The sequence below is a fragment of the Mycolicibacterium palauense genome, assembly GCF_002592005.1.
GTDB classification, from domain to species: Bacteria; Actinomycetota; Actinomycetes; order Mycobacteriales; family Mycobacteriaceae; genus Mycobacterium; species Mycobacterium palauense.
Genome location: NZ_NVQF01000036.1, coordinates 1 through 57,671 on the forward strand (window position 1 = coordinate 1; position 57,671 = coordinate 57,671).

The window sequence follows — 57,671 nt, forward strand, 5'->3', positions numbered from 1 at the left end:
CCGATCAGAGAGTCGAACACAAAGAGCATGGTCGGCAGCGACGACAGAGTATAAGAGACAGCACCCGAGCTGCCCCCGGATCCCCCGCTGGAGCCGCCCCTGGAGCCGCCCGTGGAGCCGCCACTGTCACGCGAACTCGCCTTCTTGGTGCCGGCCTTCTTGGTGCCATCCTTCTTAGCGCCGTTGAGCCCGGCCCGGTGCCGGCCGCCCGTACCGGCGGAGCTGCCGCCGTCGGACTCCGAACCCGCCGACGAGCCACCGGACCCGCCCCCATCGGCGTCGCTGGCGTCCTTGCCCCCACTGCGGACACCACTGTGGACACCACTGCGCGGGGCGCGGTGCTTGCCGGTGCCCGCCGAGCTGCTGGACTCGGCCGCGGCGGCCTCAGTAGACGCTGAGCCGGCGGTCTTCGACTGGGTGGACTCCGACTCACTGGACTCCGACTCAGTGGACTCCGACTCAGTGGACTCCGACTCACTGGACTCCGACTCACTGGACTCCGACTGGGTGGACTCCGCCCCGGCAGACTCCGACTCATCGGTTTCCTCGGTCGCGTCCTCGGTGTCCTCAGCCGCTTCTGCCGCTTCGGCGACCTCTTCGGTGGCCTCTTCGGTGACCTCTTCGGTGACCTCTTCAGCGATCTCTTCGGTGACCTCTTCGGTCACGTCGGCACTCGCGTCGGTGGCTTCGTCGGTCGTCGCGTCCGCGGCGTCACCGTCTTCCGCGGTCTCCGCGGACGGCCCGTCGGCGTCTTCCGCGGCGGCGCCGGCGTCGGGCACGATCGCCTCGACGCTGCTGCGCGCCAGGCTGTTCGACACGCCTTCCGAGATCGCCGCCAGGGCCGCCGCCTCCTCGCCGGAGCCTTCGGATTCCTCCGGTAGATAGTCACGGTTGTAGGCACGGTCGATGATCTTCTTGAGCGGGTCGTTCAAGGCGTCGGCAAGGTCGTTGAGTCCGAGCTGTCGCAGAGGATTCAGCAGCGGGATCTTCTCGGTCGGCACGAAGACGTAGGTGGTGTTGCCTTCGGTCCAGACGATGTTGTTGGGATCGTCGAGGTCGACCTGCGCGTAGTTCATGTGGATGGACTCGAAGGCCATCAACGCGTTGGCGACGGCCAGCGGATTGAAGATCAGGTTGACGATGTCGTTCGGGAAATCCGCGACGGGGTCATACTCCTGCGCGATGTCGATCGTGGTGTAGTCCGTGTCCGGCGTCACCCACGAGGACCCCAGCTGCACTGCGCTGGCGCCGGTGTACTTGCGACCACCGTTGCCGATCAGCACAACGGTCAGCTCGGAGGGATCGGGATCATCGGCACCGCTGCCGTCGTGCTCGGACAGCCACACCGTGGCCACTCGGGCGCCGCCGCTGAACGCGTACAGCACCTTGGCGCCGTCGGTGTTCTCGAGGGCGAAATCGACCCTGTCGACGTTGTCCTCGACGCCCAGCTCGAGACCGTAGACACTGACGATCCAGGAGTAGTAGACCTCGTTGCAGGCGGCGAGCGTCGCGCACACGGCCCCCTGCAGGTTGTCGCTCATCGCCCAGGGGGTGGGTCCGTGGGTAAGAACCGTCGCGGTGCCCGGCGCCGGCAGGAGATCGGTCGCCGACACCGTCGAACCGGAGCTCGCCGCGCCTGCGACCGCCGCCGGGCCGAGGGAGAACGGCATCGCCAGTGCGGGCAGCGCGGCCGCGGTGAGTGCAGCCTTCGTCGCTCGGTTCACAAAACGTCCCTTTCCTGATGTCCCCGGGGACAAAGACCCCAGCGGAAACTGCCGTGAGTGAGGCCACTGCCACCGATAAGTGCCGCCAGGAAATTGACATTCGGCGGTGCCGCACCAGCTGCCGCTGCGCCCACACCACTTCCGACATTCTCGACAGTCTGCGGGAATGAGGTAGCCAAAAGTGACGCACCGCGCATCATATGGCACCTATCCCGACGTTGACCGAAGACGACGAGTTCCCCGACTCGGAAGGCACGATACCGTACGACCGCCCCGCCGCAACATCGGTCAGCAAACCTGCGAGCCCCGAAACTCCCCTGGCCTGGACCCGAAGCCCCGTGTCGGCTACCGACCGGAGGTATCGCACGCCCGCCGCGGACGGAGGGAACCTTCGACCGATATCCCCGCCGCCGCAGCTCTTGGTAAGGGCGGCCAAAGGGAGGTTCGACGAAGAGACCAAGATCGTTGCTGGAGCGGACAGCGACGCCGAACACACCACGCCCCGGGCGTGGGACGGCCGCCAGGACGGCCGACTCCGACCGGCCATGACTCGCCGTTGGCTCGCCGTCGTTGACTCGTCGTCGGTGCACGTCGGGATCGGTCACGGCGTATTCGCACCGCGCGCGTCATCGCCCCGATTCCGCCAGGGGTCAAGACGTTCGCTTGGCGTTTGCCTGCGACCCCTCCAAATCTGTGCTACGGCCCCCTTAAGGCCGCGAATCCCGACCACGTATTTTGGTAGCTCATTTTTCGCACATGGCCGTCCAGCAAGAGATGTGGGATGGCGCTTGAGTGCTTTGCCGCGGCTCGAGCGGGGCCACGGGCCCACCCGGCCTGACGCGAACACCGGCAAATATTACTCACGGGTCAGATAGGTATTTTGCAGGTACGTCAGTATTTTTGGTTACGCGATCGGGACCAGCCTAGCGGCGCCGCTCGAGACGAGGCCGACTGGGGGGCGGGTTCCCCGAAGGGGCAGCGGATTCGCTGTGTGTATCACGGTTTGATTTACAGCAATACGAGACAGATTTGCTGAATATGCACCCGAACGCGACCTTCGAAGTTTTGCTGCGAAAGTTGCTCTAATGACGCAACATACTCATGTCGGGCTGGCCAGAACCCACACTTCTAGCGCTTCAATCTGGGGAGTAACTATGCGGATTTCCCTTCGTAAAGCAGGGGTCGCCATTACGGCGTTCGCTGCCGCGGTGCTGCTTGCGTTCGCCACCGCGACCTCGGCCTTGGCCGGTAAGGTTCTGGTCGTCGGCGGCCTGGGAGCCAGTGAGCTGAACAACATCGTGACGGGCGCCCTGCTCGGCGGCGCCTTCAAGGACGACGACCGGACGAGCGTCTACTGGCCCGCCGAGGCGGGGCCCTACACCGGCAAGAACGACCTCAGCCTCGGCGACTCGATCGCCATCGGGATCGAGAACCTCAACGCCGCGCTGGATGAGGCCATCGGCAGCGGCGAGCACGTCACGATCGTGGGCCTGTCGGCCGGCTCCCTCGTGGTCGACGAGGTGCTCCGCGGACTCGTCGACGACCCGGGCGCTCCGAGTGCCTCGCAGCTGTCGATCGTGCTGGTCGAGGACTCCAGCCGCCAGGACGTCATCAAGGAGAGCAAGTACAACTCGAAGTACGACTACACGTATCAACCGGCACCGGCCACCATCTACGACGAGACGGTCGTGACCGGTGAGTTCGACGGCCTCGCGGACTTCCCGGACCGGTGGTGGAACTTCACCGCAATCCTCAACGCCATGGCCGGCGCGATCACCGTCCACATCCCGGTGATGTTCGAAAGCCTGGACAACGTCCCGGCGGAAAACATCACCACGACGGTCAACTCGGTGGGCGGGGTCACCACGCACTACTTCGTGCCGACCGACACCCTGCCCCTGGTGGCACTGATACCCGCTCTGAAGCCCTTCGAGGCGGCGCTCAGGGCGCAGGTCGAAAAGGGATACCGGCGCTACGACGACGTCAGCAACGCCACCGCGCAGCTGGCGGCCGCGACGGCCCCGGTGGTGGCCGAGACCACGACCTCCGAGCCCGTCACCGAGCCCGTCACCGAGACCACTGATGTGACGACCGAGGCAGCCGCAGCCGACCCGGCCTCTACCGAGACGGTCGACCCTGCCACGGAGACCACGGGCGACACCGGGACGGTCACGGTCGAGGTGGACGCAAGCACCGAGGACACCGCCGAGGACACCGCCCCCGACGCCAGCGAGACCGACGCCGCCGACGAGTCCGATCAGGAGTCGGCGACGGAGACCGATGAGGACTCGGCAACGGAGACCGACGCAGTGTCGGAGGCCAAGCAGGCACGCGCAGAGGCCAAGCAGGCACGCGTCGAGGCCCGGCAGGCCCGCGCCGAAGCCCGGCAGGAGGCACGCGCCGAGGCCAAGCAGGCACGCGCCGAAGCCAAGCAGGCACGCGCCGAGGCCCGGCAGGCCAGGGTCGAGTCCAGGAAGGCGAAGGCCGCGGCCAGGAAGGCGTCCCGGTCGGCGGGCGGCGGCAGCGACTCCTAGTCGCCCCCGACGGACGTCGGCGCGGTTCCCGAACCGACACCGAAGCGATGCCCCGGCACACCGCCGGGGCATCGCGGCGTTTGGTGGACCCCGGGGACCGGCACCTAACACGCTGAGGTTCCGTTTGCTGTCAGGTAGCGTCTACGACCATGGATGCGCCGCAGTTCGACGTGATCATCGTCGGCGCCGGTTTCGGAGGAATCGGTGCCGCGATCCAGCTCAAGAAGATGGGCTACGACAACATTCTGATCCTCGACCGTGAGGACGACCTGGGCGGAACGTGGCACGTCAACCGGTATCCGGGGTTGGCTGTGGACATCCCCTCGCCGACCTATTCGTACTGGTTCGAGCCCAATCCGAACTGGTCGAGGCTCTACGCCCCGGGGCGTGAGCTCAAGCAATACGCCGACCACGTCGCCGACAAGTACGACGTGCGTCGGCACATGCGATTCAACACCGTGATCGACGGCGCCCGTTGGGATGAAGACACCCTCAGCTGGCAGGTGGCCGCAGCCGACGGTGCGACCTTCACCAGCCGATACCTCGTTGCCGCCACCGGCTACCTCTCACAGCCCTACACCCCCGAGATCCCGGGTATCACCGAGTTCGCCGGGCGCATCATGCACAGCACCGCCTGGGATGACGACTACGACCTACGCGGCCGGCGCATCGGGATGATCGGCACCGGAGCCACCGGCGTCCAACTGCTGCCCGAGCTCGCCAAGGTGGCCACCGACCTGACGATCTACCAGCGCACACCGATCCATGTGGTGCCGAAGATCGACTTCCCGATTCCGGTGCCCATGCGCCATCTGTTCGCCAGGATCCCTGCATTGCAGCGCGCCTTCCGCTGGGTCAACGACGTCAACCTGCAGGTCATGATGGTCCTGTCGGTCCTGAACTTCCGCTATTTCCGCCAGCTGAACATGGCGGCCTCGGCGCTGTCGCGGCTGTGGCGCTTCACCTGGATCCGGGACCGCGATCTGCGCCGCAAACTGACACCGGACTACGACTTCGGATGTAAGCGCCCGACCTACTCCAACCAGTACTACCGCACGTTCGCCCGCCCCCATGTCCACCTCGAGACCGCCGGGATCGAACGCATCGAGCCCGACGGCATCGTCGCGCGCGACGGGTCGAAGACCGAGCTGGACACCCTGATCCTGGCCACCGGATTCGACCTGTGGGAGGCCAACATTCCCGCCATCGAGATCATCGGCCGCGACAATCGAAATCTCGGCAAGTGGTGGCGCGACAACGGTTTCCGGTCCTACCAGGGCATCACGATCCCGTACTTCCCCAACTTCCTGACCCTGGCCGGGCCCTACGCCTCCAGCGGGTTGTCGTTCTTCGACACCGTGGAGTACCAGATGCGGCACATGGCACGGCTTTTCGGCGAGATGCACCGCCGCGGCACACAGAACTTCGAGGTGACCGAGGAAGCCAACGACCGGTTCCAGGCTCGAATGAGCAAGGCGCTGGGCAAGTCCGTGTTCGGCAGCGGCGACTGCTCTCGGGCACGCTCGTATTACTTCAGCCCCACCGGGCAAACGCTGGTGCGGCCGGCCTCCACGCACCAGACGAACCGGGAGCAGGACACCTTCCCGTTCAACGATTACACCTACTCCTGATCTACTGCCGATCAGCTGAACTCACGTACATCCGCCGGACACCACCGCCCGGCACGGCACCGTTTCCGCAGGCCAGCGCAAGTCGCGGCAGCGACGGCGTCGGCTGTGCCACCATTGAGGTGTGCAGACACCTCGAATAATCCGGATCGCGGGCGTCATCCTGGCCGCGGGGTGGTCGATGGTGCTCGGTGTCTGCGGCGCGCCCAGCGCCGCCGCCGCCGACTGCCCCGACATCGAGGTCATCTTCGCCCGCGGGACCGGTGCTCCCCCGGGCGCCGGCTGGCTCGGCGACGCTTTCACCAACGCGCTGCGCTCGAAGGTCGGCGACCGATCGGTCGGCCTCTACGGAGTTAACTATCCGGCCAGCGCCGACTTCCGAAAGTCCGTCGTCGTCGGGGCCAATGACGCCCGGGCACGGGTCGAGTACATGGCCGCCAACTGTCCGGACACCTCGCTGGTCCTCGGCGGTAATTCCCAGGGCGCCGGAGTGATCGACCTCATCACCCTGGGCTGGCCGGTCCACGGCTACACCCCCGTACCGATACCACCGGACGCCGCCGACCACGTGGCCGCCGTGGTGGTGTTCGGCAATCCCCTGCGCGACATGCCCGGTGGCGGCCCGCTGAGCGCACTGAGCCCCGGCTACGACGACAAGACCCTCGACCTGTGCGCCACCGACGACCTGTTCTGCTCGAAGGGCTTCAGCCTGCCCGCCCACTTCTCCTACGTGGACAACGGCATGGCCGATCAGGCGGCCGCCTTCGCGGCCGGGAAACTCTGACACTCCCGGCCGACATGCCGCCCGCCGCTCCTGGCCGCCGAGCAGCGTAACCGGCCCCGATTGGTGGATTGCTGTCAGCCGTCGCCCAACCGCAGCGCCATGGCATTTCAGCAAACATAGAATATTTCCGCCCCCAAACCCCGTGCCAATTAACGACTCTGACCCGCTTCAAACACGTAGACTGAGTAAACATTGCGGATCAGTACACGTGAAGCAGGGGGTACAGGGATGTCGTCAAGGCCGAAAACCGGGCTCCGGCTAATGCTGTCGGCGACCGGCATTGCCACCGCAACAGCTTTGCTGCCGCTGCCCACCGCCGCCCCGGCGAGCGCCGCGACCATCGACCCCCCGCTCGAGAGTCCCGCCACCGTGCTCACCCTGAGCATCTTCAAGGGAATCACCGACGAACTGCAGGGCTCCATCTGTCAGACCGGCAACCCCTGCGTCAGACTCAAGTACAACGCACTCTGGTACCGGGAAGGCGTCCAGGTCCTCGATGACGCCATGCACAACACTCCCGGCCCCAAAATCATCTTCGGCTACAGCCAGGGCGGCCAGGTGGTCACGGAATGGCTTCGCGACCACGCCGACGACCCGGATGCCCCACCGGCCGAGGACACCACGATCATCCTGATCGGAAACGGCGACCGGAAATACGGTGGGGCCAATGTCAGCGCCGGCTACGTCACCCCCGAAACCCAATACAAGCTCTACGACATCACCCGGCAGTACGACTTCGCCTCCGACATCCCCGACGAGCGGGGGAACCTGCTGGCGATGCTCAACGCGTGGATGGGCTTCTCCAGCGTGCACACCGCCTACGAGGACGTCGACATCAACGATCCCAACAACATCGTCTGGACCGAGGGCAATACGACCTATGTCTTCGTTCCGACCGAGGACATCCCGCTGCTTCGTCCACTGCGGCAGCTCGGGCTCAACGCACTCGCCGACAAGCTCAACGCTCCCCTGAAGGAGATCATCGAACGGGCCTATCACCGCGACTATCTCCCCACCCCGGACGACCCCGAGCCCACCGATCCAGCGACCGACCCTGAACCCACCGATCCAGCGACCGACACGACGGACCAGACGGACGGCACTACTGCCGCCGCACAGCGGGTTGCGGCACGTTCCAGCATCGACGGCCCCACAGCAGACGACACAGCAGACGAACCGGCGAACGAATCGCAGGCGCCGGCCGCCGCGGACAACTCTCCCGCTGTGACCGTCGATGCGGACGCCGACACCGACAGCGTGGCCGTTGACCAACAGACCTCCGGCGATGTGCAGGAGGACGATGCGCAGGAGGACGTCGAGACGGACGCACAGACCGCCGCCGAGACGGATTTGAAGACTGACTCGGAGACGGACCTGGACAAGGACCCGGGGGCGGCCACCGAGACGGTCGCGGAGAAGGACGCCGCCCCGGAGCAAGGGGCAGCTCGGCCCGAGGCCGATGCCGACGCCGACGCCGACGCCGATGCCGCAGACTCCGATGCCAAGAAAGCCGCCGCCGCCCAAGCCAGCACCGCCACCGCGAAGAGGGCCGCCCGCGCCGAAGCCCGGGCCGCCGCGAAGGCCAGGAGGGACGCCGCCCGGACCGGGGCGCGATCTCGGGCATCCGAGTCCACCGGCGGGCACAACAGCAGCCGCCAGAAGGGATCGGACAGCAGGGTGGGCCGGGCGACGAAATCCCGGTCTGCATCCAACGGTGCCACCGCGAGTCGCGGCTCATCGAGCACATCGTCGTCCGGCGGCGGCAGTTCGTCCGGTTCGGGCGGTAAGTAGCCCACGACCGTGCACCCGGTGTCCGGTCGTTGACCGGCAATGTGTTTGGCTGACGGGATGGATGTCGGTGATCTGACGCCGCTCGAACAGACCGCCCTGCTCACCGAGTACGCCCGGGCCCTCGACAGCCGCCAGTCGCCGTCGATCCTGGGCGACCCGTATGCCGAACGCACCGTGGCCGGGATCGACTTCGACTTCGACAGTCTGGGCGTCATCCCCAGCGTGCGCTGCCTGGTCGCCCTGCGGGCCCGGATGCTCGACGAACGCATCGGCGGCTTCATCGAAGGACACCCGGACGCCGTCGTGGTGGACCTCGGCGCCGGGCTCAGCAGCGTTGTCCACCGCGTCGACCCACCACCGACGGTGGACTGGTACAGCGTCGACCTGCCGGCGGTGATCACACTGCGTGAGGCTCTGTTGCCCTCACGCCCGGGTTCCCATTCGGTGGCCGCGTCCGTGGCCGAACCAGGCTGGGCGGAGTCGATTCCGGCGGATCGCCCCACGATGGTGGTCGCCGACGGGTTGATCGCGTTCCTCACCGAGCCGGTCGTCATCGCGATGCTGCGCCGCGTCACCGAACACTTCGGCGGCGGAGTGGTGGCCTTCAACGACTACGGACCGGTGAACCGGGCGAATCAACTGGCGGGAAAGGCCATCACGGCCGGAAAACAGATGCTGCGCCCCGGCGGCGCATCGAACTCTCCCCACAACCAGTGGAACTTCCCGGGGTTCAAGGACGCACACCATCCAGAAATCTGGAATCCGCAGCTCACGCTCGTCGAGGAGGCCAGCGTGATGCGTGACCCGGGCGCCGCGATGTTCCCCCCGCTGCTGCGGCTCAGCAGCGCGATGGCCGCCTTCGTTCCGGCGATCGCCCGCAAGGCCCGGATCCTGCAGTACCGCTTCTGACGGATCAGGAGCTCTGCTCGGCCACCGCTGCCGAGCCGGAGCTGCTGGGGGCATCGCTGCGGCGCCGGTGGACCACCAGGCGGCCGCCCTTGGCGGGGGTCACGGTGACGCCGCGGCTGTGGAACCGCTCGTCGGGGGCGTCGGTGGGCTCGATGCGGAACTGCCGCAGCATGGTCCGCAGCGTCACGTCCATCTCCATCGTCGCGAACGCGGCGCCGATGCAGCGCATCATTCCCCCACCGAAGGGGATCCAGGCGAACGGGTTCGGCGTAGTCCCGACGAATCGATCGGGGTTGAACGTCGATGCGTCCGGGAAGCTCTCCTCCGCCGCCATGGCCAGCTGAGTGCTCGCCATGACCGTGGCCCCCTCGGGGATGACCCATTCGCCGAGTTTGATCCGGGTCCTGGCGCGGCGCAGCGCGGCCGTCAGGACCGGCCTGGTGCGTTGGGACTCGGCGATGGTGGCCAACCGCAGCTCCGACCCGCCGGCGTCGACCTCTTCGGTCAACCTGGTCAGCAGCGCCGGATGCCGCCGAATCCGCTCGACGGTCCATGCCAGTTGCGTCGAGGTGGTCTCGTGACCCGCCACCAACATGGTCAGCAGCTCGTCGAGGATGAACGAATCCGGGATGGGCTCGCCGTTGTCGTAGCGGGCCTGCAGCAGCAGCGAAAGTACGTCGTTGCGTTCACCGAAGTTCGGATCCGAGCGGGCCTCGGCCATCAACGAGCTCAGTTCCTTGTCCATCTGACGGCGGTACTCGGCGAACCGGCCGCCCGGGCTCCATGGACCGAGATCGCGGCGCACGGCCGCCGGCATCAGCGCGAACCGGGATCCGAAGTTCACCGCGGCCGGAATCAGCACCCGCAGCTTATCCAGGGCCGGGCCCTCGGCCCCGAACACCGCCCGCAGAATGGTGTTCAGGGTGATGCGCATCATCGGCTCCAGGGTCGCGAACTCGCGCCCCTCGGGCCAGGTGGCGATCTCTCGCTCCACCTCTTCCTCGGTGATGCGTTCGTATTCGCGCATGCTCTTGCCGTGGAACGGCGGCAGCAGCAGCTTGCGGCGCGCCAACAGTTCGTCCCCGTCGAGGTTGAAGATCGACCCCGGCCCCAGAACGTCACCGCCCAGGTTGTTCTCGGGACGTCCGATCAGCTCTCTGCTGGTGCTGAACAGGTCCTTGACCAGTACCGGGTCGCTGACGACGACGGTCTGTCCGAACACGGGCAGCTTCAGGCTGAAGGTGGGGCCGTAGTGTCGGCCGAGCGCCGCCACCGAACCGTGGCGTGCGGCGAGCACGGCGATCCCCTGAATGGCCTTCGGTAGCCGCGGTCCCGGTGGCAGCCGTACCGGCTCCGTCGTCGCCGTTGCCATGTCGTCACCCCTTCATACTGGTGGAAAACTACCCGACGCGATCCCGGCGGTGAGCACTCGGCGCCGGGTGCCCGTGGTCGCGCCGGGCGTCAGGCGATGGAGTAGTCGCTCAACGGGAACCGGTCCTGGTCCCGGACCGCGTCGCGCACGGATGTGGGCCGGAACAGCGGCGCCTCGCCCGACGCGTTGAACCAGTAAGACCGCGAAGTTGCGCAGTTGCCCAGGTGGAACACCGAATCGTCGAGCAGCGTAGTCATCCGATCCAGGAAGCGCGCGTTGGCCTCGTCGGTGACCTCGAAGGTGTGCGCACCCCGCCGCTGCAGTTCACCGAGGAGCCGATTCATGTGGCGCATCTGGTATTCCACCGAGCTGAACCACGACATTCCCACCCACGCATACGGACTGGCCTGGGTCATGAAGTTCGGGAACGCGGGCACGGTCAGGCCCTGGTAGGCCTGGAACTTGTTCTCGCGCCACCACTTGCCGAGGTTGCGCCCCCCGCGGCCGATGACCTCGATCGCCGGCAGGTTGGACTCCCACACGTCGAAACCGGTGGCCAGCACCAGGGTGTCGATCACCCGCTTGTTGCCATCGCGGGTCACGATGCCGTCAGGTTCGATCCGCTCGATCCCTGCGGTCTCCAGATGCACGTTCGGCTTGTTGAAGGCCCGGTAGTAGGTGTTCGACAAGGTGGGGCGTTTGCAGCCGTAGTCGTAGTCGGGGCGAAGCTTGCGCCGGGTCTCCTTGTCCCGAATGGACAGGAAACGCAGCAGCGCGCCGATGTAGCCCGCCCCTTTGTTCACGGGCTTGAAGTATCGGAACTTCCACATCGCGATCACCGTCATGAAGTCCAGGAACGCGTCGGTGGACATCCTCAGGGCCCGCTGTGCGAGCGGAACCCTGGCGAAGAACCGCTGCGCGGCCGGGGTGAAGCCGAAATCGAACTTCGGCAGCACCCAGATCGGGGTGCGCTGGTAGACGACCAGGTCACCGACCTCCTTGGCCAGCTCGGGGATGAGCTGAACCCCGGTGGAACCGGTGCCGATGATCGCGGCGCGCCGGCCGGCCATCGAATAGTCCTCGTCCCAGGCCGCGGCGTGGATGACGCGACCCTGAAAACTCTCGATACCGGGAATGTCGGGAGTTTTCGGCTGGCAGAGGTAGCCGGTGGCCAGGATCAGGAACTGAGCCTGCAGCGTGGGCCCGCCGCCGGTGTCGACGAACCAGAGCTGCTCGTCCTCATCCCAGCGCGCGCCGGCGACCGTGGTGTTGAACCGCATGTAGCGGCGGACGTCGTACTTGTCGGCGACATGCTCGGCGTACCGCTTCATCTCCGGTCCCCGGGCGTACAGCCGCGACCAGTACGGGTTCGGCTCGAACCAGTACGAGTAGGTGGTCGACGGGACGTCGACGGTCAACCCCGGATAGCGGTTGACGTGCCAGGTTCCGCCGAGATCGTCTTCGCGGTCGAGGATGGCGATGTTGTCGTAGCCGAGCCGGTTCAGCTGGATGGCGGCCCCAATCCCGCCGAATCCGGCTCCTACGATGATCGCATCGAAGCGTTCCGTGCTCACGGGGCGATACTACGTGGACTAGTCAGCGACCTAGTCACTTGAGCCACCGCCGCTGCTGCTGGAGCCGCCACCCGAGCTGCCGCCGCTGCTCGCGCCTGCGCCGGCCTTGGAACGACTCGACGAGCCGGAGTCGGAGCTGCCCGCCGAGCGCGAGACGCTCGACTTGATCCGGTCCCGGATCGACCGGACGGTGTTGTTGTTGACCCCGTTGCGGTGGTGCTTGCCAGTCGACTTGCTGCTGTCGGAATCGTCGTCGGAGGCGCTCGACGAGGAGCGCGACGAGGAGGCCGACGACGACGACTTGTCGTCCTTGCTGTCGGCGTCCTTGGAGTCCTTGGAGTCCTTGGCGTCCTTGGCGTCGGACTTCTCGTCGGACTTGGAGTCGGACTTCTCGTCGGACTTGGTATCGGTGTCGGTGGACTCCGTGGAATCCGAGGACTCCGACGAGTCCGCGGCGCCGGAGTCGGCAGTCTCAGCATCGTCCGAGGTCTGAGCGGAACCACTCTCCTCGTCGGTACTTCCGCCGGTCGTCTCCTCGGTGGCAGCGTCGTCGGACGTGGTGTCCTCGGTGCTGTCTTCGGTGGCGGTGTCCTCGCCGGTCGCGGCGTCGTCGGCGACGGTGCCGTCTTCCTCCGTGGCGGTCGTCGCCTCGTCGGTCTTCAGCAGGTCGTCGGCCACAGCCTGCTCCACCGTCGTGTCGGCGGCGTCGAGCACGCCGGCATCCTCACCCTCGGTCGTCGTCTCGTCGCTGAGCAGGCCCAGCTTGGCCAGCGCCGCCGCGAACGGGGAGTCCGCTTCGGCCTTCTCCGCCGAGGTGCCGTCGGTGTCCGCCGTCTCCTCGGCGTCCTGCACCGACGACAGACCGGCCACCAGCATCTGCTGGCTGGACTCAGCATCGCCGCTGGCGTCGTCCTCGGGCGGCAACGCCGGATCATCGGGATTGCAGGTCGGGCACAGCCACTTGGCAAACGGCTTGAACAGCGGCGTGACCAGGGTGTACGGGAAACCCTTCCAGATGAAGCTCTTGGGCACGAACGGGTTGAAGTCCAGCCACATTGCCTTGCCCAGCCGGACCACGGTGTCAACGATCTCGCTGAGGGTGATCGGGTCCGGCCTGTTCGACTGCGGGTCGGCCAGCAGGTAGTTGATCACCGAGTAGACCGGATCCAGCGGATTGATCTGGATGTCCTCGCCGGACCAGGGCACCGGAGCACCTTCGGGGCTGTCGCCGTTCTCGTCGACGATGATGTCGCCCTGTTCGGTCTCCTCCGGGCTGATCGGGTTGTTGAGCTCGGGGAAGACATAACCGGCGATGAGGTCCCAGATGGGCGCGGTGAACATCTTGCCCAGGATGGCGTTGGCATCCTGGCAGGTGGGCGGCGCGGTACCGGTGCAACCGGCGTTCATCGGCAGGTTGGCCTTGGCCCACCACGACAGGTGCTCGCCGAGCGGTTCGGACAACGCCTTGAACGGGATCAACAGGTTCGTGGCCGAGGTGATCTTCGGCGGGTCGGCGGGGTCGTAACCCAGCACGTTCGTGTCGGTGTAGACCCACCAGCTCCCCGTCACCTCGAGCGCGTAGGCGACGTCATTGAGCGCGTCGATGTAGGCCCGCGGAATACTGATGACGGCGTTGACCAGGTTGGCCGGGATGTTCATGATCGACCCGGCCTGCATGTCGAGAGCCACGGGCTCGTACGTCTGATGAGCCAGGATGTCGCACCCGTCGGTGTAGTAGCCCGAGCAGGGCACCCCCGGAGTGGTGGCTGCGGTCAGGCTCACGGCCCGATCGACGACACGGACCTCGTCCTGCGCCGACGTGGGCGCGATCGGAGTAACGGTGATGACGCTGGCCCCCACCAGCGCCACGCCCGCCGTAACGTACGGCCGGACCGCAACAGGCATGACGCCCCTTCCCTAGGTCTTGGGTCTTTTTGGTACGAATGTTCAGCTGGAAACGTATCCAAAAAGTAATCCACTGTCTAGCAAATCCTCAGGTTCTCACAGAAATCTGCGCTTTGCTGACCGCGGTTTCGGAATTGTCCGCCGCTATCGTAGATGACGCGTGACCGGGTCGCGAACTCGTTGGAGTTTCCCACGGGCGTCAAAACCAGCAACTCCCCTGACCTGCTCAGTTGGCATTTGCTGTGGACGAGCCCGCGCTGGTGCGACACCCCTCGGCGACAACGCCGAGCCACAAAACGATAACGGCCGCTCAGGGAAAGTCTCCCGACGCGTCGCGCGCCGGCGCACACGCCGTTTCCCGGCGGCCACCGCGACCCGCCGCCGGGCGACACAGTGGGGACCACGCGGGCCACACAGTGGGGACCACCCGGGAGACACCGTCGGACCACACGGGCGACGCGCGGGCGGGGCGCCGCAACGCCCCGCCCGACGGCCACTCGCAACAGGCCCGCGCTCACAGGCCGGTGTTCTGTCCACCACCCGGACCGCCACCGGCCGCCGAGGCGGCGTGCGATCAGAGCTCAGTTACTGGAACTATGGTTGCCAGACTTGTCGCTACCTCCGCTCCTGCTGGAATCGCGGGAGCTGCTCGCGCCAGCCTTGGATGCGGACGCCGATTTGCTGAAGGATCGTTTCGCCGTGCCGCCCGAGGCGCTCCCTGATTGGGTATCGCCGCCCGCGCGGGAGTTGTTACGGCCGCTGAGCCCGCCGGTGATCTTCGAGAAGCTGGACTTGAGCTTCTTGGTGACCGAATCGTTGGCGCCGGGCTTCCAGTGGCGGCCCCGGGCGTCCGAATCGTTTGTCCCGGCGTCACCACCGTCCGCCGATGCCTCGGAGGCCGCGCTCCCGGAGTTCTCCCCGTCTCCCGCGGAGTCGGCGTCTTCGTTTGCCGCCTCGGAGGTGTCGGCATCGACCTCGGTTGCTGACGCTGTGTCGGTCTCGGTCTGGGTGCCGGTCTCGGTGTCAGTCTCGGTGTCGGTGGCGGTCTCGGTGGCGGTCTCGGTGGCGGTCTCGGTGCCGGTCTCGGCGTCGCTGACACTCTCGGCGGTCGACTCCGCCGTGGAGGCGTCCGCGGCAGCGGCCTCCGCGGCATCCGCGGAGGAGCTGAGCTTGGTCAGCACGGATTCGGACTCGCCCGCGCCGGCGTCTTGCACGCCCTCCGCTGTGCTGTCAGGAGTGGCCTCCGACGGGGCGGCCAACAGCGAGGGCGTCGAGGGCGGCGCGGGCGTGTCCACCGATTCGGCCGCCGGTTCGGTTCCCGAATCCACGGCGCTCTCCGACGTCGAGTCGGCCGACGGGTCCGACTCGGTCGCGTCCGTGGCCGGCACGAATGGCGCGCACAGCCCGCAGTGGGTGCCGGGAACGAACGGGTTGAACGAGTTGTACACCGCCTCGGAGAGGCCCACGATCGTGTCCACCACCATCTGGGCGGTGACCACCTTGATGCCGTCCGGGTCGGGGTCGGCCATCAGGCTGTTGACCAGGCTGGTGATCGGTGCGAAGAGGTCGAGTTTGACGTTCTGCTCCGACCAGGGCATTTCCGGACCGTCCGGGTCCGCGACGTCGCAGTTGCCGTCGGAGTCGCAGGTGATCGGGTCGATCGTGTGGTCGTAGGTGTACCCGTCCGGCGAGAACAGCGCGAAGATGCGGTCGACGTGGAACATGTCCGACAGAATCGCGCCGGGGTCGTCGCAGGCGCCGGCGTCGGTGCCCGTGCAGCCGATGTTCATCGGAAGTTGCGATGCCGCGATGGCGGCCAGCATGTTGCCCAGCGGCACGGACAGCGCCGGGATGGGCACCAGGACGTTGGCCAGCGCCTGATAGCGCGCCACGTCCCCGGGATCGGTGCCCAACACGTTGGTGGGGCTGTAGACCCACCAGTTGCCCGTGTAATTGAGATCCGCGGTCAGCCCGACGACGTTGCCCTCCGGCTGCGTCAGCGTCACACCGTCGTAGCTGGGGTCGTAGCTGAACGACGAATCCTCGCCCAGGGTGACGTTCCCGTCGCCCAACGCCGTCAGGAAGTTGTACGGAACGTTGGCGACCGTGGTGAACAGGTTGGCGGGAATGTTGGCATACGAGGCGGCCGCCAGACTGACGTCGGGACTCAGCACCCGGTGGTCGGATTGCGGCGGCGTGATCGGAGTTACGGAGATGACGCTGGCCCCCACCAGCGCCACGCCCGCCGTGACATACGAACGTCCGGCAGCAGGCATGACGCTCCCTTCCAAAGTTGCTAGCAAACTGTTGACAGCAAGGAAGGTAGCCGAACCGAGACTCGCTGTCTATCGGATCGAGACAATTTGCTTAGTGTTTGGAATTAGCTGACGCCCGCGTCAGTTAATTTCGACAGGGCATGACGACCGCGCGGTGGGGCGGCGCGTCAGAGTCCTTGGGCGCCGAGCCAGCTCTCGATGCGCTCCGCGACCGCGGCCCAGCCGGGCTCCAGCATCATGTTGTGGCCCATGTCGGCGAAGAAGTCCGCCGCGACGCCGTATGCCCGGGCGGTCGCGCGGATCTCCGATCGGGAGACCGCGCCGTCGTCCAGCGCCCCCAGGACGAGCATCGCCGTGGACACCCGCTGTGGCCGAGGGCGGGTCACCATGCCGTCGAGGCCCGAGCGCGCGCTCTCCTCCTGCAGCCGCTGGGCGTAGCGGACGACCAGCGATTCGGGCGTGTGTGGGGAGAAGAAGCGCTCGCGGGCCAGCTGAGGGGTGCTGACGTACGGAAGTGACCGTCCGGTGGCGCTCAACTTGGCGAAATGCCACGGATGCCGGCGGGCCCAGCGCAACCCGGATGCCAGAAACCCCTGCGGAGGCATCGACGCCATCAGGACGGCGGCCGGCGCGGTCCGCGACTCCAGGTAGCGCTGCACCAGGACCCCACCCATGGAGTGACCGACCACGACCGGACGGACCGGCAGTGTGTCGGCCACCGTGGTGACGTCGTGGATGTAGTCGGCGAACGAGCAGTCGCGCAGCGGCTTGTCCAGCGAGCTGCCGCCGTGACCGCGCAGACTCAGGGCGACGGCACGAAACCCCCGCTCGGCGAAGAAGTCCAAAAAGTGCTCGTCCCAGCACCAGGCGGCATGCCAGGCGCCGTGAACGAACAACAGGGGCACGGGGTGGGCATCGCTGACCGAACCCCGGTCGATTACCTCAAGCATCGCGCTCAGCCTAAGCTCTGACCGGCGCGGCGGCGGCTCCGGGCGCGGCGCGTCCAAAGGCCGATGGGCCCAGCACATCCCGGTTCCGGCCGGTCGCGGTCGCGGACGCTGCACCGGTTTCGGCCGTGGCACTCGGCGGTGCGGACCGGCCCGGCGAGCCCGCCCGCCACATCGACCGCGCGAGCCCGCCATACCGAGCCTGGCCATAGAATGTGGACCGCCGTGCGTGCGCGTGCGCACATATCGATGGCCCCTGTCGACGGCCCCTGTCGACGGCCAACGTCCACCAACGACCAGGAATGACAAGGTCACCATGAGTCTCCCGGAACCGAGCGCCGACACCGCCGTCGTCGTCACCGGCGCATCCTCGGGCATCGGCGAGGAGATCGCCCGGGAACTGGCCCGCCACGGCTACCCCGTGCATCTGGTCGCCCGTCGGCGCGAGCGCCTCGACGAACTGGCCCGCGAGCTCTCCGGCGAACACGGCATCGCCGTGACCGTCCTCCCGATCGACCTCGGCGACACGGCTCAGCGCGCCGAGTTGAGTCGGCATCTGGCCGACGCCGCGGTCGCCGGGCTGGTCAACAGCGCCGGATTCGGTACCAGCGGAACCTTCCACCAGCTGCCCGTGGAGCGGGAAAGCGATCAGATCGTGCTCAATGCGCTGGCGGTCACCGAACTGACCCATGCCGCCCTACCGGGCATGATCGCCCGCGGCAGCGGCGCGGTGCTCAACGTCGGCTCGATCGCCGGGTTTCAGCCGCTGCCGGACGCGGCCGTCTATTCGGCGACCAAGGCGTTCGTCCAGACGTTCTCCGAAGCGGTGCACGAAGAGCTGCGCGGCACAGGGGTGTCCTGTACCGCCCTGTGCCCGGGCCCGGTGCCCACCGAGTGGTGGGAGATCGCGGGCGAACCGGCTCCCGCCGGACTGGCCGCAACCTCGGCACACGAGGTTGCGGCCGCGGCGGTCGCCGCGATGCGCCGCGGCAAGCGGCTGGTCGTGCCGGGACTGGTTCCCAAAGCGGCCGGAATCGGCGGGCGCCTGGCCCCGCGCGGCCTGCTACTGCCGGCGCTGCGCCGCGCCAACCGCCGCTGACAGGACCTATTCGCCCATTCGCCCTATTCGCCCGCGCTGCCTCCGCCGGACGCGCCCGAACCGGCCGTCGACCTCTTCGACCCGCCGTGCTTGGCGCCGGATGCACCGAGCCGATCACGGATCGACTTCACCGTGGTGGAGCCGGGCCCGCTGAGACGGTGCCGGCCCGCCGTCGAGGAGACCGACGAGCGCCCACCTGCGGCGCCGGCATCGGTGTCGCTGTCCTTGGATCCGGCCTTGCCGCCCTTGTCGTTATCGGACTTGTCGGCCTTGTCGTTATCGGACTTGTCGGACTTGTCGGACTTGTCGCTGTCGGCCTTGCCAGCCTTATCGTCGTCCGACTTGTCGCTGCCGGTCTTGTCAGCATCGGTGCCGTCAGAGTCGGTGCCGTCAGAGTCGGTGCCGTCAGAGTCGGTGCCGTCAGAGTCGGTGCCGTCAGAGTCGGTGCCGTCAGAGTCGGCGGACTCGTCGGCCTGGCCGCCGTCCGCCTCCAAAGCAGAACCGGCAGCAGAACCGGCAGCGCCGGGCGTCTCAGCGTCGGCGGCGGTCTGGGCCTCAGCCTCGTCACCGGACTCTTCCCCACCGGACTCCGGTGAGACCGCCTTGCCGGCGGTGTCCTCGGCGACCGGCGCGCCGGATTCGTCGGCGGCGGCCTCATCCGCTGCGGAGGACACCTCCTCCGCCTGAACCAGGCTCTCGGCGACGGCGCGAGCCGGATCCGCCTCGGCCTGGTCCTCGGTGCCGCCGACGCCGAGCTTGGCAACCAGGGCCGCAAGCCCAGCCTGGCCCGCCGGCGCCGCTGCGTCCTCCGAGGAGGACTCAGCGGCCTCGGCATCCGAGGGGTAGTGCGGGTCGTAGTTGTCGTAGAGGTACGGGTTGTCGTACGGGTTGTCCGGATCGCAGGTCGGACACAGCACCGGCGCCAGAGCTCGGAACAGCGGCGCCAGGCTCGTCTGGTCGTCGTTGTACCACTCGCTGTTCTGCACAAACGGGTAGAAGCCGTCGAAGATCGACTTGGTGAGCTTGGCCAGGGTGGAGAAGGTCTCCTGCAGCGACACGGTCTTGACCCCGCTCGGCGGCGCGACCAGGTAGTCCCACACCGACGTGATGGGCTCGGCCGGGTCGAGCTGCACGTGCTCCTCGGACCACTCCATCTCCTCCCCGGTGTGGGGGTTCACCACCTCGGGGAAGGTGTAGCCGTCATAGAGCTCGGACATCGGCACCTTGAACATGGAATCGAGCAGGGCCCCGAGATCCGGGCATGCGCCGGGCAGCGCCGCGCAGCCGGCGTTCATCGGAAGGTTGGCCTGTGCCCACACACTCAAGTGGTTGCCCAGCACCGTGGAGAAGGCCGGGAACGGGACCAGCATGTCGATGAAGCCCTTGAGCTTGGGCGGGTCGGCGGCGTCGAACCCGAAGACGTTCGTCGGGCTCCACACCTGCCAACTGCCCGTCAGGATCATCGCGTCGGCGAACCGGTCCATGGCCTCGACCTCGTTGGCCGGGATGCTCAGAACCGCGTTGAGGATGTTGACGGGGATGTTGAAGATGGAGGGTCCCGCGGCCGCCAGCGGGGCCACCGCCACGGCGCCCGACGACGCCGAATCCGCGGCGCAGGGATAGCTGGTGCCATCGGTTCCGCAGTCGACCGCTGCGGCTGTCAGGCGCACCGCGGCGCTGGATTCCTGAAGATCCTGCGGCTGCGGCGCAATCGGAGTTACGGAAATGACGCTGGCCCCCACCAGCGCCACACCCGCCGTGACATACGGACGCACGGCAGTAGGCATGACGCTCCTTTCGGCGTTGCTGAATGACGCATAGGTCAGCGATGAACGTATCCAAAAAGAGATGCAGTGTCTAGCAGAACGACACATCCGGGCGCGGCCCGAATATTTGCTGACGGAATCGTCAAATAGCGTCGTTCACATCCGGCCGACGCCGCCCGCGGCCGCCGGAAAACTCGCCGGCGACCGGCGACCAGCAAAAATCGGCGCACGAACACGTCGCTGCAACAAAGGAATTCCGGCATCGCCACGCCGCCGGATCACCCGTTGGCGGGGCGGGTGGCGCGGGATTTGCCCGTGTCGCGCGCCGGGCCACACCGAGGGCGGATACGCCTCAGTCCGCGAGCCACGCCCGGTTGCCGTAGACATCCAGATGTGTCACCTCGGCGACCGGTCGGCGCGTCGTGGGTCCGTAGCGCCCACGTGGCCACCCCAGCGGCACGATGCAGCACGGCGTCACCGACATCGGCAACTGCAGGGTGTGCCGCGCCGAGGCGAGACTCCACAACGGCAGCGTGATCAGCGAGGCGCCGAGGCCCATCGAACGCGCCGCCAACAGCAGGTTCTGCACGCTGGGGTACACCGACCCGAAGAACGCCGACAGCGCCGCGTGCGGCATCGGCAGGTAGGGCACCCGGCCCTCCCGGGCGCTCAGGCGGATGCACGCCACCACCAGCACGGGGATCTCGGTGAAGTGGTCCACCTGCCACTGCACGGCCCGGGCCGTCTTGGCCATCGACTCGTCGTGGTCGGCCACACGCCGGATCACGCTGTGGTAGTAGGCGTTCCAGCCCTGCCGGTAGCGCTGGGCGAGGCGGCGTTTCACCTCGGGATCCTTGACGACGATGAATTCCCAGTTCTGGCCGTTGGCGCCGGTCGGGGCACGCAGCGCGAGTTCGATGCACTTGAGCACCACCGCGTCGTCGACCGGATCGGGCCGGACCCTGCGCACCGCCCGCTGGGTCATCATCGCCTCGACCATCACCGCGTCCAGACGGCCCAGGGCCTCCTCGGCGCTGGGGATGGGCCCATGACCGTCAGGCAACGTCGGACCACCCCGACCGTCAGGCACCGTCGGACCACCCCGACTGTCAGGCACCGTCGGACCACCCCGACTGTCAGGCACCGTCGGGCCACCCCGACTGTCAGGCACCGTCGGACCACCCCGACCGTCGGATGCGGTCGCTTCGTCGCCGAACCCCATGATGTCAGCCATTCTCGGCGATCCATGTGCTGGTGAAGCGTTGGACGCCCGGGATTTCCTCGGCCACCTGCCCTCCGATCCACTTCTCGATCTGACCGCCGATCAGCGGGAGCCTGACCTGTACGGTGCCGGTGAACCGCAGCAGCGAACCCTGCCCGGCCGGGGCCAGCAACGCCGAACCGACGCCGGCGATCGGCGCACCGGAGGCGGTGATGTCGACGTCCCCGACCACCCGGCCCTCCTCGGCAATTCTCCAGGTCTCCTTGCGGATCACCATCAGGTCACCCGGGAAGGCCCTGGCCAGCAGCCCGGGAAGCACGTCGTGGCGTAGGTCCTGGCTGGTCACGACCTCGATCGCGTCGTCGGCGCCGACGACCAGCGAATCCAACGTGATGGTGTCGCCGCCGTAGACGGCCAGCCGGGCACGCCAGTACTCCTCGTCGGCGAACGCCGAACGGATCTGCGCGACCGTGGCCGGGCTCTCCGTCGATACGTCAAACGGCCTGGGCACCGTGATCCACCCCAACCCCTCGGTCCCCGGTCACGGCGTCGCCTCGGTCGTGCCCGGCGCGCCGCCGAACAGGCGGTCGGCGACCCCGGCCGCGAAGTCCCGGGCCTCCTCGAGCTGTTCGGGGCCGATGTTGGTCGTCGGGATGCGCACCCCCAGGTAGCGGTCGCGGTACTCCCCCGTGCCCAGGTAACTGGTCAACGAGAGCATGGAGGGGACCTGGCTGCCGGGATAGGTGAAGTGAATCCCGTCGATATAGCGTCCGCCCTTCTTCTGGGCGAGCTTGCGAACCCCGGTGAGGTTCTCTTTCCAGTACCGCCGGCACACGGCGAACACCACGAAGGGCTTGCCGGCGAGCAGATCGCCCGCTTCGGGCGACTTCAGGAAGGAGCGCAGCGGCATGCTGACGGTCCGCCACCACGTCGGGGAGCCGATGCAGATCAGATCGTAGTCACCGTTCCTGACCTCGTCGGGGGTGCGGATCTCGCCGGTGGCGCGTCGGGTCTGTGCGGGCAGCATGCCCAGGAACTCCGGCCACACGTTGCGCATCGGGAACCGTGAGAAGGGCTCGGAATAACGCGGATCGGTGAATTCGATCGGCGCCCGGTGCACCTCGTAGCCACGGGCCGAGAATTCCGCACCCGCAGCCTCCAGCACCTTCTGCGACTGGCCGGTGTAGCTGTAGTACAACAGCAGCACCCTCGGCGGCCGCTCGGTGCGTGCCTCATCGGGAGTGTGCGTCACCGACTCCCACCTCCCCGCCTGCCCCGGTCGGACGCCGCTGCGCCACGGCGCTTCGCGGTCTGTGTGTTCACCTGGGCTCCTTCCCGCTGCGTTCGCAGCGATGTCGGCCCCGACGTGCCGTGCGGGGATCACTGCGCTTAGCCTCACATACGTGACCAACAAAGTTTCCGTCGACCTGAGCGGTCCGGCGAAGACAATGCTGTCGACCCTGTATCTCAAGGCGCTCGACGCCGACTTCGAGCGCCCCGTTCTCGGTGACCGGTTCGCCAAGGACGCGATCGACCGGATCGACTACGACTGGCGGGAATTGGGGATCACCCCCGGATGGGCGCCGCTGTTCACCGTCCGCACCGCGCAGTACGACATCTGGGCCCGCCAGTTCATCGCGGCCCATCCGCGGTGCACCGTGGTGCACCTGGGCTGCGGAATGGACACCCGGGTGTTCCGGCTCGACCCCGGTCCCGACGTGCAGTGGTTCGACGTCGACTTCCCGGCGGTCATCGCGCTGCGTGAGCAGGTGTACCCGAGTCGCCCGAACTACCGGCTGATCCCCACCGCCGCCACCGAGTTGTCCTGGCTGGAACAGATTCCGGCCGACCGGCCCACGCTGTTCCTGGCCGAGGGCATCAGCATGTACCTGACCGCTGCCGAGGGCGCCGCCCTGCTGACCGGCGTCGTCGAGCGTTTCCCGTCCGGCGAGCTGCAGATCGACTTCTTCAACTGGCTGGCGATCAGGTCGCAGAAGACCCAGACGTTGGTCCGACGGTCGAATTCGACGCTGTACTGGGCGGTCAACAGCCCGCAGGACATCCTGACCAAGGTGCCCGGCATCCGGCTGCTGGACTCCGTGACATTCTTCGACGCGAGCACCTTCGACCGCGTCTCCGGCCCGTTCCGCGCGGCCAAGCGGGTGGTCGGCTTGCTGCCACCCCTGCGCAAGTCGCTGCAGTATCACCGCTACGCGTTCGGTCCGGCTAGCTGACGCTGCTCGCAGCGTGCCGGGCCGCCACAGCGCGCAGCAGCGACTCGATGGCGGCCACGCGCTGCTCCGGTTCGGGTCCGTGCGAGTGGTACTCCAGCATCAGCCGGCCCGCGAAGATCTTGCTGGTGTAGATCTCGATTCCCGCCCCGACGGCGAAGTAGAACTCGCCGTGGCTGGCGGTCAGCTGCAGGTCCGGCGGCGTGCGCAGCGGCGGGACGATGCCGTTGTCGGTGAACATGACCACATCGGGCAATCCGGGCGGGTTACCGACGTACTGCGGACTGAAGTGCAGGAAGGACTGCTGGATCACCCCTTCGGCGATGTCGCTGCGGAACGTCTCGTTGATGTCGCGGGCCAGATCCACGACGTCGGTGCCGGCGTCGATTTCGGCGAGATAGGTGGCGATGCCCACCGGGTTGGTGCACTCGGTGGCCGACACCGGCGGCGAGAGCACGTAGCGTAGGTCTACCGGGTAGACATAGGGCACCGGGATGTTCGGTGTCTTGCGGACCTGCCACTCGGCCATCAACACCACCGCCGACAGCAGGCTGTTCAGACCGAGCTTCTGGGCCCGGCAGAAGGCGATCAGGTTCTCGGTGTCCTCCTCGCTCAGCGTGCAGTATTCCATCGGAACCAGTTGCGGCACTGCGGGATTGTGATCCGACGGGGCACGCCGCGAAGGGGGCAGGTCGTAGGCGAACATCGCTGCGAGCAACCGTTCCAGCCCGGAGCGGCTCTTCTTCTCCACACCGCGGTTGGCCAGCACCACCTCCAACGGATCCGGAGCGGGATGGACCTTGGCCGGCGGCATGCTGCCGGTGGTGACCAGATCGGTGTAGGAGGAGAACAACTCCTCCAGCAGGCTGAACTGGTGGTGCCCGTCGGCCAGGCTGTGGTGGATGTACACCGTGGGCTGGGCCTGGCCGTCGCGGATGGTGACCCGCAGGTGGATCAGCAGGGAGCTCTGGTCGAAGATCAGCGGCGGTGGTTCCTCGCCCGGCCCCAGCTCCACCACCTCGATCCCCGGATGCAGCAGGTCGTCGAGCACGATCTCGTAGCGGCCCTCGGCGTCCTGCTCAAGGTGCCCGGAGAGCACCGGGTGTGCCTCCAGCAGCGCGTCGAACGCCTCGCCGAGGGCGTCGGTGTCCAACGGCCCGCTGACGTGCGCGGCCAGACCGACGAAGTTCTGGGTCTCGGCGAACATCTCCTCGCTGCGCGCGAGCTTGCGGATCCCGGATGAGGCGAACATGTCTTCAGACTCCCTGGCAGGTTGTGAGGTCGGGGCGGGCGGCGCGGTGACACCGGCGGGTTCGTGGGTCAGCCACGCCGGCTGGCCTTCCGGTAGCCGATGGCCATCGGAACAGCGCAGGCCGCGGCGATGCCCACCGACCACAGCACGGTCCCCAGCATGGGTTCCAGCACCGGACCGCCGAGGGACAGACCCCGCATCGCCTCGATCGAATAGCTGACCGGCTGGTGCTCGACGACGGGCTGCAGCCAGCCGGGGTACTGGTCGAGCGGGACGAATCCGGTGGAGAAGAACATCAGCAACGCGATGATGATCTCGGTGGCCTGCGGCACGATGGTACTGGTCGACCACAGCGCCAGCGTGATCACCGCCGCCGACAGCGCCACGCCGAAGATCGCCGGAACGAACAGCCAGAGCACCGACTCCGGCACCGACTGCCGGAACCGGAAACCGAGGGCCAGCCCGACGCACAGCACCACCGCGGTGATGACCGTGATGCGCACAGCATCGGCGGCCAGCCGCGCCAACAAGCCCGAGGCGCGGTGCGCGGGCACCACCCACAGCCGCGACAGCAGCCCCTCGTCACGTTCGCGCATCACGCCGACCGCGCCGATGATGGCGCCGGTCATCGCCCCGACCATCGCGACCAGCGGCACGCTGCCGTAAAGCGCGCTGTGACCGGTGACCTGCTCGATCCCGTCACCCAGCACGATGTCGAGGGCGACCAGGAAACCCGCCGGCATCACCAGGGACTGCACCATGGTGGCCGGATCGCGGCTCCAGCGGCGCAGGATGCGCGCGGTCAGCACCCAGGTCTGCGGAACCAGCACCCGCGGCGAGTTCTCCCCCATCCGCCGTACACGGTGGCGGCCGGACCCGGGGCGACGGCGCGCGATGACGCCGCTGCGGCCGGAGAGCCTGCTGCTGTCCTCGGCGACGGTCGACATCAGCGCCGCCTCGCCGAGACGACGGCGTGCAGCCAGATCACCACCACCAGGATGCCCACCACCCAGGCCAGGGCCGGGCCGATGACCGACCAGGTGACCGCGGGCGCGAACGGCGTGCTGTCACCGGCGAAGGCCTGCAGTGCGTAGACGAACTGCGACAGCGGCTGGTTGCGCACGAAGGGCTGGATCCAGTCGGGGAAACGCTCGACGGGCTGAAGGCCCACCGACGCCAGCCCCAGGGTGAGCTGCGGCACCAGCATCACCGGCGCGGTCGCCTCCGGGTTCTGGGTCGCCAGGCCGATCAGGTCGCCGATGACGGCCAGCGCCGCGCCGATCAGCAGGGCGAGCCCCACGAACCCGGCGGTGTGCAGCAGACCACCGTGAAACCGGAACCCGATCACGTACCCGCACGCCACCGACACCGCCAACGCCACCGTGCAGCGGTACATGCTGGCGGTCATCCGCGAGGACAACGGCGTCAGCGCCGCGATCGGCATCGCCCGGAAGCGCCGGTTGATGCCCTGCACCGAGTCGGTGGCCGACCGGAACGCCGCCGACACCGCGGCGAACCAGATGGCCTGCAGCACGATCAGCGGTGTCAGGTACTGCGCATAGCTGCTCAGGGGTTGCGCGGCACCCATGAACTCCTTGAGGGGCAGGTAGTAGCCGATCGTGAAGACGATCGAGCCGATCACCTGGGTGGCCAGTTCACCGTTGCGCACCGTGGGGGTGATCATGCGCACCGTGAGCACCCACCACTGCCGCACGGTGGATGGGTTCGGCCGCCTGGTCGCCGGGATCGCGGAGGTGTCGATCACGCCAGCGCGTCCTGTCCGATCTGCCGGGCCGTCTGCTGAGTCTGCTGGGCCGCTGCCAGGCGGGCGTCGTCGTGGGAGGTCAGCGCCAGGAACACCTCGTCGAGCGAGGGACGCCGCAACGCGATGTCCATCAGCTCGATGCCGGCTGCGTTGAGGCGCGACAGCGCCTGCATCAACGTGTTGGCACCGTCGGGAGCCGGCATCGCGATGCGGTCCGCGTCCTCGGCGATCGCGTTGCGGTTCTTGGCCGGCATCAGCGGCCCCAGCGCCGCGAGCATCGCCGGGATGGCGGCGATGCTGCGGGGGACGATCTCGCAGTAGGTGCCGCCGGTGCGCTCCTTGAGCTGGTCGGCGGTGCCCTCGGCGATCACGGTGCCCCGGTCGATGACCACGATGCGGTCGCTGAGCAGGTCGGCCTCTTCGAGATACTGGGTGGTCAGCAGCGTTGCGATGCCCTGGTCCTTGAACTCCGACACCAGCTGCCAGATGCTCTGCCGGCTGCGCGGGTCCAGGCCGGTCGTGGGTTCGTCGAGGAACACCACCTCGGGCCGAACCACCAGGCCGCAGGCGATGTCGATACGCCGCTTCATGCCGCCGGAGTAGTTGCCGACCGCGCGGTCGCCGGCATAGACGAGGTCGAACTCCTCCAGGAGTTCCTGCGCGCGGGTGCGGGCCTGGGATTTCTTCAGCCCCTGCAACCGGCCGAACATCACCAGGTTCTCCCGGCCGGTGAGCAGGTCGTCGAGCGCGACGTGCTGGCCGGTGAGCATGATCGATCGGCGCACCCCCGCGGGGTCGCCGACCACGTCGTGGCCGGCCACCATCGCCACTCCGCTGTCCGGGGTGGTCAACGTCGACAGGATGTCCACCGTCGTCGTCTTGCCGGCGCCGTTGGGGCCGAGCAGGCCCAGCACCTCGCCGCGGCCCACCTCGAAGCTGATACCCCGCAGCGCCTCGACCGTGCCGAAGCTCTTGCGAACGTCGGCGACGGAGACGGCCAGGTCCCCGGCCCGGCCTCTCGCAGCATCGGTCCTGAACATCACCGTCTCCTACCGGGTCTCCGACCGCCGCCGGTCACGACAGGTCGACCAGAGCCAGGTCGTCGCCTTCGGAATCGGCCTCGCTGGCAGCCAGTGCGTCCCGGGTCAGCTCCATCAGCGCACCGGTGAACACCCTGGCCAGTGACTCCACGTCGGTCTCACCCAACCGGCGGGAGTCGTACCACCAGTCCAGATGCAGCACGCCACCCGCACGGTAGACCCGCAGCTCCAGGGCGTGCCCGAGTCCGGGCACCGTGTCGCGCAACGGCATCGCGGTGTCGGCGTCGAACTGCACGGGCACGTCGTCGGGTACGTCGTCGGGCAGCTCCGGGATGGCGCCCAGGTGCGAGAACAGGATGTCGGCCGAACGCTCCTCGCCGAACAACCGTGAGGTCGGGGCGTGCAGATACCGCAACAGCCCGTAGCCGATGCCGTAGTGCGGCACCGCCCGCAGCGACTCGCGCACATCCTCCAGCAGCTCGCCGGCACCGGTCACGCGGCCCGACGCACACGTGAGGGCGATCGGATACACCGTGGTGAACCAGCCCACCGTGCGACGCAGATCGACGTCGGGTTTGAGCACCGAGCGGCCCGGCCCACCCAGGTCGACGGCCACGGCACCGTCGCCGACGGTGTCGGCGATCGCGCGGCCCAGGGCCGCCAGCAGCAGCTCCTCCTGCGGCAGGTTGAGCTTGCGCCGGGCGTCGTCGACCTCGGAGGTCTCGGCTTCCGAGAGCCCCGAGGACAGCCGGGCCAGGTCGTCGGTGGCGGGTGGCTCCGGGACGTCCATGCCCGCCACGCTCAGCGTGGCCTTGGCCGTGGTCTGCAGCCAGTGGTCGCGACTCTCCAGCACCGCGGGGTGGCTGGCCAGGCCCGCGCACCGCTGCGACCACTCGGTCCAGGACGTGCTCACCGGCTCCAGCACGATGTCCTGACCGGCCAGCCGCTGGTTGAACGCGGTGAAGATGTCGGTCAGCAGGATGTCGCGCGACGGCGCGTCACCGGCGATGCCGTGCACGCTCAACGCCAGATAGGAGGCCCCGCCGGGCACGCCCCGGATGTGGGCGGCGTTCAGCGGGGCCGTGAGCAGGTGGTGCTCGCGGATCTGTTCGGCCAGGATGCCGAGCACGGCCTCACGCTCCTGCGGGCTGCCGGCGGCCACCCCCTCGGGCAGCGTGCGGCCGGCCAGGGCGGTGAACTCCTCGGGATCGGACACCCGCTGTTCCCAGGTGCCGCTGCGCTCCACGATGTGCAGCCGCAACGCGTCGTGGTGGTTGACCACCGCGGTCAGCACCGCCGTGATGTCCTCGGCACTGACGTCGGCACGCAGCCGCAGCAGCACCGGGATACGCCAACTGCCGACGTCGCGCAGTCCGTTCTCGAGGAAGAACGCGACGTTGGGCGGGACCGGCGGGTGCACGACATCGCTCAGCGACTGCCGCGCCAGTCCGCCCTCGGCGTAGCGCTTGGTCAGCGTGCGGGCCAACGACGCCACCGTCTGGTTCTCGTAGAGATCCTGCGGGGTCAGGTCGAGCCCCTCCTTGGCCGCGGCCATCGCGACGCTGATGGCGATCAGCGAGTCACCGCCCAGCTCGAAGAAGTTGGCGGTGGGAGCGATCGAGCTGATACCCAGGCACTGCGCCCAGATCCGCTGCAGTGTCGTCTCCAGCTGCGACCTGCCGCCCGCAGAGCCCGTCGTCGTGGAAGCGCCGGCGGTGGCCGCGGCGCCCGCACCGTTGCCACCCGCGGCACCCGCCACCCACCCGGCGTTGGCGTTGTGCTCGATCCAGTGGCGTTGCCGCTCGAAGGGATAACCGGGCAGCGACAGCAGCCGGGGCTGCGCGCCGATCCGGGGTGTCCAGTCGACGTCCACGCCGGCCGCCCACAGCTGACCGAGTCCGAGCAGGAACGCGTCGTCGTCGTTGCGGTTCTGGGCGTGATGGCGCATCAGCCGCACCGCGCGGTTGTCGGCGGACCACCGCGGGTGCCGGGTCGCCGAGGAGGTCAGGCTGCCGCCGGGGCCGACCTCGACGAACACCCGCTTGGGGTCGTCGAGCAGGACGTCGAGCTCGTCGGCGAAGCGCACCGTCGCCCGGATCTGGCGGGCCCAGGTGGCCGGGTTGGTCGCCTCACCCGCCGACATCCACGTCCCGGTCACGTTGGACAGCAACGGGATCTGGGGTTCGCGCAGCTCCAGCCGCGACATGAACGCGGTGAACTCCGGGATGACCGGGTCCATCAGGCGCGAATGGAACGCGTGCGAGGTGCGCACCCGCCGGGCCGCGACGCCCTTCTCGGCCAGGCGCGCCTGGAAGGCGCGGATGTTCTCCTCGGATCCGGCCACCACGCAGCTGCCCGGGTCGTTGACGGTGGCGATGTCGACCTCCGAAGAGAGGTACTCGGCGACGTCGCCGGGACTCAACGGGACCGCGACCATGACCCCGCGCGCCGAGGCGTGCATCAGCCGGGCCCGCATGGAGACCGCCTTGACCGCCGTCGGCAGGTCGAAGACACCGGCCAGGGTGCCCGCGACGTACTCGCCGATGCTGTGACCGGCCAGCGCGCCGGGGCGCACGCCGTAGGACTCGGCGAGTTTGGCCAGCGAGTACTCCACCGCGAAGAGGGCCGGCTGGGTGCGGTCGGTGCGCTCGAGATTGCGGGCGGTGCCCTCGAATACCTCGTGCCGCAGGTCGAAGTCCATCTCCTCGCGGAAGGCGTCGGCGCAGGCGTCGAAGTGCTGCCGGAACACCGGTTCGGTGTCGTAGAGCCCGCGGGCCATCCCGACGTGCTGGGCGCCCTGGCCGGGGAACAGGAACACCACCCGCTCGGCGGACCCGTCGGTGCCGGAGCGGCCGGCCCCGCCGACCCCTTCGCCGATGAACACGTTGTCGTGCTCGGCGGCGCCGAGCACGGTCACCGCGTGCTCCTGGTCGCTGACCACCGCGGCCATCCGCACCGGCTCGGTCTTGCGGCGGGTCAGGGTGTAGGCGGCGTCGGGCAGGCTGATGTCGTCGACGTCGGACAGTTCGGAGGCCAGCGCGTTGCGCGCGGACTGCAGGGCCTCGGCGGTGCGGGCCGACAGCAGCAGCACCTGGCTGCCCGGACGGACCTCCGGCTCGGGCACCGGCGGCGCCTCCTCGAGCACCACGTGCGCGTTGGTCCCGCCCACCCCGAAGGAGCTGACGCCGGCCCGGCGAATTCCGTCCCACTCCCACGGACCGTCCTGGCCGCGGATGACGAACGGCCCCCGATCGATGTGCATCTCCGGGTTCGGGCTGGTGTAGTGCAGGGTGGCCGGAATGGCCCGGTGCTTGAGGCACAGGATGGTCTTGATCAGCCCGGCCATGCCCGCGGCGGTCTCCAGATGCCCGATGTTGGACTTGACCGAGCCGACGTAACACGGACCGGGGCGCGGCTCCTCGGAGATGTCGAAGGCCTGGCGGAGTCCCTCGATCTCGATGGGGTCGCCCAACGGCGTTCCGGTGCCGTGGCTTTCGATGTAGCTGACGGTCGACGCATCGACGTCGGCGACCGCGTGCGCCTCGGCGATGACCTCGGCCTGCCCGGCGGCGTTGGGCGCGGCGTAGTTCATCTTGGTCGCGCCGTCGTTGTTGAGCGCCGAACCGCGGATCACCGCGTGGATGCGGTCGCCGTCGTCCAGGGCGTCCTCGAGGGGCTTGAGGACCACGACCCCGACACCGCTGCCGAAGATGGTGCCGTCCGAACGGACGTCGAAGGGGCGGCAGTAGCCGGTCGGCGACACCATCGACCCGGGGTCATACCAGTACCCGACACGGTGCGGCACGCGCAGCGAGGAGCCGCCGGCCAGGGCCATCTCGCATTCCCCGTTGAGGATGCTCTGGACGGCCAGGTGCAGCGCCACCAGCGACGACGAGCAGGCCGTCTGGACGGCGATCGCCGGCCCGCGCAGGTTGAACTGGTGCGCCACCCGGGTGGCCAGGTGGTCCTTGTCGTTCTGCAGCGACAGGTTGACCATGTCGAAGCTGGCGCCCTGCCCGATAACCATCTGCGGGTCGTAGTGCGACATCAGGTTGTGCAGCAGATACCCGCTGGCCGAGCTGGTGCCGAACACGCCGACGGACTTGTCGATCTCGGCCGGGTCGTATCCGGCGTCCTCGAACGCGTGCCAGGCGGTCTGCAGGAACAGCCGGTGTTGGGGGTCCATGGTCCGGGCGGCGCTCGGGGTGAACCCGAAGAACTCGGCGTCGAACTCCTCGATGCCGGTCATCAGCGCCGCGCGCCGGACATAGGAGCGGTTGGCCAGGGCCTTCTCCCCCACCCCGGAGGCCAGCAGGTCGTCCTCGGACAGATCGACGATCGACTCCACGCCCGCGCGCAGGTTGCGCCAGAACTCCGACACCGATTCCGCGCCGGGGAAGCGGCCGGCCATCCCGACGATCGCGATCGCGTTGGGCGGCGGCGAGTACGCCTGCGACGAGAAGTCGGTGCTGCTGGTCACGATCGTTGTCCCACCTTTCGCCGCGCGGCCGCCCGCTGGCGGGCGGCTGCGCGTTGCTGTGCCCGGTCACGCACCGCGTTGGGGCGCTCCCCGGACTCCTGTTCGGCCAGGCCGAGCTGACGGATGAGGTCGACCGCCAGATCGGCCAGCGATGCGCCCTGAAGGATAAGGGCCACCGGAGGCTCGACCCCGAAATCCCCCCGCACGGTGTTGCGCATCCGCACCGCCATCAACGAGTCCATCCCCAGCTCGGTCAGCGGTTGGCCCACGTCGATCGCGTTCTCGTCGGCGTAGCCCATGATCGCCGAGATGCGTTTGCGCAGGCGAGCGATGACGACCCGGTTCACCTCGGCGCCGTCGAGCTGCTTCAACGCGTCCGGCCCGTCCCAGTCGTCGTCGGCGTCCAGGGCCTCCAGTTCGGCCACCAGGTTGCCGAAGTAGCCGAGCCGGCGGATCTCCGGGAACGCATCGGCGGCGCGGTCCAGCCGCAGCCGTGCGACACCGACCCGTTCGAAGCCGGCGGCCACGACCGCCTCCAGCGCTTCGATGCCCTCGGCCGGGGTCATCGGATCCAGCGCACTGAACTGCATGGTCTTGGACAGTCCGACGTCGGACCACTGGCCCCAGTGGATCGCGGTGGCGGGCAACCCGGCGGCGTGCCGCCATTCCACCAGGGCGTCCAGCCAGGCGTTGGCGCACGCGTAGGCGGCCTGCCCCGGCGAACCGAGCAGCGAGACCACCGAGGAGAAGCCCACCCACCAGTCGAGGTCACGACCGGTGGTCGCGGCGTGCAGACGCATCGCGCCGGTCGCCTTGGGCACCCAGATCGCCTCCAGGCTCTCCCGGGTCAGCCCGGCGACCAGTTGGTCCTCGAGCACCGCCGCGGAGTGGATGACACCGCGCAGCGCCCGGCCGGTCTCCTCGGCCGCGGCCACCAGCCGTTCGGCCACTCCGCGCTCGGCCACGTCGCCGCGCACGACGACGAGTTCGGTGCGAGCACCCAGCTCGTCGAGCAGCGCCTGGGCCTGTTCGGACGGGGCGGAGCGGCCGTTGAGCACGACCCGGCCCGCGCCGGCCTCGACCAGCCAGCGGACCACCGCCAGGCCGATGCCACCGAGGGCCCCGGTGACCACGTAGGAACCGTCGCCGCGCACCACATGCTCGGAGGCGCGCGCCGGCAGGCTCGCCCGCGACAGCCGCTCGACGAAGCGCCGACCACCGCGCCAGGCCACGATGTCGTCGGCCGCGTCGGCGACGCCGGAACCGTCGAACTCCGCGGTGAGCACGCCGACCAGGTCGGCGTCGGCGTCGGCGTCCACCAGGGTGGTGCGCAGGTCGGGATGCTCGTAGGCCAGCACCCGGACCAGGCCTCGCAGGGTGGCGACCCCGGGGTCGCCGGGCTCGGCACCATCGGGCCCGGACACCGCCAGTCCCCCGCGGCTGACCAGCCACAGCCGCGGCGGCTTGCCGTGCCAGCCGGCGTTGACGGCCCGCACCGCCGCGGCCACGTTCCAGACGACCTCGCGGGCGTGCGCCTCGGCCGGGTCGGTGTCGGCGGGATCGAAGCCGGGCTGACCGATCACGGCGATCACGCCGACCGGCGGCAAGGCCGGGTCGGCGGCCGCCGCGGCGAACGCCTCCGCGACCGCCGCCTCGTCATCCAGCGCGGCGGTCAGCACGCGACGACTCTCGGTCCCGAAACGCGTGGCGAAATCCGCTGCCGCGGAACGGCTTTGTCCACCGTCGGTCAGCACCAGCCAGCTGCCGGTGGGCAGCTGGGCCGCCGCGGGGTCCGCCGGCGCGCCCTCGGTGGCCTCCCAGGACGTATCGAAGATCTTCTGCGACACCGGCAGCGGCACGGTACGGCGCTGGATCCGGCGCAGCTGCACGCCGTCGGCCTCGGCGAGCAGCGCACCGGATTCGTCGGTCAGCGTGACCCGGCCCACCGCGTCACCGGTGGTCTCGTCGACGCCGACGATCTCGGCGTGGCAACGCGCACGCTTGCCCAGTTCACGGAGGACCCGGATGGAGTCCATCCCGACCGGCAGGTAGGTGACCTCCGCCGAATCCGCATAGCTGTCCCTCGGCATGGCCGCGGCCAGACCCTGCAGGGCCGCGTCGAGCATCACCGGATGGAACAGGATGCCGCGGTGCGCGGTGGCCTCGTCGGGCAGCAGGATCTCGGTGTCGGCCCAGCCGGCACCGCGCACGATCCGGGTCAGTGCGGCGAACGCCTGCCCGTGGTGGGCGCCGGTGCGGCGCAGCTCGGTGTAGAAGTCCGCCGGCGAGACCGGGGCGCCGTCGGTCGCCGCCGGGCGGGGACGCTGCACCGGTGCGGCGGCGGGTGCCGCCCCGACCCGCGCGACCGCGTGGCGGGTCCAGCTGCCGCCCTCGGAACGCGAATGGATCTCCACCCGGGAGCCGCCGTCGGCGTCCTTGACCAACTGAGTGGTCACCCGGGTGTGCTTGTCCAGGGGCAGCATCTGCTCGACCTCGAGCCGGCTGACCTCGACACCGGACACCGGCAGGCCCAACGCCTCACATCCGGCCGCCAACGCCATCTCGGCGAACCCGGCACCGGGCATGACCGCCTGACCGTGCACGATGTGGTCCTCCAGCCACGGGTGGGCCTCCAGCCCCACATCGGCCTGCCAGACGTGTCCGCCGCCGGCGGGCAGCTCCACGTGCAGACCCAGCAGCGGATGCGCACCGCTGAACTGCTGGCCCGCCGAGCGGTCGGCCATCCAGTACGGCGTGTGCACCCAGCTGGTCGGCGGCACGTCGGCCAGGTGGCCGGCCGGGATCGCGGCACTGCCGTCCGGGGCCTCCGCCGACGGCGGACGCAGGGCGGCCAGCTGGGTGTGGAACGCCACCGTCTCCGGGGTGTCCCGGTTGACCGTCGACCCGACGTGGATGCTGCGGCCCGGTGTGGACGCCGCCGCGGTGGTGTCGTTGATCGCGTGGGTCAGCAGCGGGTGCGGGCTGATCTCGACGAAGTTGCTGTGCTCGGCGGCCGCGGTGGTCACCGCCTGGCTGAAGCGGACCGGGTTGCGCAGATTGGCCAGCCAGTACTCGGCACCGAACGGCGGCTCCGAGCCGCTGTACCCGGTGGTCGACAGGACCGGGATCTTGGGGGCCGACGGCGCCAGATACGACAGGGCACTGCGCAGCTCGGGAAGGATCGGGTCGATCGTCGGATGATGGGAGGCGACGTCCACCTCGATCCGCCGGGCCAGCCTGCCCTGACCGTCGACGATCGCCACCAGGGCGTCAACCTGGTCGGGCGGGCCGGCGATGACCGTCTGCCGCGGCGAGGCGTACACCGCGACGGTGACGTCGGGTCGATCGGCGATCAGCTTCTCGGTGGCCGCGGCGTCGAGTTCCAGCAGGGCCATCGCGCCCTGCCCGGACAGCCGCTTCATCAACCGCGACCGGGTGGCGATCACGTCCAGCCCCTCGGCCGGGGTCAGCGCGCCGGCCACCACCGCCGCGGTCACCTCGCCCATCGAGTGCCCGATCACCGCGTCGGGCTCCACGCCGTAGGAACGCCAGAGTTCGGTCAGGGCCAGCTGCATCCCGACCAGGACCGGCTGGATCCGGTCGATGCCGGTCACGGGTTCCCCCGATTCCAGCACCTCACGCAGCGAGAACCCGACCTTGTCGACGAACACCGGCTCCAGCTCGGCGACCGCCGCGGCGAACGCCGGCTCGTCGACGAGGAGCTGGCGCCCCATGCCGGGCCACTGCGCGCCCTGGCCGGAGTACAGGAACACCGTGCCGCGTCCGCGCGCGGCGTCGTGCGGCGCCACCACTCCCGGACCGGTCTTGCCGGCCGCCAACGCCCGCAGCGCGGTCACCGCCTCGGCGCGCTCGCGCGCGCACACCGACGCGACCGTGCCGTACCGGCTGCGGTGGTAGTTCAGCGTCCAGGCGACGTCGGCCAGCGGGACCTCGGCGCCGGCACCCTCGAGCCAATCGGCCAGCGCGCCCGCGGCCGTGGCCACCCGCGCCGGGCTCTTGGCCGACAGCACCAGTGTGGTGACCGCCGGGGCGGTCCCCGCCTCGGCGACCCGGGCGAGCTCGGGGCCCTGTTCGAGCACCACGTGGGCGTTGGTGCCGCCCATGCCGAACGACGACACCGCCGCGCGGCGCGGGGCGGTGCTCTGTGGCCACGGCTCGGCCGAGGTCGGCACGAACAGCCGGGTCTTGGACGGGTCGATCGCCGGATTCCATTGCTGGAAGTTCAGATTCGGTGGGATCTGGCCCTTCTCCAGCGACAGTACGGCCTTGATGAACCCGGCGATGCCCGCGGCCGCCTCCAGGTGGCCCATGTTGGACTTCACCGCACCCAGGGCGCACTTGGCGTCCCCGCGCCCGTACACCGCGGCCAGGGCGTCGAACTCGATCGGGTCACCCAAAGCGGTTCCGGTGCCGTGGGTTTCGATGAGGTTGACGGTGTCGGCCTTGACGTCGGCCGAGCGCAACGCCCGGGTGAGCACGTCGCGCTGGGACGGTGCGTTCGGGGCGGTCAGACCGTTGGAGCGGCCGTCCTGGTTGACCGCCGAACCGCGCACCACCGCCAGCACCCGGTCACCGTCGCGAACCGCGTCGGTGAGCCGCTTGAGCACCACCACCCCGGCGCCCTCGCCGCGGACGAAGCCGTCGGCCCGCGAGTCGAAGGCGTGACACTTGCCGTGCGGGGACAGCATGCCCCACTTGGCCAGCGCCAGCTGGGTTTCCGGGCGCAGGTTCAGGCTGACCCCGCCGGCCAGGGCCAGGTCGCTCTCGCGCATCCGCAGGCTCTGGCAGGCCAGATGGATCGTCACCAGCGAGGAGGAGCAGGCGGTGTCCACCGCGACCGCGGGGCCCTTCAGCCCCAACAGGTAGGCGATGCGCCCGACGGTCACGCTGTGGGCGTTTCCGGTCGCCGAATACGGGTCGATGGTGTCGGGGTTGCCCGCCGAGGCGTTCTGGTACTCGGTGTAGTAGACGCCCATCATCACCGCGGTACGGCTCTCGCCGAGCCGGTCCGGGGCCAGGCCGGCGTTCTCCAGCGCCTCCCAGGCGACCTCCAGGGCCACCCGCTGCTGGGGGTCCATCGCGACCGCCTCGCGCGGGGAGATCCCGAAGAAGTCCGCGTCGAAACCGGAGATGTCGGGCAGGTAGGCACCCCATTTGGTGGGCATCCGCCCCGGCGCACTGGGATCGGGGTCGTAGAACGCGTCGCCGTCCCAGCGCTCGGCGGGCACCTCGGTGATCGCGTCGGTGCCGTTCTCCAGGAACGACCAGTAGCTGTCCGGGCCGGTCACGCCGCCCGGGAACCGGCAGCCGATGCCGACGACCGCCACCGGCTCGGCGCCGGCGATGCGGGATGCCTTGTCGAACTGATCGGCCAGCGCGGTCCGCTGCTCGGCCGTCATGCCCGAAATTCTGTCGAACGTCGTCTTCATCAGATACCGCTCTCACTACCGGCCGGCGCCGAATCGACCTCGGATTCAATACTGTCGAACAACTCGTCCAGCACACTGAACGAATCCTCGGGTTCCTCCTCGTCGGCCCCGGAGTCGGATTCCTGCGCGGCCTGCTGCTGGGGCGCCAGGAGATCGGCGACGAACTCCGACATCAGCGAGATCGACGGGTGGTTCCACAACATCGTCGCAGACAGCTCGATGCGCACCAGTTCCTTGGCGTCGCGCAACAGGTTCATCGCCATCATCGAGTCCAGACCCAGCTCCGGGAAGGAGGTGTCGAGGCCGATGGCCTCCTGCGGCATCCCCAGTTCCCGGGCCAGCACCGCACCCAGGTGGGCCCGCAGTTCGCCGATGGTCTGCTCGCGGTTCATCGCGGCCCAGTCGATGTACTCGACCGGCGGCGCCCCGGCGCGGTCGGCCGACGGAGCCGGCGCCGATTCCAGGGCGGCATAGGTCAGCCCGCGGATGTCCACCCACGTCGCACCGTCGGAGCCCGTGACGAGCACGTCGGCCACCAGCGCGTCGGTGTCGCCGGCGCGGCGGTAGACCTCGACCGTGCCGTCGACACCCGCATCGGCCGCGACCATCAGACTCTCGGCGCCGGCCGGCAACAACAGCTCCGCGTTGTCGGCGTCGGCCAGCCTCGCCACGTGCACGGCCGCGTCGACCAGGGCCGCCGACCGCGTCCCCGGGCCGTCCGGGGCGGCTTCCGGCAGCGTCACCGATGCACGCGCACCGGCCGCGGTGGCCGCGCACTCGGCGATCGTCCACGCGAAGGGTTGCCCCTCCACTCCCCAGGCGTGCTGCAGCTGCTCGATCACGGCCGCGTCGAAGGTGCGGGCGCCGGGGCTCTGGTCCCCCTGGGGTGTACCGGCGGGGGCCCCGGCCGAGCCGACCAGCTTCGCGCTGGCATGCAGCGTCCAGCGCTGCTCCGGGGTGTCGGCGGCCGGGCTCGACCACACCGTCAGCGCGCCCTCGTCGGCGACGACGTGCACGGCCTTCGGCTGATCCAGCACGATCGGGTACTCGAAACGCACGTCGGCGACCGCGACGGTCTGGCCACCGCCGTGGCCGTTGTCGTCCGCGCGCGCCTCGGCGATCTCCTGCGCCGCACTGCTCAGCGTCTGCAACACCACCGACACCGGCACCAGCTCGACACCGCGCACCCGATGGGCCACCGGGTAGGGCCTGCGGTCCGGGCCCAGCCGGGCCCGCCACAGCCGATCGTGGGCCGAGCCACCCACGGCGTCACCGAGCAGCGTGCCCGCCACCGGCTCGGGCAGCGCGTCCAGCTCCCCGGCGCTGCCGGGGGCCCCGGTACCGGCCGCCACGTCGTCGAGGACCTTCACCGCCGCCCGCATCCGGTAGTTCTCGGCCAGCCGGGCCCAGTCGGCGCCGGCGATCACGGTCTGCGCGGCCGCGTCGGGTCCCAGCACGGCCGGCAGCATCCTGATCGCGACGTCGTTGGGCATCGGCTCCAGTCCGGCCGCCTTCATCTGCGGCTGCGCGTCCGACCACGACTTCCACAGACCCCAGTCGACGACCGTCGCGGGAAGGCCCAGTGCGCGACGGGCGTAGGCGAAGGCGTCGGCGAAGGCGTTGGCCGCCGTGTAGTGGCCGACCGCACGCGAACCCAGCAGGCCGGTGATCGACGAGAACAGCACGAACCGGCGTACCGGTGTGCTGAGCGACAGCGTGTGCAGCACGGTCGCGGCGTCGATCTTGGCGCGGAACATCGCGGTCACGTCGTCGTCGGTCATCTCGGTCAGCAGCGCCTCACCACCGGCCAGCGAGGCCAGGTAGACACCCTCCAGCGGCGGCAGGTCGCGGCCGAACCGCTCGAACAACTGCCGCATCGACGCCTCGTCGGCCGCGTCGGCGGCCACCTCCACCAGGGTGGTTCCCCCGGGAGCGAGCTCGGCGGCCAGCTCCGCAAGCTGCGCGCCGCCGCGCCGCGACACCGCGACGATGGTGGATGCGCCCAGTTCGGCGAGTTCGCGGATCAGGTAGGGGCCCACGTTTCCGGTGGCGCCGATGACGAGGTGGCTGGTTCCGCTCTCCAGCCCGGTCAGCGGGACGGCCGGCAGCCGTCGCGGCTCCAGCCTGGGCACCCGCCGCTCGCCGGCGCGGTAGACGGCCTGGTCGTCGGTTCCGGTCTGTCCACCGGCTCGGGCCGCGGCCTCGGCCCGCAGATAGCCGGCCAGCAGCTGAGGGGGCACCATGTCGTCGACATCGATGACCGCACCCCAGAACTCGGGGTTCTCCAGCGCGATCGTGCGGCACTGGCCCCACAGCACCGCGTGTGCCGGGTTGGCGCGGTCGCCGTCGGCGGCGGGCTGGGCGTTGCGGGTCACCACGAACAACCGCGGGTGCGGACCCGGCTCGGCGGAAAGCCCCGCCAGCGCCACCACCAGCCGACGCAGCTGGTGAAACGCCCGGTAGCTCGCCGTGGCCTCCAGGGGTCCCGCCGGTACCGGCGGGACATAGGCCACCCGGTCGACTCCGGCCAGGGCTCCGCGCAGTGCCGCGTCGTCGTCGAGCACCGACATCGGCACGACCCGTGCGCCGTCGGCCAGCAGCGCGGCCAGCTGGGCGCCGGGCTCGTCGGCGATCACCAGCCAATGGCCGCCGGCGGCGTCCGGCGGCGTCTGTCCGAGTTCCCGCACCGGCCAGCTCAGCTGATGGAACCACTCGTGGTAGCCCCCCTCGACCGGCCCGGCGCCCACCGCGGAACCTGCCCCGAAACCATTGTGCTGCAACGCTTCCGGCGCCCGCGAGGTGTGGATCCAATGGTGCGCGTGATGCCAGGGCGTGGTCGGGATCGACACGCGGGGGCGCCCGGGTCGCCGCGGCGTCTTCGGCGGGCGCACGGTGTGCGTGGCGTTGAGGTTGGTGTGGAAGGTCAGGGTGTCGTTGGTGTCGCGCTGCAGGGTGGCGATGCTGTGATGGTGGCGTTCGGCCAGCGTGTCCTTGATCGCGTACCCGAGCAGCGGGTGCGGGCTGACCTCGACGAACACCGCGTTGTCGGCCCCGGCGGTGGCCACGGCCCGGGCGAAACGCACCGGGTTGCGCAGGTTGGCCACCCAGTGGTCGGCGTCGAAGACACAGGAGCCATCCGTCGGACGCTCGTCGGTGGTGACGAGGACGGGGATCTCCGGGCGGCGGGGCCGCAGATCGGCCAGCTCGGTGCGCAGGTCCGCCAGGATCGGGTCGATGATCGGGTGGTGCGACGCCACGTCGACGTCGACCCTGCGGGCCAGCTTGTCCTGCGCGTCGACGACGGCGATCGCGGCGTCGACCTGGTCCGGCGGGCCGGCGATGACCGTCTGGTGCGGTGAGGCGTACACCGCGACGGTCAGCCCGGGGTACCCGGCGATCAGTTCCTCGGCGGCCGCGGCGTCCAGTTCCAGCAGGGCCATCGCGCCCTGCCCGGACAGCCGCTTCATCAGCCGCGACCGGGTGGCGATCACCTTCAGCCCGTCGGCCGGGCTCAGCGCGCCGGCGACCACCGCGGCGGTCACCTCGCCCATCGAGTGCCCGATCACCGCGTCGGGCTTGACGCCGTGGGAGCGCCACAACGCGGTCAGCGCCAGCTGGACACCGACGAGGACGGGCTGGATCCGGTCGATCCCGACGACGGTCTCGCCGGAGGCCAGCACGTCACGCAGCGAGAACCCGACCTGTTCGACGAAGTCCGCCTCCAGCTCGTCGACGGCCGCGGCGAACGCCGGCTCGTCGGCCAGCAGCCGGCGACCCATGCCCGCCCACTGCGAGCCCTGCCCCGAGTACAGGAACACCGTGCCCGAGCCGCAGGCACCGTCGTGGGCGGCGACCACCCCGGGCGCGGGGTATCCGCCGGCCAGGGCCCGCAGGCCCGCAACGGCCTGCTCCCGGTCGCAGGCGGTGACGGTGGCGAACCGGGGATGCTGGGCGCGGCGGTGGTTGAGGGTCTCGGCGACATCGGCCAGCCCGGCCGCGGCCCCCTCGGGGGTCTGCAGCCAGTCCGCGAGCCGGCCGGCCAACGACGCGATCCGCGCCGGGGACTTGCCGGTGACCACCAGCGTGCTCACCGCCGGTTCCGGTTGGGGCGCCGAGCGTTCCGGGGCGTTCTCGGCGCCGGCGGCCTCCGCCATGGGAGCCTGTTCGACGAGCACGTGGGCGTTGGTGCCGCTGACACCGAACGAGGACACCGCGGCGCGGCGGGGATGGTCGACCTCGGGCCACTCCATCGGTTCCGAGGCGACCCGGAAGCCCGACGCCGCGGGCCCCGCCTTGGGGGTCAGCGCGGTGAAGTGCAGCTGCTTGGGAATGAACCCGTGGTGCACGCTGAGCACCGTCTTGATGAAGCCGGTGACGCCGGCGGCCGATTCCAGGTGTCCCAGGTTGGTCTTGACCGATCCCAGCACCAGCGGGGCCGACTCCTGGCGGTCACCGTAGACGGCGGCCAGGGCATCGAGCTCGATGGGATCGCCCAGCGCCGTGCCGGTGCCGTGCGCCTCGATGTAGTCGATGTCCGACGACGCCAGGCGCGCCGTCTGCAGCGCCTTGCGCATCAGTTCCTGCTGCGCCGGACCGTTGGGGACCGTCTGGCCGCTGCTGGCGCCGTCCTGGTTGACCGCCGAGCCACGGACGACCGCCAGCACCCGGTCGCCGTCGCGGACGGCATCCGTCAGGCGCTTGAGCACCACCACGCCGCAGCCCTCACTGCGGACGTAGCCGTCGGCCCCGGCGTCGAACGTCTTGCACCGGCCGTCGGGGGCCAGCATCCCCCACCGTGAGCAGGCGATGTTGTTCTCGGGGCTCAGGATCAGGTTCACCCCGGCGGCCAACGCGTGGTCGCTCTCGCCGCGGCGCAGGCTCTGACAGGCCAGGTGGATCGACACCAGCGACGACGAGCACGCGGTGTCGCTGACCACGGCGGGGCCCCGGGTACCCAGGAAGTAGGACAGCCGCCCGGCGGCGAAGTTCGCCGCGTTGCCGAACGGGATGTAGGGATCGATGTCCTCCGGCCGCAGACTGCCGATGACCGAGTGGAAGTAGTCGTTGGCCGTCAGCCCGATGAACACGCCGGTGGGCGTCCCGCGCAGGGTGCGCGGGTTGATTCCGGCATCCTCCAGCGCCTCCCAGGCCACCTCGAGCAGCAGCCGCTGCTGGGGGTCCATCGCGGCGGCCTCGCGCGGGGCGATGGAGAAGAACTCGGCGTCGAACTCGTCGGGCTGCCAGGACGTCAGGAACCCGCCCTCACGGTTGCAGATGGTGCCCGGCACGGTGTGGTCGGGCGAGTAGAACTCGTCGGCGTCCCACCGCTCGGCCGGCACCCGGATCACACCGTTCTCGCCGTCGACCAACAGCTTCCAGAACTGGTCGGGGTTGTCGACGCCGCCCGGCAGCCGGCAGCCGATGCCGACCACCGCGATGGGCTCGGTCTCGATCTTCTCCGCGGCGGCCAGGCGGGCCGTCAGGTCGTCGATCTTGCGCAGGGCGTCGGTGATGATCGCCCGGCGATCCGGCGATGTCTGGGTCATGGTGCTCTAACTCAATCTTTCCGAAAGTCTCGCCAGCAGTTCGTCCTCGGCCAGGTCGTCGTAGGCGTCCCCGGCACTCTCCGAATCTCCGGCCGAATTTTTGGGGCCGGAATCCCCGGCACCGGCGGCCTCGATTATCTCAGGAAGAATCGAGGCCAGGTAATCGGTGAGGGCTTCCACGGTCGGGTAGTCGAAGACCACCGACGCCGGCAGCACCTCGCCGAGGCTCGTACTGAGCGAGCGCTGCAGGGTCACGCTCATCAACGAATCCATGCCGAACTGGAAGAACCCGACGGTCGGGTCCAGCGCGTGCGCCGACTCCAGCCCCATCGCGGCGGCGACCAGCGTACGCACGTGATCGGTCAGCAGGTCGGTGCGCTGCTCGGCGTCGCACGCTCGCAGCTCCTCCCGGAACGGGGTGTCACCGTCGGGAACGGCCTCGATGTCGGAGCCGATCAGCAGTTCGTCGAGGATGTGCAGCTGCGAGCGGGTGTGGTACGCCGCGGCCAGCCGGGGCCAGTCGGCGGCCACGACGGTGACCCGGGCCGGCGCCTGCGGACCCACGAGGGAACGCAGCGCGGTGATGGCCAGCGCGTCGTCCATCGGCTCCAGGCCCGATTCCAGGGTGGCCATGCGCTCGATCCCGGTCTGCACGTCGGCCAGCGACTTCCACAGCCCCCAGTTGATCGCGCAGGCGGGCAGCCCGGCGGCGCGGCGCGCGAACGCCAGGGTGTCCAGGAACGTGGTGGTGGCCGCGTAGTGCGCCAGCCAGCGGGAGCCGAGTACACCCGAGATCGACGTGAACAGCACGAACTGCTGGACCTGGTGCCCGAGGGACAGCCGGTGCAGCAGCGCGGCCGCATCCATCTTCGGGCGGAACATCGCGACGACGTCGTCGTGGGTCATCTCGTCGAGGGTGGCCGGGCCGCCGCTCATCGCCGCGTGGTAGATGCCCCCCAGCGGCGGCAGGTCGGAGCCGAACCGCGCGAAGACCTCGCGCAGGGACGCCTCGTCGGCGGCGTCGGCCGCGACGGTGACGACCGTCGTGCCCCGCTCGGCGAGTCGGGCGGTCAGATCATCGAGGCGCGAACCCGGGTTGCGGGACACCGCGACGACCGTCCTGGCTCCCATGGTGGCCAGCTGCTCGATGAGCGTGGGACCGATGTTGCCGGTCGCGCCGATGACCAGGTGGGCACGGTCGGGGTCGAGCAGCTCCGCCGCCGGTGCGGGCGCCGGTGGCAACGCCTGGATGAGCCGGGCGACCCGGCGCACGCCACCGCGGTAGACGACCTGGTCCTCGCCGTCGGCGCCGTGGGCTTCGGCGAGTATCCAGCGGGCGGCCACCGAGGCGGGCACCGATTCGTCGACGTCGATGACCGCACCCCAGATCTCGGGGTGCTCGAGGGCCAGGGTGCGGCCCAGACCCCACAGCACCGCCTGCGCGGGATTGGCCCGGTCGCCCTCGGACACCGGCTGGGCGTTGCGGGTCAGCAGAAACAGCGTCGGTGGTGTCGGGCGGGCCGCCGCGGCCGAGACGATGGCGCGGCCCGTCTCGAACAGGTCGTATCCCAGTTCGGTGCCGGCGGCGGGATCCGGTGCGTACAGCACGCGGGTGGCCGAGCCGAGCGCCCGCTCGATGGTCTCGGCGTCGGCGGTGGCCGGGACCGTCGTCACGGACACGCCGGCACCGTCCCCCAGCAGCCGGGACAGCTCTGCACCCAGCTCGGGCCCGGCGACCACCAGCCAGCTGCCGCCGGCCGTGTCAGCGGGAGAATCCGACTGCTCACCAAGGGGTTTGACGGGCCAGGTCAGTTCGCAGAACCACTCCGGGGGCACCGTGCTGCCGGCCGGCAGTGCGCCCGTGCGCGACGGGCCCATCCGGCGGGCCGGGCGGGCGTCGACCCAGTGCCGGGTGTGCCTCCACGGCGTCAGCGGCAGCGGCAGGTGCGGTTCGCCGTGGTGGGGGGTCTGCGGCGGGTGCGCGGTGTGCGTGGCGTTCAGATTCGCGTGGAAGGCCACGGTGTCGTCGGTGTCGCGGGCCAGCGTGCCGAGGGTGTGGTGACCGGCGCCGGTCCCCGAGCCGCCGGGTCCGGCGTACGGCTCGGTGCAGCCGGCCAGCGTGTCGGCGATGGGCTGCATCAGCGTGGAGTGCGGACTGATCTCGATGAAGGTCCCGTGGTCGGCGGCCGCGGCGCTGATCGCCTGGCTGAACCTGACCGGCCTGCGCACGTTGGCCACCCAGTAGTCGGCGTCGAGCACCGGCGTCTCCGCCGAGTCGAGCACCGGCGTCTCCGCCGAGTCGAGCACCGGCGTCTCCGCCGGGTCCAGCACCGTGGACAGGAACGGCAGCGTGGGCGCCCCGGCCGCCACGTCGCTCAGCGCCGCGGCGATATCCCCCAGGACGGGGTCCATCAACGCCGTGTGGGAGGCGACCACCATGTTGACCCGCCGGGCGAACCTGTTCTGCGCGGTGACCGCGGCGATGACGGCGTCGACCTCGTCGGGCACGCCGGCCACCACCGTCTGACGTGGCGACAGATAGCCGGCGATCTCGACGCTCGGATGACCCTCGATCAGCGCGGTGGTGTCCCGGTCGTCGAGGTTGAGCAGGGCGACCGCGCCCTGCCCGGCCAGCCGCGACATGATCCGGGAACGCTGCGCGATGACCTTCAGGCCGTCGCGCAGGCTCAGCGCCCCGGCCACGACGGCCGCGGTGACCTCGCCCATCGAGTGCCCGATCACCGCGTCGGGGTGCACGCCGTAGGAGCGCCACAGCTCGGTCAGGGCCAACTGCAGGCCCATCAGCACCGGCTGGACCTGCGCATCGCCGCTGACCGGGTGTCCGCCGGCGATGATGTCGTGCAGCGAGAACCCGACCTGTTCGACGAACACCGGTTCGATGTCGGCCAGCGCCTGCGCGAACGCCGGCTCGTCGGCCAGCAGCCGCTGCCCCATGCCGGCCCACTGCGAACCCTGTCCCGAGTAGACGAACACGGTGCCCGGCCGCGGGCTGACCGACGGCACCCCCACCACGCCCGGCGCAGCCTGCCCGGCGGCCAGCGCCCGCAGCCCGGCGACGGCCTGGTCCCGGTCGCGGGCGGCCACGGTGGCGAATCTGGCGTTCCGGGAACGATGGTGGTTGAGCGTGTGGGCGACCTCGGCCAGGCCGGCGTCGGCGCCGGGCCCGGTCATCCACTCGGCCAGCATGCCGGCCTGTGCCGCGACCCGTTCGGCGGACTTGCCCGACACCACCAGCGTGGTCACGGCCGGCTCCGGCTCGGGGGCGGCCGGCACCGCCACCGGGGCCTGTTCGATCACCACATGGGCATTGGTGCCGCCGAATCCGAACGACGAGACACCGGCGCGGCGGGGCCGGCCGGCCGGCGCCCAGTCGGTGTGCTCGGCGACGACCTTCAGCCGCAGCTTCGCGAACGGGATGTGCGGATTCGGGTTCTCATAGCCGAGGTTGCCCGGAATCCTGTTGTGCTGCAACGCCAGCACCGCCTTGGCGAATCCGGCGAGCCCGGCGGTGGCCTCGAGGTGTCCGAGGTTGGACTTCACGGCCCCGACCAGTAGGGGCGCGTCGGGCGCACGGCCCTTCCCCAGCACCGTGCCCAGGGCCCGCGCCTCGATCGGGTCGCCCAGCAACGTGCCGGTCCCGTGCGCCTCGACGTAGTCGACCTCGCGGGGATTAACCCCGGCGTTGGCGTAGGCCGCGCGCAGCACCGCCATCTGGGCCGCCGGATTGGGCGCCATCAGCCCGTTGGAGTGGCCGTCCTGGTTGACCGCCGAACCGCGGATCACCGCCAGCACCCGGTCGCCGTCACGCTGGGCGTCGGAGAGCCGCTTGAGTACCACGACGCCGCAACCCTCGCCGCGCACGAATCCGTCGGCCGCGGCGTCGAAGGCGTGGCACCGCCCCGTCGGCGACATCGCCTCGGCCTGGTCAAGGCTGCGGGTGCCCGCCGGCGACAGCAGCAGATTCACGCCCGCGGCCAGTGCCAGGTCCGAGTCGCCGACGCGCAGGCTCTGGCAGGCCAGGTGGATCGCCACCAACGACGACGAGCATGCGGTGTCGATGGTGACCGACGGACCACGGAAATCGAAGAAGTAGGACACCCGGTTGGCGATGATGCTGATCGAACTGCCGGTGCCATACCAGGCGTCGACCTGGCCCAGGTCGGCCGAGCCCAGCTGTGCGTAGTCACCTGCGCTGGCCCCCGCGAACACCCCGGTGCGGCTCTCGGCCAGTGAATCCGCCGGGATGCCCGCATGTTCCAGCGCCTCGTGGGTCACCTCCAGCAGCAGCCGCTGCTGGGGATCCATCCGGGTGGCCTCGCGCGGCATGACCTCGAAGAACTCGGCGTCGAACGCGTCGATGTCCCGCAGAAACGAACCCCACCGGGTGGTGCCCGCCAGCGCCGCGGCCGCCTCGGCGGTGCCGTCGTCGAACGGGGCCCACCGTTGCGCGGGGACCTCCCACACCGCCGAGCGGTTCTCCGACAGGAAGTCCCAGAACGCGTCCGGGCCCTCGATGTTGCCGTCGGCGTCGGCACCCGCCGGGAAACGCAGGCCCAGCCCGATCACGGCGATCGGATCGTCCATCGCGGCGGGCCGCCCGTTGTCAGGCTCGTCGGTGACCGGTTCGACCTCGCCTCCGGTCAGATACTTCGCCAGCGCGTCGACCGTCGGGTACTGCCAGAAGTCCACCGGAGACACCGGGCGGCCCAGCACCTCCGAGAGCACCCCCGTCAGCACGACCGCGTCGCGTGAGCCCACACCCAGGTCATGCATCGACGCACCCTGGTCGATGCGCTCAGGACTGCAGCCGTTGTTCGTGACCAGGTAGTCGACCAACCACCTCCGAACAGCGGCTTCGTCGAAAGCAGAGGTCATGCAGTGACGTCCAACCGAGAGAAGCCGTCGTTGCGGTAGAGCTCGACACACGACGCGCGGCGGACCTTTCCGCTGGTCGTCAGCGGCAGCGATCTCGGGCCGACCAGCACGAAGTCCGACAACTGCACGCTGTGGGTCATCGAGACCGCCGAGGTGACCTGCTGCGTCAGCGATGCCAACTCCGAGGGGTCGACCTGCGCCTTGAGCTCGGCCACCACGACGAGACGCTCGCTGGCCTCGTCGGGCACCGAGATGGCAGCCACCCGGCCCCCGGTGAACTCGGCGACCGTGGCCTCGATGTCGTCCGGATAGTGGTTGCGGCCGTCGACGATCAACAGGTCCTTGATCCGGCCGACGATGTACAGCTCGCCGTCGAACATGACCCCGAGGTCGCCGGTGCGCAACCACGGACCCGCGGGGGTCCCCGTCGCCGGCTCCCGAAGCCGGCCCGCGAAAAGCTGCTCGGTGAGCTGTGGGTTGTGCCAGTAGCCGCCGGCGACATGCTCGCCGTGCAACCAGATCTCGCCGATCTGGCCGGCGGGGTTCTCGATGCAGGTCTCCGGGTCGACCACCCGCACCGTGGTCGAGCGCGGCGTACCGCAGCCGATCAATTCCGTGCCGTTCGCGTCGTCGCAGCGTTCGGCGTGGCCGGCGGCCAGCTTCTCGTAGTCGACGCGCACCGAGGTGGGCGGGCGTCCGCCCGCCGAGGACGTGACGTAGACGGTCGCCTCGGCCAGACCGTAGGACGGCCGCATGGCCGACGAGGGCAGGTTGAACGCGGCGAACCGCTCGTTGAAGCTGCGCACCGTCGCACCGTGCACGCGCTCGGCGCCGTTGATCATCACGAGCACCCCGCCGAGGTCCAGCCCCGCCATGTCGTCGTCGCCGGTGCGCTTGACGGCCAGCTCGAACGCGAAGTTCGGGGCGGCGGTGAACGCGTGGGGGTGCGAGGCCAGCTGCTGCATCCAACGGGCCGGCTTCTGCATGAACGCGACCGGGCTCATCAGCACCGCGGAGCGGCCCAGCACGAGCGGGGTGAAGAGCCCGATGATGAGGCCCATGTCGTGGTAGAGGGGCAGCCAGGACACGACGGTGGTGTCCTCGGGGGCTCCGTCGGGGCAGGCCTCGAAGTAGTCGGTGACCAGCTGATCGACGTTGACCAGGACGTTTTGGTGGGTGATCACCACGCCGGCGGGCTGGCGGGTCGAGCCCGACGTGTACTGCAGATAGGCGTTCTTGGGCAGGGCCACCTGCGACGGCGCCTTGGGCGGGGTATCGAGGTCCAGCGTGTCCACCTCGATGAACCTGGGAGGCCGCTGCCGCGCGTCGACCTGCCCGTACTTGCGGACGGTGTCGGCGACATCCGAGGTGGTCAGCACGACGACCGGTGCCGAATCCTTCATCGCCCCGGTCACCCGCTCGTCGTGCTGACGCCGCTGGGGCATCGACAACGGCACGGCGATGAAACCGGCCTGGATCGCCCCCAGGAAGCCGACCACATACTCCAGGCTCTGCGGAGCCAGGATGACGGCCCGGTCGCCGGGTGTGCCGCACTCAGCCAGCTTCTCCGCGACCACGAGCACCTGCTGCCGCAGCTCCGACCAGGTCAGGGTCTCCGCCGAGCCGGCAGGATCGGACTCGTAGTCGATGAAGGTGAAGGCCGGCTCGTCGGGCTGCTGCTGTGCGCGTTCGGCGAGCAGAGCGGGAATCGACGTTTCGGTCAGCGGCATCACAACATCCTTTCCACGTGCCCCTCGGGACGCTGCCGTGCGCAGGGATGATACAAAACGCCGCCCCGGTCCCCGGCAAACTGTCGGGCGCGCTTGTCCGGCGTCCGAATCGAAGGTGTGTGCATCAAATCCTGCTCTTCGTGCGTCAAGAAGTCGACTCCACGCTGTCGAACAGCGAATCCAGCACGCTGTCGGCAGAGTCGTCGGCGTCGTTCTCGGCGCTGGCGTCGCCGGCGTCCCCGTCGCTGCCCTGCGGAGTCAGCGTCACGGCGAGGTAGTCGGCGAACGAGACGATCGTCGGGTGGTTCCACAGCATCGTGGCCGACAGCTCGATACCGACCAGCTGTTCGGCCTCCCGCCGGATCGACATGGCGGTGACCGAGTTCAGTCCCATCTCGGCGAAGGGCCGGTCCACCTCGATCTGGTCCTCGGCCATCCGCAGCTCGCTGGCCAGGATGGCACGCAGCCCGTTCTGCAGCTCGCTGCGCAGCTCCTCGGCGGACAGCTGCGACCAGTCCCGGGTCGGCGCCCCGGACGGACCGGAGGCCCGGTGGGCCCCCGAGATCAGCGAACCACCCGCCTGCTCGCCGTCCTCGGCCTCCGGGGACTTCAGCGGCGCCATCACCACCTGGGCGATGTCGTAGCGGCTGACCTGCTCCCAGGCGGCGAACGCCTCGTCGGGCACCACCGGGCGCGAACCGAGACGCTCCAGTTCGGCGGTGACGATCTGCGCGTCGGCACCGAACCCGAGGCCCTGCCAGGCCACCCAGTCCAGGCTCATCGCGGGATCGCCCTGCGCGTGCCGGGCGCGGGCCAGGCAGTCCAGGTAGGCGTTGCCGGCCGCGTAGGCGCCCTGGCCGGGGATCCCGAAGACCGACCCCGCCGAGGCGATGAGGTACAGGAAGTCCAGACTCGCGGGCGGAAACGCCTGCGCGACGGCGCCGGCGCCGGCGATCTTCGGCCACAACGTGCGCCGCAGCCGGTCACCGTCGGAGATGTCGGTCAGCAGCTGCGCCTCGGTCATGCCGGCGGCGTGGATGACGCCGCGGATCGGCGGGGCGCCGCCGGCGTCCCGCTCGGTCAGCAGGGCCTGCAGCGCGGCCGGCGACCCGATGTCGAGGGCGACCGCATCGACGGAGACACCGCGCAATTCCAGCGCCCGGATGGCGGCGATCTTGTGCCGGGCGTCGGCGTCGAGGTCCGCACCGTCCCAGTCCCGCCGCGGCGGGAGCGGGGTGCGACCGGCCAGCACGAGCCGGCGCGCCCCGCGGTCGGCCAGCCAGTCGGCCATCAACAGCCCGAGCGCACCCATACCCCCGGTCACCAGGTAGGCCGCGTCGGGGCGGCAGCGCACCGGTTCGGCGACCGGCGTACCGGACACCGGCACCAGCGCCGATTCGAAGAACCGCCCGTCGCGCATCGACAGGATCGCCTTGGCCGGCCGGGTGAGCACGCCGGCCAGGGCTCGCGCCACGGCGTCGTCGACGGCAGATCCCCCGGCGTCGTCGACGGCAGATCCCCCGGCATCTTTCCCGCCGTCTTCGAGGTCGATCAGGCCGCCCCACAGCTGGGGCTGCTCGGCGCCGATCACGGCGGCCAGTCCCCACAGGCAGCTCTGGCGCAGTGCGGCCTCGGACGCGGCGTCCCGCACGCCGCGGGTCACCACCCACAACGTCGCCGGCTGCCGCGCATCCCGCTCGGCCAACCGCCCGACCAGGGCGGCGACCTCGGAGGTCAGCCGGGCCGCGCACTCCAGGTCGTCCTCGGGCTGGTCTGAGTCGGGCCGTGCCGAATCGGAGTCCGCCACGTAGAGGACGTAGCGGGCCTCGTCCGGCCCCGCCTCGGTGAATCCCGCGGCGGCGAGCCGTTCGCGCAACTCGTCGGCCGCGGCGCCGGTACCGGTGACGGCCAGGGTGCCCGCGGACTCAGTGGTGTCCGTGGTGTCCGTGGTGTCGGTACTGCCGGTGACGCCCGGGGCGTCCGGCCCGGCCTCGATATGTGCCCCGGCATGTGCCCCGTCCGCAGCGCCCTCGGCGGGGGCCCAGGGCTGCCAGTCGAGCGCGTGCGCGATGGTGTAGCGGTCGGCGCCCCGGGTGCCGACCGCGGAACCCTCGAGGTCGGTGTAGCGCAGTCCGCGGATCTCGGCGATAGGGCGCGGGCCGGCGCCCGTGACGAGGATGTCGACGACGAGGCCGTCGGCGCCCTCCCGGCGGGTGATGTCGATGACGGCGTCGGTGTCGTCGGCCGTCGCGTCGAAACCGACGCTCTCGGCGGCGGCCGGCACCATCAACCGCGGATCGGAGGGATCCACCAGGCGGGCGACGCCGATCGCGGCGTCGAGCAGGGCCACCGCGCCCGGCTCGGCGACGGCGATCCGGGCGCGCAGCCGGTTCGTGGTACTCCGGCAGTCCTGCACGGTCCAGGAGAACCCCAGGCCCTCGACGCCCCACGACCGGTACAGCTCCGGCAGTGCGGAGGTGTCGACCTCACTCATCGGTGCTTCGGTGTCCCCGGTGTCCCCGGCCGGGCCGGCCGCGTCCTGGTGATAGGACAGCCGCGCTGCGGCATGCCTGAGCCACTGGCCCGCGCCGGCGGTGCTCGACGACACGGTGACCGATCCGGTGTCGGCGAAGACCTGGATCGCCCGCGGCTGGTCGACGACCACCGGGAAGTCGAACTTCACGTCCTCGACCCGTGTCGCGCCGCACTCGGCGGCGGCGCCGGCCAACGTGCTCAGCAGCACCGACAGCGGAACGATCTCGACACCGTCGAAGCGGTGGAATCCCGGGTACGGCTTGCGCTCCGGGACCAGCCGCGCCTGCCACAGGTGCGCCGGCGGCGTGGTCGCCACGGCGGTGTGGTCGCCGAGCAGAGTGCCGGACCGCGGCGCCGAGCCGGCACCGGCGACGCGCCTGCGCGCGTTGACCCAGTAGCTCCGGTGGTGCCACGGGGTGGCCGGCAGGGTGACCGCGGGTTCGGGGGCGTGGTCGGCGTCGGCGGGAGCGACGATGTGGGTCCGATTGAGGTTGGTGTGGAAGGTCACCGTGTCGTCGGTGTCCCGCGACAGTGTCTCGATGACGCGGTGACTCCCGCCCGCCAGGGTGTCGGCGACGGCGTAGGTGAGCAGCGGGTGCGGGCTGATCTCGATGAAGGTGCCGTGGTCGGCCCCGGCCGCGGTGATCGCCTGACTGAACCGCACCGGCTGCCGCACATTGGCCGCCCAGTATTCGGCGTCGAGCACCGGGGCGGTCTCCCCCTCGGCCACCGTGGAGTAAAAGGGCAACGTCGGCGTCCGCGCCGTCAGGTCGGCCAGCTCGGCCCGCAACTGCGGCAGGACGGGGTCCATCAGCGCCGTGTGGCTGGCCACCTCCATGTTGACGCGCCGGGCGAAACGGCTCTGGGCGGTGACCGCCGCGATCACGGCGTCGACCGCGTCGGGCGCGCCCGCCACGACCGTCTGACGCGGTGAGACGTACCCGGCGACCTCGACCGTCGGATGCTCGGCAACGAGGGTGGCCGCGCTCTCGGGGTCCAGTTCCACCAGGGCGACCGCGCCCTGGCCCGCCAACTGCGACATCACCTTCGACCGGATGGAGATGACGCGCAACCCCTCGGCGGCGGTCAGCGCGCCGGCGACGACCGCGGCGGTGATCTCGCCCATCGAGTGCCCGATCACCGCGTCCGGATGCACCCCGTAGGACCGCCACAGCTGCGTCAGGGCCAGCTGCAGTCCCATCAGGACCGGCTGCACCTGGGCGTCGCCGCTGACCGGGCGCCCCTGCGCGATCACCTCCTGCAGCGAAAAGCCCACCTGGGCAACGAAGTCCGGCTCCAACTCGGCCACCGCCGCGGCGAAGGCCGGCTCGTCGGCGAGCAGTCGCTGCGCCATTCCGGGCCACTGCGACCCCTGGCCGGAGTACACGAACACCGCGCCCGGCATCGCGGGTGTCCCCTCCGCGGGGACAACCACGCCCGGGGCCGACTGCCCGGCGGCCAGCGCCGTCAGACCGGCCAGCGCATCCTCTCGGCTGCGGGCACACACCGTCGCGAACCGGGCATGCCGGGTCCGGTGATGGTTCAGGGTGTGCGCCACCTCCGGCAGGCCCACGTCCGCACCGGGACCGGACATCCACTCGGCCAGCATCGACGCCGTCGACGCGATCCGCTCGTCCGACCTGCCCGAGACCACCAGCGTCGTCACCGCCGGGGCCTCCGCGTCGCTGCTGCCCGCGTCGGGCGGCACCGGCGACGGTGCCTGCTCCAGCACGATGTGCGCATTGGTGCCGCCGAAGCCGAACGAGGACACCCCGGCCCGGCGAGGGCCGGAGGTCTGCGGCCAATCCGCATGTTCGGCAACGACCTTCAACCGCAACTTGTCGAAAGGAATGTGCGGGTTGGGCTTTTCGTAGCCCAGGTTGGCCGGGATTTTCCCCTGCTGCAGCGCCAGAACGGCCTTCGCGAAGCCCGCCACCCCGGCCGCGGCCTCCAGGTGGCCCAGATTGGACTTGACCGCGCCGACGAGCAACGGCGTCTCGGCCGGGCGGCCGCGGCCCAGCACCGTCCCCAGCGCGCGGGCCTCGATCGGATCACCCAACAGGGTTCCGGTGCCGTGGGCCTCGACGTACTCGACGTCGCGCGGCTCCACGCCGGCATTGGCGTAGGCCGCGCGCAGCACCGCCATCTGGGCCGCCGGATTCGGGGCCATCAACCCGTTGGAACGGCCGTCCTGGTTGACCGCCGAACCGCGCACCAGCGCCAGCACCCGGTCGCCGTCGCGCACCGCGTCCGACAGCCGCTTGAGGACCACCACGCCGGCGCCCTCGCCACGGACGAAACCATCCGCGGAGGCGTCGAACGCGTGGCAGCGGCCCGTCGGCGACATCGCCTCCAGCTGGTCGAAACTGCGGGTGATGGCCGGCGAGAGCAGCAGATTGACCCCCGCCGCCAACGCCAGGTTGGACTCCCCCGAACGCAGGCTCTGACAGGCCAGGTGCACCGCCACCAACGAGGACGAGCAGGCGGTGTCCACTGTCACCGAGGGGCCCCGCAGGTCGAAGAAGTACGAGACGCGGTTGGCGATGATGCTCAACGCGTTACCGGTGCCCGTCCACGCGTCGATCTGGTTCATCTCGGTGGTCGCCAGCACGCCGTATTCGCTGACACACGCGCCCGCGAACACGCCGGTCTGGGTGTGCCTGAGCGACGGCGCCGGGATGCCGGCGTGTTCGAGCGCCTCGTGGGTGACCTCCAGCAACAACCGCTGCTGGGGATCCATCTTGGCGGCCTCGCTGGGCGAGATCTCGAAGAAGTCGTTGTCGAAGGCGTCCACGTCCGACAGGAACGAGCCCCACCGGGTGGTTCCCGCCAGGGCGGCGGCCCCCTCCGGCGACCCGTCGTCGAACCACGCCCACCGGTCGGCGGGGACCTCGGTGACCGCCGAACGGTTCTGCGCCAGGAAGTCCCAGTAGGCCTCGGGCCCGCGGATGTCTCCGGGGAAACGGCAGCCCAACCCGACCACGGCGATCGGTTCGTCACTGGCCGAGACGGACTCCCCGACCACCTCGGCCACCGGCTCGGGCTCGCCGCCGGTCAGAAACTGCGACAGCGCGTTGATCGTCGGGTACTGCCAGAACTCGACCGGCGAGACCGTACGGCCCAGCAACTCCGACAACTCGCCGGTCAGTACCACCGCATCGCTGGAGCCGACGGCGAGGTCGTTCAGAGGAGCGTCAAAGTCGATCTCATCCGGGCTGCAGCCGATATTGGTGACCAGATAGTCAACCAGCCAGTGTCGGAGGGCGGCTTCGTCGAACTCCTCCGTCATACGGTGACGTCCAGTCGGCTGAACTCGTCCAGCCGGTACCGCTCCACACAGGCCGCCCGCCGCACCTTGCCGCTGGTCGTGATGGGCAACGAACCCGGTGCCACCATCACCAGATCCGCGACCCGCACACTGTGGGCCCGCTTGACAGCGGTGGCCACCTCACGCTTGACGGTCCGCAGTTTGACCGCATCCTGCTCGGCGTCCCCGCGGGTCTTGAGCTCGACGATGGCGACCAGCTGCTCGCTGAGGTCGTCCTGCACCGAGATGGCGGCCACCCGCCCGCCGGTGATCTCCTGCACGGTCGCCTCGATGTCATCGGGATAGTGGTTGCGGCCGTCGACGATCAGCAGATCCTTGATCCGGCCGATGATGAACAGCTCGCCCTCCGACATCACACCCAGGTCGCCGGTGCGCAGCCACGCCCCCTCCGGGGTCCCCGGCGACGGGTCGTGGATACGGCCGCCGAATGTGCGCTCGGTCTGCTGCGGGTTGCGCCAGTAGCCCTCGGCGACCTGCTCGCCGTGCACCCAGATCTCGCCGACGACACCCGCCTGGCACTCCACCGAGGTCTCGGGATCCACGATGCGGACCGTCGACACCCGAGGCGGACCGTAGCTGACCAGTTCCGAACCGCCCTCGGCACAGCGCTCGGCGTGCCCGGCGGCCAGCTTCTCGTAGTCGAAGCGGACCGTGGCCGGGGTATGCCCGGTGGGCGCCGAGACGACATACAGGGTCGCCTCGGCGAGGCCGTAGGAGGGCCGCACGGTGGTCTCGGGCAGGTGGAACTGGGCGAACCGCTCGTTGAACCGCCGGATGGTCGCCGAGTGGATACGCTCGCTGCCGCTGATGATGCCGAGCACGTTGCCGAGGTCGAGTCCCTCCATATCGGCGTCCGAGGTACGGCGCACCGACAGCTCGAAGGCGAAGTTCGGCGCCGCCGACCAGGCATGGGGATTGGCGGCCAGCTGCTGGATCCAGCGCGCCGGCTTCGCCAGGAACGCCAGCGGGCTCATCAGCACCGCGGGGCGGCCGACGGAACCCTCCGGGGTCTCGGGCGGGCACAGCAGGGGGGCGAACACACCCTGGATCAGGCCCATGTCGTGATAGAACGGCAGCCACGACACCATCGTGGTGTCCTGCGGCGGAACCCCGCCGCGGTGCTCCATGTAATCGGAGAAGATCTGTTCCAGATTCGCGATGACATTGCGGTGGGTCACCACCACACCGGCCGGGGCCCGCGTCGACCCGGAGGTGTACTGCAGGTAGGCGGTGTTGGGCAGCGCGCCCACGGGCTCCGGGGTGCGGGGGCTGTCGAAGTCGAGTGCGTCGACCTCGATCACCGTGGGCGCGGTGCCGCCGGCCTGCGCACCCACATAGGACATGACGTGGTCGACGACGGCAGAGGTGGTCAGCACCGCGGTCGGCGCGCAGTCCTTGAGCGCACCGGAGACACGTTCGTCCAGCGCGCCGAAGGCCGGCACCGGTAGCGGCACCGCGATGAAACCGGCCTGCATGGCCCCGAAGAAGGCGACGATGTACTCCAGGCCCTGAGGGGCGAGAATGGCGGCCCGGTCACCGACCGATCCGCAGCGCGACAGCTCCTCGGCGACCGCCTGGGCACGCTGCTGCACCTGCGACCAGGTCAGGCTCTCAGTGAATCCCGCCGGATCGACCTCGTAGTCGATGAAGGTGTAGGCCAACTCGTCGGGCTGCCGCTGCGCGCGTTCGGCAAGAACTGCGGGAATCGAAGAATCAGTCAACTTCATGACGTTTTCCTTTCATAGAGCCGCCCCCAGGCGCTGCTCCCTCGGTGGCAAACCGATACCGAGGGTCCCGATCACACGTTCCCCGCTCGCGGGAAGGCTAACACCAAGACGTAAATAATGTCTGTCATTCTGATAAGGAATGCGTCACATCGAGCTTGCC

General features: G+C 69.7%; 29 protein-coding genes (1 of these 29 running past the window's edge). 7 read left to right on the forward strand and 22 right to left on the reverse strand.

Features of this window, described 5'->3' with window-relative positions:
* The coding region (locus CSR00_RS15590; RefSeq protein WP_099023327.1) for a PE-PPE domain-containing protein at positions 1-1,724 on the reverse strand (1,724 nt) is incomplete at its 3' end.
* Positions 1,725-2,878: 1,154 nt separating this feature from the next.
* On the opposite strand from CSR00_RS15590, the gene CSR00_RS15595 reads away from it, so the two are divergent.
* The 5 genes from CSR00_RS15595 to CSR00_RS15615 all read left to right on the forward strand — a co-directional run bounded on the left by CSR00_RS15595 (position 2,879) and on the right by CSR00_RS15615 (position 9,370).
* A complete protein-coding gene (locus CSR00_RS15595; protein ID WP_099023328.1) occupies positions 2,879-4,258 on the forward strand; it encodes a PE-PPE domain-containing protein in 1,380 nt (459 codons plus the stop codon).
* A 149-nt stretch (positions 4,259-4,407) separates the two neighbouring features.
* Complete coding sequence (locus CSR00_RS15600; protein ID WP_099023329.1) at positions 4,408-5,889, forward strand: flavin-containing monooxygenase; 1,482 nt, start codon at positions 4,408-4,410, stop codon at positions 5,887-5,889.
* Positions 5,890-6,010: 121 nt separating this feature from the next.
* Positions 6,011-6,670, forward strand: coding sequence for a cutinase family protein (locus tag CSR00_RS15605; RefSeq protein ID WP_281259725.1), 660 nt, complete (start codon positions 6,011-6,013; stop codon positions 6,668-6,670).
* A gap of 261 nt (positions 6,671-6,931) precedes the next feature.
* The gene (locus tag CSR00_RS15610) at positions 6,932-8,461 is read left to right on the forward strand and encodes a PE-PPE domain-containing protein (RefSeq protein ID WP_176562083.1); all 1,530 of its coding nucleotides are present in this window, start codon (positions 6,932-6,934) and stop codon (positions 8,459-8,461) included.
* Between the two features lie 57 nt (positions 8,462-8,518).
* Entirely contained in the window at positions 8,519-9,370 is an 852-nt protein-coding gene (locus CSR00_RS15615) for a class I SAM-dependent methyltransferase (protein ID WP_099023332.1), read from the forward strand.
* Between the two features lie 4 nt (positions 9,371-9,374).
* Here the strand turns inward: CSR00_RS15615 and CSR00_RS15620 are convergent, their stop codons facing one another.
* From CSR00_RS15620 to CSR00_RS15640, 5 genes are all read right to left on the reverse strand, one after another.
* Positions 9,375-10,742 carry a cytochrome P450 gene (locus CSR00_RS15620; RefSeq protein ID WP_099023333.1) on the reverse strand — a complete coding sequence of 456 codons (1,368 nt, stop codon included), beginning with the start codon at positions 10,740-10,742 and terminating at the stop codon, positions 9,375-9,377.
* Between the two features lie 89 nt (positions 10,743-10,831).
* Positions 10,832-12,316: a flavin-containing monooxygenase gene (locus tag CSR00_RS15625; protein WP_099023334.1), complete on the reverse strand. Its 1,485-nt coding sequence runs from the start codon at positions 12,314-12,316 to the stop codon at positions 10,832-10,834.
* Between the two features lie 30 nt (positions 12,317-12,346).
* Entirely contained in the window at positions 12,347-14,221 is a 1,875-nt protein-coding gene (locus CSR00_RS15630; protein ID WP_141564368.1) for a hypothetical protein, read from the reverse strand.
* A gap of 581 nt (positions 14,222-14,802) precedes the next feature.
* Positions 14,803-16,497: a hypothetical protein gene (locus CSR00_RS15635; protein ID WP_176562084.1), complete on the reverse strand. Its 1,695-nt coding sequence runs from the start codon at positions 16,495-16,497 to the stop codon at positions 14,803-14,805.
* A 167-nt stretch (positions 16,498-16,664) separates the two neighbouring features.
* Entirely contained in the window at positions 16,665-17,447 is a 783-nt protein-coding gene (locus CSR00_RS15640; RefSeq protein WP_099023336.1) for an alpha/beta hydrolase, read from the reverse strand.
* 313 nt (positions 17,448-17,760) lie between these two features.
* Between CSR00_RS15640 and CSR00_RS15645 the strand changes: the two genes are divergently transcribed.
* Positions 17,761-18,543 (forward strand): SDR family NAD(P)-dependent oxidoreductase, encoded by a 783-nt coding sequence (locus CSR00_RS15645; RefSeq protein ID WP_099023337.1) that lies wholly within the window; start codon positions 17,761-17,763, stop codon positions 18,541-18,543.
* Positions 18,544-18,566: 23 nt separating this feature from the next.
* Here CSR00_RS15645 and CSR00_RS15650 read toward each other — a convergent pair whose 3' ends face one another.
* The 4 genes from CSR00_RS15650 to CSR00_RS15665 form a co-directional block, all read right to left on the reverse strand.
* On the reverse strand, positions 18,567-20,330 hold the full coding sequence (locus tag CSR00_RS15650) for a hypothetical protein (RefSeq protein ID WP_141564369.1): 1,764 nt from the start codon (positions 20,328-20,330) through the stop codon (positions 18,567-18,569).
* 331 nt (positions 20,331-20,661) lie between these two features.
* Positions 20,662-21,309 (reverse strand): nitroreductase family protein, encoded by a 648-nt coding sequence (locus CSR00_RS15655; protein WP_099023350.1) that lies wholly within the window; start codon positions 21,307-21,309, stop codon positions 20,662-20,664.
* Between the two features lie 226 nt (positions 21,310-21,535).
* Entirely contained in the window at positions 21,536-22,042 is a 507-nt protein-coding gene (locus tag CSR00_RS15660) for a DUF2505 domain-containing protein (RefSeq protein WP_099023351.1), read from the reverse strand.
* 30 nt (positions 22,043-22,072) lie between these two features.
* Complete coding sequence (locus tag CSR00_RS15665; RefSeq protein WP_099023339.1) at positions 22,073-22,783, reverse strand: flavodoxin family protein; 711 nt, start codon at positions 22,781-22,783, stop codon at positions 22,073-22,075.
* A 151-nt stretch (positions 22,784-22,934) separates the two neighbouring features.
* Between CSR00_RS15665 and CSR00_RS15670 the strand changes: the two genes are divergently transcribed.
* On the forward strand, positions 22,935-23,765 hold the full coding sequence (locus CSR00_RS15670; RefSeq protein ID WP_099023340.1) for a class I SAM-dependent methyltransferase: 831 nt from the start codon (positions 22,935-22,937) through the stop codon (positions 23,763-23,765).
* Here the strand turns inward: CSR00_RS15670 and CSR00_RS15675 are convergent.
* The 12 genes from CSR00_RS15675 to CSR00_RS30190 form a co-directional block, all read right to left on the reverse strand.
* Positions 23,758-25,014 (reverse strand): phthiocerol/phthiodiolone dimycocerosyl transferase, encoded by a 1,257-nt coding sequence (locus CSR00_RS15675; protein WP_099023341.1) that lies wholly within the window; start codon positions 25,012-25,014, stop codon positions 23,758-23,760. The genes CSR00_RS15670 and CSR00_RS15675 overlap by 8 nt on opposite strands.
* Positions 25,015-25,082: 68 nt before the next feature.
* Complete coding sequence (locus tag CSR00_RS15680; protein ID WP_245906095.1) at positions 25,083-25,865, reverse strand: ABC transporter permease; 783 nt, start codon at positions 25,863-25,865, stop codon at positions 25,083-25,085.
* A gap of 95 nt (positions 25,866-25,960) precedes the next feature.
* A complete protein-coding gene (locus tag CSR00_RS15685; protein WP_245906093.1) occupies positions 25,961-26,779 on the reverse strand; it encodes an ABC transporter permease in 819 nt (272 codons plus the stop codon).
* Entirely contained in the window at positions 26,776-27,819 is a 1,044-nt protein-coding gene (locus tag CSR00_RS15690; RefSeq protein WP_099023353.1) for an efflux ABC transporter ATPase subunit, DrrA-related, read from the reverse strand. Before CSR00_RS15690 ends, CSR00_RS15685 begins: the two co-directional genes overlap by 4 nt.
* Before the next feature lie 34 nt (positions 27,820-27,853).
* A complete protein-coding gene (locus tag CSR00_RS15695; protein WP_099023343.1) occupies positions 27,854-32,299 on the reverse strand; it encodes a type I polyketide synthase in 4,446 nt (1,481 codons plus the stop codon).
* The gene (locus CSR00_RS15700; RefSeq protein WP_099023344.1) at positions 32,296-37,749 is read right to left on the reverse strand and encodes a type I polyketide synthase; all 5,454 of its coding nucleotides are present in this window, start codon (positions 37,747-37,749) and stop codon (positions 32,296-32,298) included. Before CSR00_RS15700 ends, CSR00_RS15695 begins: the two co-directional genes overlap by 4 nt.
* The gene (locus tag CSR00_RS15705; RefSeq protein ID WP_099023345.1) at positions 37,749-43,295 is read right to left on the reverse strand and encodes a type I polyketide synthase; all 5,547 of its coding nucleotides are present in this window, start codon (positions 43,293-43,295) and stop codon (positions 37,749-37,751) included. Before CSR00_RS15705 ends, CSR00_RS15700 begins: the two co-directional genes overlap by 1 nt.
* 6 nt (positions 43,296-43,301) lie before the next feature.
* A complete protein-coding gene (locus CSR00_RS15710) occupies positions 43,302-48,191 on the reverse strand; it encodes a type I polyketide synthase (protein WP_099023346.1) in 4,890 nt (1,629 codons plus the stop codon).
* The gene (locus tag CSR00_RS15715; RefSeq protein WP_176562085.1) at positions 48,188-49,921 is read right to left on the reverse strand and encodes an AMP-binding protein; all 1,734 of its coding nucleotides are present in this window, start codon (positions 49,919-49,921) and stop codon (positions 48,188-48,190) included. The genes CSR00_RS15710 and CSR00_RS15715 overlap by 4 nt, the downstream gene beginning before the upstream one ends.
* A gap of 145 nt (positions 49,922-50,066) precedes the next feature.
* The gene (locus CSR00_RS15720; RefSeq protein ID WP_099023348.1) at positions 50,067-55,745 is read right to left on the reverse strand and encodes a type I polyketide synthase; all 5,679 of its coding nucleotides are present in this window, start codon (positions 55,743-55,745) and stop codon (positions 50,067-50,069) included.
* On the reverse strand, positions 55,742-57,511 hold the full coding sequence (locus CSR00_RS15725) for an AMP-binding protein (RefSeq protein WP_099023349.1): 1,770 nt from the start codon (positions 57,509-57,511) through the stop codon (positions 55,742-55,744). Before CSR00_RS15725 ends, CSR00_RS15720 begins: the two co-directional genes overlap by 4 nt.
* A 124-nt stretch (positions 57,512-57,635) precedes the next feature.
* Positions 57,636-57,671 carry the 3' end of a hypothetical protein gene (locus tag CSR00_RS30190; protein ID WP_141564371.1) on the reverse strand. Its footprint extends 279 nt past the window's final position, so only the last 36 of its 315 coding nucleotides appear in the window; its start codon lies off the right edge, out of view; its stop codon occupies positions 57,636-57,638.

What these genes read in the sequence shown, in the direction of transcription:
- CSR00_RS15630 (WP_141564368.1), bottom strand. Translation starts at nt 14,221, where the DNA reads ATGCCTGTTGCGGTCCGGCCGTACGTTACGGCGGGCGTGGCGCTGGTG.
- CSR00_RS15715 (WP_176562085.1), bottom strand. Translation starts at nt 49,921, where the DNA reads ATGCCGCTGACCGAAACGTCGATTCCCGCTCTGCTCGCCGAACGCGCA.
- CSR00_RS15675 (WP_099023341.1), bottom strand. Translation starts at nt 25,014, where the DNA reads ATGTTCGCCTCATCCGGGATCCGCAAGCTCGCGCGCAGCGAGGAGATG.
- CSR00_RS15600 (WP_099023329.1), top strand. Translation starts at nt 4,408, where the DNA reads ATGGATGCGCCGCAGTTCGACGTGATCATCGTCGGCGCCGGTTTCGGA.
- CSR00_RS15620 (WP_099023333.1), bottom strand. Translation starts at nt 10,742, where the DNA reads ATGGCAACGGCGACGACGGAGCCGGTACGGCTGCCACCGGGACCGCGG.
- CSR00_RS15595 (WP_099023328.1), top strand. Translation starts at nt 2,879, where the DNA reads ATGCGGATTTCCCTTCGTAAAGCAGGGGTCGCCATTACGGCGTTCGCT.
- CSR00_RS15610 (WP_176562083.1), top strand. Translation starts at nt 6,932, where the DNA reads ATGCTGTCGGCGACCGGCATTGCCACCGCAACAGCTTTGCTGCCGCTG.
- CSR00_RS15700 (WP_099023344.1), bottom strand. Translation starts at nt 37,749, where the DNA reads ATGAAGACGACGTTCGACAGAATTTCGGGCATGACGGCCGAGCAGCGG.
- CSR00_RS15650 (WP_141564369.1), bottom strand. Translation starts at nt 20,330, where the DNA reads ATGCCTACTGCCGTGCGTCCGTATGTCACGGCGGGTGTGGCGCTGGTG.
- CSR00_RS15710 (WP_099023346.1), bottom strand. Translation starts at nt 48,191, where the DNA reads ATGACCTCTGCTTTCGACGAAGCCGCTGTTCGGAGGTGGTTGGTCGAC.
- CSR00_RS15655 (WP_099023350.1), bottom strand. Translation starts at nt 21,309, where the DNA reads ATGGTCGAGGCGATGATGACCCAGCGGGCGGTGCGCAGGGTCCGGCCC.
- CSR00_RS15720 (WP_099023348.1), bottom strand. Translation starts at nt 55,745, where the DNA reads ATGACGGAGGAGTTCGACGAAGCCGCCCTCCGACACTGGCTGGTTGAC.
- CSR00_RS15690 (WP_099023353.1), bottom strand. Translation starts at nt 27,819, where the DNA reads ATGTTCAGGACCGATGCTGCGAGAGGCCGGGCCGGGGACCTGGCCGTC.
- CSR00_RS15640 (WP_099023336.1), bottom strand. Translation starts at nt 17,447, where the DNA reads ATGCTTGAGGTAATCGACCGGGGTTCGGTCAGCGATGCCCACCCCGTG.
- CSR00_RS15705 (WP_099023345.1), bottom strand. Translation starts at nt 43,295, where the DNA reads ATGACCCAGACATCGCCGGATCGCCGGGCGATCATCACCGACGCCCTG.
- CSR00_RS15645 (WP_099023337.1), top strand. Translation starts at nt 17,761, where the DNA reads ATGAGTCTCCCGGAACCGAGCGCCGACACCGCCGTCGTCGTCACCGGC.
- CSR00_RS15615 (WP_099023332.1), top strand. Translation starts at nt 8,519, where the DNA reads ATGGATGTCGGTGATCTGACGCCGCTCGAACAGACCGCCCTGCTCACC.
- CSR00_RS15680 (WP_245906095.1), bottom strand. Translation starts at nt 25,865, where the DNA reads ATGGGGGAGAACTCGCCGCGGGTGCTGGTTCCGCAGACCTGGGTGCTG.
- CSR00_RS15725 (WP_099023349.1), bottom strand. Translation starts at nt 57,511, where the DNA reads ATGAAGTTGACTGATTCTTCGATTCCCGCAGTTCTTGCCGAACGCGCG.
- CSR00_RS15635 (WP_176562084.1), bottom strand. Translation starts at nt 16,497, where the DNA reads ATGCCTGCTGCCGGACGTTCGTATGTCACGGCGGGCGTGGCGCTGGTG.